Source organism: Halobacteriovoraceae bacterium (genome assembly GCA_020635115.1).
Classification (GTDB): Bacteria; Bdellovibrionota; Bacteriovoracia; order Bacteriovoracales; family Bacteriovoracaceae; genus JACKAK01.
Genome location: JACKAK010000012.1, coordinates 1 through 57,671 on the forward strand (window position 1 = coordinate 1; position 57,671 = coordinate 57,671).

A 57,671-nucleotide genomic window follows, 5' to 3' on the forward strand; every position below is an offset into this window, starting at 1 on the left:
ATTCAGGAATAATTGTACTGACAGAAAACTTTAAATACAATGTTTGTCTCAATGCTATTTTGAGGGCAAATGTTCCATAAAATGTTTCACTACTCTCACTATCAGTTGGTTCTTCATATTCAATTTCTGAGTAATCTGTTTGGTTAGTGAAGATAATTTTAGTTTTGCTTTTTGCTAGTTGTCGTCCATAACCAAGACTAATCGTTGGTATTAAAAACGATCCATTGCTGGCAAAAGCTTGTCTAAGTCCAACTGAGTAGTTTTGTTTTTGAACGTCTGAATGAATTCCAGTTAATTTGTAGTTAGAATCACTTGTTTCAATTGAATTTTTCTCCCTTCCAACTTCGTCATTCATCGAAAAATCTAGTTCAATTGCTGTTAATCCCCAAAAATACCATGCAATGGAAGAGTGATAAGTTTTTGTTGTGATGTATGATTGATCGCTACTACCATAGACAAAACGGTCATATCCATAATCAAAACTAATTTCAGTGACTGCAAAAAGTTTTGAAGTACATAACAATAAAAATATAAAGACTAAATTCTTCATAAGGCACCTAAAAACATTTTACATTGTTCAATATCGCAAAGCAGGATGGAAAATTTGAACCTAAATAACCGATGATTTCTCCCGGGCAAGTCTTGCAACTCTTCCTAAGCTCCTGAAATTTTAGTAGTATTCAGGTATGAGTGAACAAATACAGACAAATTTTAAAAGTATTAAAATTACCGTTCTTCAATCTTATGGTGAAGGAATAGAGATTGATCTTTATCTTCAAATGAAAAGTGGACGTGTTTTAAAAATAGGTCATAAGGGTGATGAGGCCCGTGACCTTTATGAGAAGTATACTCAAAAAGGTGTCGATGAACTTTTTTTAACAGAAGATGATTATAATTTCTTTGTAAAAACGGTTAGGGATAGGCTTTCCGCTCTTGTTGCTGACGAGCAAACTCCAGAGGAAAAAGAGGTAAAAGCACTGAGTTCGGGACATGATTTATTCAAATCCATTCTGGCACAAGGAGGACTTGATGAAGAGAGAGGACCAATTCTTAAGTCTTTAACGAATGGAACGATTAAGGCCATTTCAAGAACCAATATTTTTCAAAAATATAAGATTTTCAAACAAATGTGTTCTGAGCAATATTTGCATGCCATGATGACTGGTTATATCACGAGTATGATGATCGACCAGACGGATTGGACTAACGATGAAAATAAACATAAGGTTGTGATGGCCGCACTTTTATGTGATGTTCTTTTGGAACAGGAAGATTTTAAAATCATGAAACATTCTCTAACAAAAAAAGACCTTCCCGATCGTATTATTCAGCATCCACTAACCACCTCACAAATGCTGGCCAAAGATAGTAAATTTATTCCAAGTGAAACACTAACAGTTGTATTGCAGCATCATGAACGTCCAAATGGATCGGGATACCCAAAATCACTTCAGTATCAATATATTAAACCTCTGAGTGCGTTTTATATTGTTGCCAATTATTTTACTGAAAAAGTTTTTACTGAAGATTATACAGAGGAAAATAAAAATCAAAAAACGCTAGAAGTTCTAGGTCATGTAAAGGAAAAATTTTATAGTGGCCCCTTTAGAAAAGCACAGGAGGCCTTAGAAAAGGTCTTTTCTTCACTTGTTGTGTAAAATTTTAATTTTATCTAAAACGCTTATATCCTTGAGGCAGTCTACGTCCATGAATATTTAATATCTCACCTTGAGCAGAAAGGGCCGTTGAACTTGTGACTTTAAGATCTACCCAATTCCACAAGAGGTTATCGTCGGTATTATTTTCAAAATGTATGATACGGTTGCAATCTGTTCTTCCTTTCCATTTTTCTTGTCCTCTCATTTTACTTTTTCCATCAACAAGGACCGTATAAGTTTTGTCGAGCATTTGTGAGCGAATTTTTTCTTGGATTGATAATTGAAATTTTTGGAGATTTCTGAGTCTTTCACCTTTTATTTCTTTGCTTAAAAAATCTTCCATTCTAGCAGCTTTTGTTTTAGCTCGAGGAGAAAAAACATAAGAATAGATAAAATCAAATTGAGCTTTTTCAAGAAGATCTAGTGTTTCTTGATATTCTTGATCTGTTTCATTTGGGAAACCTACAATAATGTCTGATGATATCACTATATCACTCTTGGCCTTTCTTAGTTTGTCAAGTAATGTGAGGTAGTGTTCTTTTGTATATTCCCTAAGCATTCTTTGCAAAACAGTATTGGAGCCAGACTGGACAGGGAGATGGAGATGTTTAGAAAGTTTTTTTGAGCTTCCATGAGCATCAATTAATTCATCTGAAACGTCGTAGGGATGACTTGTTGTATATCTGAGGATTTCAAGTCCGTCTATCTTATCTAGTTCATAGATTAATTGAGCGAGGGACTCATTGTTTTCTTTTCCATATGAATTCACATTTTGCCCTAATAATGTTACTTCCTGTATGCCTTGATATTCTACAAGCTTTTTAATGTCAGTAACGACTTCATTTAGTTTTCGAGATTTTTCTCGGCCACGGGTGAACGGGACGATACAATAGGAACAAAATTTGTCACATCCTTTAATGATGTTTACAAATGCTTGAGGGGTTCCGTGAGCAACTTTAGTTTCTATGGAATAGTTTGAGCTTCTGTCCCATGAATTTACGTTAAACTTAGATTCTCCGCCCAATGTTCTGAAAACCATGTCATTTATCTGATCAATCACGTCGGTACCAAAGGCAAAATCTAGGTGTTCATATTTTTTTACTAACTCTTTTCCTTCAGTTTGAGCGACACATCCACCTACTCCAACAATGAGATCTCTTTTATTTTTTTTATTGTGTTTGATTTCGCCAAGATGAGAGTAAAATTTTGAGTTAGCAAGATCTCTAATTGCACAAGTGTTAAACAATATGAGGTCGGCCTGGTCTTTATCTTCAGTAGGAGAATAATTAAGTTCGGATAAATGAGAAATTATTCTTTCAGAATCGTGGTAATTCATTTGGCAGCCAAATGTTTTGAGAAAAACTTTTCTTGGGGGCAATTGCATTCCAGCGATTTCTTTGACATCGCCATTGTTTTGTAGATTTTCCATTACGGGCCTTTGTTTATAAGGATAACGGTTTAAAGTAGGCGGATTTAATATCAGTTTGCCTTGCTTTTGCAAAGAGTTATTAAGATCTCTTAAGGTTTACTTAATACTATTGACTAAACCCACAAAAAACACGAAATAGGAAAATAAATCCCCCTTATCTTTTTATTTTCAAATACTTTAGGGTGATTCCTTAATTCCGATAGGAATATTGAACAAATTTACAAAGGATTTCTCATGCAGATACTTGTTTTAGGGGCCAAAGAATATGCAGCTATTTACAAACTGAATTTAGAAACATTTTTAGGATTGAATGTCATACTTAAAAAAAATATTGATGAATCTCCTACGGATGTTCTTGCTTCTTCGCTTATTATTTCACCTTCACCAAAAGAAGATGAATTAGGAAGTACTTTAAATAAATTTATGTCCAGTCAGGATTTAGATACTCCCATAATCTATATAGGTGAGGGAAAATTTGAGCGAGATAAAAGTTACAATTTAAAGTCTTGGTCAAATGTAAAAGTATTGGTTCATACTGCTTCTAAAGCTCTTAACGTAAAAATTGTTGATCAGAAGGAGAAATATTCAAGTGGAATTAAAAATATTGATCTGGATATTCTTAAAGGACTTAAAAATTGTCCTATTTCATTATTTATGAGGGTTGAAGGAAGAGGATCACAGTTTGAATTTGTAAAATTATACGATAAAGAACAAATTTATAATCCAGACATCGTTTCTTCATTAGAAAAGAAGGGTGTCTCAGAGATTTATATTAAAGCACCAGATTATATCCCTTTGATTAACTTTATTACTGAGTCTTTTATAAAATCGTTAAATACTGACTCACTTACTCTAATTGAAAAGTTAGAATTATCTGACAATGCTAGTAATTTTATTAGGGATATTGTCCTTTCTTTTGGTGTAACGGAAGAAGTGTTAAAGTTGTCTGATGCGGTAGCAAAGAACTTTATAACTTTTTGTAGAAATACACCTAGCTTAAAAAAGATGTTTCAAATTTTATCTAATCCTTCAAATGTCACATTGTCTTCAAGAGCGCAGTTTATATCCACAATGGGTATTCAATATTTGATTAAAGAAAATAAGTGGAACAATGAAAACTTTTTTATAAAATTTGCCTATGCGGCCTATTTACATGATCTTTTGATACCCAATACTAAACATCATTTCATTGATAGCGATGAGAAGCTTGAAGCTAGTCATTTAAGTGGTAAAGAAGAAAAATTAATACTCCAACATGCAAATTTAATGTCTGACTATGTTAATACAAGTGGAATGTTTCCAAGTGAGGTTTCAACGATCATAAAGCAACATCATGGTTCAAAAAATGGAATTGGTTTTGACTATGCTAATCCAGAAGGTATTCATCCATTTTCTCAAATTTTTATAGTTATTGAATCACTCTGTAATCTGACCTTTTCTCAAAAGAATAACGCAGAGCTACTCCCTGAAAAACTATTTGAACAAATTAAAAAAGATCTTATTCATCAGAAGTATCAAGAAATCATCGATCGATTTCTTCAGATAATAAAAAGGGCCTGATTACTCAGGCCCCATAGATTAATTATTTAAAAAATAATTAATTACTTCTTCTTAGCTACTTTTTTAGTAACTTTCTTTGCCACTTTCTTAGCAGCTTTTTTAGTAGCTTTCTTAGCTACTTTTTTTGTAGCTTTTTTAGCTACTTTTTTTGTAGCTTTCTTTGCTACTTTTTTTGCAGCTTTCTTTGCTACTTTTTTTGTAGCTTTCTTTGCTACTTTTTTTGTAGCTTTCTTTGCTACTTTCTTAGTCGTTTTAGCCATTGACATCCTCCTAGTTTTTACAACTATATAGGTAAAGAATAATCACTTTTTTATTTTAACGCAAACAAAAATCAAAAAAATTTTAATTTTTTTTTTACTTCTGTTTTTTTTGTTCTTATTCATACATCGGTAGTTCTTTTTGAAACTTGAAAAAGAAAGTCCTAAAAAATTCTAAAACGATTGAAACATCGACTGGCAAAGGGTTTCAGAAATTCGACTTTTTAAAAATCTAAAATGGACCAACTTTAGACAGAAAAAAACTGTAGACAGAATCATCAAAGAGATCATCGAGTAATAGGTAAAAATTTCGATAAAAGATAAAAAAAGGATCCAAAGTTAAACAAATGACAATTTTTTATGGCAAATTTTCTCATTCATGCCAGCTGTATTTAAAAATGAGCTCTCCATTTTCTTCATCGATCTCAATTTTTCCTGGTTTCATATCATCTTTGATGATCATTTTTCGAGATATGACGAGATTAATTTCCTTTTCGACAACTCTTCTTAAGGGCCTAGCACCCATTTTGGGATCAAATCCTATTTTAGCTAGCCACTCAACGGCCTTATCAGTGATGAATAGTTCAACCTTTTTTTCCAATAAGGTGAGTTGAGTTTGATAGATAAATTTTTTAACAATATCAATCACTTGAGTATGGTTCAATTCATTAAATTCAATGATGGATGAGAGACGATTTCTAAATTCTGGAGAAAATGTTTCTTTTAAAGCTTTCTGTCCCTTAAATTTTATTGTTGAAGAAGAGCTACTCAGACCTATTTGTCCTCCTTCCATATCTCTTGCGCCAACATTTGATGTCATAATTATAATGGTATTTCTAAAATCTGTACTTCTACCTTGAGAGTCTGTTAATTTTCCATGATCAAATACCTGCAAAAGAATATTATAAATATCAGGATGGGCCTTTTCGATTTCATCTAAAAGAAGAACAGTATGAGGATTCTTTTTGATGACATCTGTTAACTTTCCCCCCTCCTCATGTCCAACATAACCTGGAGGAGCGCCAATTAATTTTGCAACAGAGTGCTTTTCCATGTATTCGGACATATCAAATCGTTCAAAGTTTATTCCTAATAGGAATGCCAGTTGTTTTGATAGTTCAGTCTTACCTACTCCAGTTGGCCCTACAAATAAAAATGTAGACATTGGACCATCACCTTGAGATAGACCAGAGCGTGATAATAAAACTCCATCTACAACTTTCTCGATGGCCTTATCCTGCCCAAAAATAAGTAATTTTAAATTCCTCTCCAAGTCTTGAAGTTTAGATTTCTCATCTTGAGAAAGATTTGCTTGAGGAATTTTGGCAATCAATGAAATCGTTTTTTCAATATCCTTTACAGTAATTTTGGTTTTTCTTTTACTTCTTGGTAATAGCATATTTGCTGCACCAGCTTCATCTATGACATCTATCGCTTTATCTGGAAGTTTTCTATCAGTGAGATATTTATAAGAAAGACTAACAGCACTTTTCAAAGTCGCAAGAGGAAAGCTAACTTGGTGATGATCTTCGAATCTTGATTTTAAACCCTTTAATATTTCAATGGCCTCATCAACTGTTGGCTCATCTATGTCAATCTTTTGAAACCTTCTGCCAAAAGCAGAATCCTTCTCAATGAATTTTCTGTATTCTTCATGCGTGGTTGAACCTATACATCTGAGTCTACCTGAACTTAAAGCAGGTTTTAGAAGATTGGACGCATCTAAAGAGCCACTTCCGGCCTGTCCTGCCCCCATTACGGTGTGCAATTCATCTATGAACAAAATACTTTTCTTCCCAATATCATTTAGTTTTTGAAGTTCATTTATAACGCCCTTTAATCTTTGTTCAAAGTCTCCCCGAAACTTTGCTCCAGCAATTAATAGGCCCATATCTAACGAAAATATTGTGGTGTCATTTAAAATTTCAGGGACTTTTCCAAATTCAATACAATAGGCAAGTCCTTCAGCAATGGCCGTCTTTCCTACTCCAGCGTCTCCCACAAGTAAAGGATTGTTTTTTCTTCTTCTACACAAAACTTGTACAATCCGATTGATTTCATCTTCCCTACCTATTAAAGGATCTATTTTTTGATCTTTAGCAAGCTTATTAAGATTTACTGCAAACTTATCCAAACTACTCTGATTATCATTATTTTCATGAGAAATTGATCTCACGACAGATGATTCCTCATCAGTAAGAGGTTTATCAATTCCGTGAGCTATTTGATTGATTATATCTAGTCTTTCTATCCCCTGTCGTTTAAGTATGTAAAGAGCATAGGAATCTTCCTCTCCAAACATTGCCACAAGGATATTTATCCCCATAATATGTTCTTTTCCAGCTGATTGAACATGAAGTGCCGCTCTTTGGATGACTCTCTGGAGAGACATGGAAATTTCAGGTTGATAAAAAACTCCGCTTTCATTTGCTAGTTGTCTTAATCTTTCATCCAAAAATTGGTTTTTTCCAAGTTCTTCAACTTCATGTGCACTTAGTATACTAAAATTACTTTCGTCGCGTAGAAACTTATCCAAATCATGAGAAATATCTTCTACACTTGCCCCCAGTTCTTCGAGAATTCCTGTGACCATCTCATCTTGCAGTAATGAATAAAGAATGGCCTCCAAGGAGAGAAATTCGTGTCGTAATTTATTGGCCTTTTTAATAGCTTGATTTATAATTATTTCGAACTTTAAACTTTTCATATGTCCTCTGGCTCGATGCTGCATTTTAATGGATGACCATTTGTTTTAGAATATTGATTTACTTTTATAGACTTACTTTCAGCTATCTCCCTCGTGTAAATTCCACAAGTAGCAACTCCTTCATTATGAACTTTAATCATAATTTCATTGGCCTGTTCAATGTTTTTCCCAAAAAATTTCTGCAAAATGTGAATAACAAAATCCATCGTAGTATAATCATCGTTATGAAGAAGTACTTTATATTTTCGAGGGGGAATGACTTTGACTTTATCTAAAACAGATACACTTCCTGATTCATCACTTTCGGTGTCGTTATTGAGAGATGGGTTTAAAATAGATTCGACTATGGCCATAACGGTCCTACCTTAGATAAAATGTCCCATGTATATTTTAACGGATTTTTAACCAAAAAAGTAATCGGATAAGCATCTATGAGCATACTTGATATATTTAGAATAAAAAATACTGAAGATCAACAGAAGTTGCACAGAATTTATCACAAAATCAACGAGTTATACCCAAATCACAGCGATGAAGAAAAGGCCCTTGTTTCCAGCCTGGCCGGACTTCTGGCCAGGGTGGCCTTTACAGATCTAAATATTGATGAGGAAGAAAAAGAAGTGATGGCCAAATCACTTTCTAAATGGACTAGTTTTAATTCACATGAAGTTACGGCCATCATTGAACTAGCTTCAAGCGAGATAAAGAATTTGGCCGGTTTAGAAAATCATATCTATTGCCAATATTTACGCGATAAACTCACTAATGAGCAAAAATATAATGTTTTGAAAGCGTTGTTTCAAGTTGCGGCAGCAGATGGAACCGCCGATAATTTAGAAAGTGAAGAAATCAGAAATATTTCTAAGGGATTATTGCTTGAGCACAAACATTTTATCAGTGCCAGGGCAACTGTTAAAGAATCTCTTGGAGTATTTAAATAGTTAGGCCACTAATTTTTCAAAAGTCTCTCGATGTTCAGGAAATTCTGTAATGGCCTCATTCAAATGAGTATTTATTAGTCTTTTAGAAAGATCTAATTCAATGGAGCGTTCTATAATAATTTTATAAAACTCTGGAGCTTTAAAACCTGAGCGAATAATTTCAATAGTTTTTTTAAGTGAGTCAGCTGGAGATAAACTGACATCGTTGGCCACAACTTCCATTATTCTAATTTCTAAGGAGTCAGGAAACTCCTCTTTGGCCTTTTCAATAACTTGATGAAGTCTTTCAACTTCTTTGGCCATTTTTAGGCCCTCCATTATGGAAGTATATATAAGTGGTTTTCCCTTACAGATTTCAGTGGCCATTTCCATTGTATTCATTGCTTTTTCAAATAATTCAGGGTCTACATTTTTATTAAGTTCATATTTATCTTTGATTATCCTCTTTCCATAAACTGTTAAAGAGGCAGCAATATGGTTTTTCATGATGGTATCTGGTCTTAGTACTTGTTTAAAGGCCTCATGGTAAATAAAAATATCTTCGTATTCAGCATTTGCAACTGACATCCTCGTAAATTCAGGAATAAGAGTTGGATCCACTGGATAATTTCTAAGCATGATATTTCCAATCTTATAGGCCTGTCTATTTTCTTTTTCTAGTGAAAGTATTTTAAAGAGCTCTGTTAAACATTGAAAACTTCCAGGATCGTATTCCAAACCTTTAAAAAAACACTCTTTTGCTCTGGCCAATTGTTTACTTCTGGCCCAAATTTTTCCCTCCAGCATCCAAGCATCAGCTGGTCGATCTGAAAATCGTTTTGCGGTTTCAATATGTTGAAGGGCCCTATCCGGATCGGTATCTATATTTTCTTTGGCCTGCTCAATTTCTTCTTTGTAGGGAGTTGGAGCAAGTTTGGGGGTAATTGATTTTAAAATAGTGGACTGCAGAGAATTAACAGTGAAAGGTTTTTGGATTAAGTCATCAATTTCACCTTTTTGGATTCTCATTGAAATATCCAAAGTTAGTTTTTCTCCTATGACAAAAAAGGATGACTTTAATCTATTGGGTAACATTTTTAAGTGTAAGTCTAAAAGTTTAGAATAGGTTTGATCTTCAATGAGTACAGTTGAAAATATCACTTCTGGTCTAACGCGTTTGAGAATATCTTCTGCTTCAGAGAAATTTCGAGCAAAAAACATATGAGCTTTAGGAGCTGCTGTCATTTTAAGAACAGAAGTGATTGAGCTTTTAGATACATTGCTTGGATCGACGATCATAAATCGCTTTTCACGCATATAGTTTATGATAGCTTTTTTTACTTTATCATCAATCATTTCATCTCAACTTTAGAATCTAAGCAACTTCATCAGGATTCTCAATATAATCAGACCAGGCCAATTCTGCGTCGAGAACGTATAATTCATTCTTCTTTCTATGCATTTTATTTTTCATTTTTTCTTTTTTGCGAATAATTTGTTTTTCAATTTTTGAAATGGCCATATCAAGAGTTTTATAGAGATTATCAGATTGGGCCTTCGCATGATATTCAATGTGTGGACCGGTAAGGTTTAGTTCTGAAATATGAACTCCTTCCTTAGCAGAGCATATCCACTTTACATTGGTGTTGCCCTCAAAATACTTTGTAAGTTTTTTAGATTTTTCTTTGATTCTGCTATCAAGAGAATCTGTGTGATCAATGTTCTTAAAAGAAATAGTTAGTTTCATAAATTTACCTCGTCATTATTTATCGACATGTGTGAATTCTTACTAAAACGTAATCGAATGGTTATTTTAACTTATTTTATTTTTCTTTTTGATGATGATTCAATTCCAAGTATTTCTCGGTACTTAGTCACAGTACGTCTGGCCACGATAATCTCTTCTTGCTTCAATAATTGCACTATTTTTTGGTCAGACAGTGGTTTTTTCGGATTTTCGTTATCAACAAGAGCTTTAAGTTTGATTTTGAGAACTTCTCCCGAGATATCAACTCCGCCATTTTTTCCACCGATACCTGAGTTAAAAAAGTATTTTAATTCAAAAAGCCCAATTGGCGTATGCATATATTTATTCGTTGTCACTCTTGAAACTGTAGATTCATGCATGCCTATTTCATTAGCAACATCTCTAAGAATCATGGGTTTGAGAAAGCTAGGGCCTTTCTTGAAAAATTCTTGTTGTTGAATCACAATAGATTTTGCGACTTTATATATAGTGTTTTGTCGATTTTGAATTGATTTGATAAGCCAAAGTGCTGAGCGAAGTTTATCTTGAACAAATTCTTTTGTCTTTTGGTCTCCATTTTCTTCTGATTTGAGGAGCATTTCTTGATATAACTTTGATACTTTTAAAGAAGGCACTCCTTCATCATTTATTTTGACAACAAATTCTCCACCGACTTGAACCACAAATATATCGGGAACTATATAGTGAGTTTCTTCACTGGCCACTAAACGGCCTGGTTTTGGAGTTAAAGATTGTAAAATAAAAAGAGCACTTTCAATGGCCTCTAGAGAAACCCCAAGTTTAGATGCAAGTGGTTTGTGATCCTTTGAACTAAGTTCATCTAAATGGAATTCTATAATTTTTTCTAGAAGTGGCGATCTTTGTTCTAAAAGCTTTGCTTGAACCAGTAAACATTCTTTTAGGTCTCTAGCTGCGCATCCAACAGGGTCTAAACACTGAATCATTTTCAATATTTCTAGAGCATCTTCCCTATCATGTCCTGTCTGTTGTAAAATTTCCTCGAAATCGATATCCAAATACCCGTCATCTCGGATATTGTTAATTATAAGTTCTGCAACCTCCCACTCACTTTCAGTGAGGTTTTCCATTCTAAGTTGCCACTCTAAATGATCTGCTAGAGACATCCCTTTCGAAATCATATTTTCATAATTTGGAGCTTCATCACCATTAGGAATAGAAAGATCTTTGGGAGCTGAGCTCGATGAACTATTATAAGTCTCTATGTAACTGGACCAATCAAAATCATCTTTTTCAACAACAGTACTTTCATTGAAATTTTCAGAAGTTGCCTCCTGATTTTGCATTTCTAATTTTTCGACTTTATAATCAACGTCTGTCTCACTCGAGTTTTCTTTTTCTTCAAGAAGAGGATTTTCCATCATCTCCTCTGCTATAACGTTAGTCATCTCTAAATGAGTAAGGGTCAGCAGCTTAATCGCTTGCTGCAACTGGGGAGTCATCATCAAGTTTTGCGTTTGCTTTAAACTCTGTGATAATTTAACCGCCATAATATACCTTCCATCTCATACGTAGTCATTAAACTACATTTTAAATTCTTCTCCGAGATAGAACTTCCTTGCTCTTTCATCATTTATTATTTCTTCAGATGTACCACTCACAAGCATTTCTCCATTATTCATTATATAGGCCCGATCAATAACGCCAAGAGTTTCTCTTACATTATGATCCGTGATTAGAACTCCAATGCTTCTTGATTTTAATGAAAATATTAAATTTTGAATATCACCTACAGCTAAAGGGTCAACACCTGCAAAAGGTTCATCTAATAAAATAAATTGTGGCTCCAATGCAAGAGTTCTTGCTATTTCAACCCTTCTTCTTTCTCCACCTGATAGTGCTGAACCAATTGATTTTCGAATTTTTTGCAATTTAAAATCTCCAATGAGTTCTTCAAGCAGAGCTTTCTTACGAGAATATGGAATTTTCCTATTTTCTAAAACACAAAATATATTTTCTTCAACAGTTAAATCTCTAAAGATTGAAGCTTCTTGAGGTAAATATCCAAGTCCCATGTGGGCCCTTTTATGAATAGGATAATTAGAAATTTCAGTTCCATTTAATTGAATCGATCCTGTATCTGACTTTATAAGACCAACAACCATATAAAATGAAGTTGTTTTTCCTGCACCATTTGGACCTAAAATTCCTACCACTTCATTTTGATTAAGCTCAAAACTCACTCCATTCACAACTGTTCTTCCATCATAAACTTTTTTAATATTTAACACTTCTAGGTACGATCTCATGACACCCTTTCATTTTATAGTTATATTAGTATTAACGTTCTCAACCTCTACGACTTCGATATCCTCACGTAGTATAATTCTATTTCCCTTTATTCTACTACTACCTTGCACTACTTTTGGATATCCAGTTAAAACTACTTTTTTCTCCTTTGCAAACATCTCTAATTTTTCAGCATAGGCCTCTCTGAGGATTTTTTCTCCACCGGAGTGTACATATTCACTAATTCTCACATCGTCAGTCATCGTTAAATACTTGAGCTTTTTATTAAAGTTTCCCATGATTATATTGCCATTTCGTGACGTTGCCTTAACCGGGCCGTATAAAACTTCAACACTATCAACCAGAGATATCAAGTTTTTAGACAGGTCTGCGCTCAAATGATTTGTTTTAAAATCTAGACCTCGATGATACACCCTGGACTTATGAATTTTACCATCAACATTTCCATCGGCCTTGGCCAACTGAGAAGGGATGTCAAAAAACATTTTATTTGAATTTAATAGCAACTCATCTCCATTGACCAAATTAGTAGCGATCATTTTTACATTCGTATTCATTCGCAAATTATTTTTCTTGCTATCATAAATGGCATGATCAGCTGTAAATTTTGAATTTGAAGATTCCAATTTTACTTCTTGTGTAAGCTCAAGAGTACCTTTTTTTCCCATATAGTGACCCCTGAAGGACTCAAAATGTAAAAAAGAATCTTTCTTCAAAAAATAAAATCCATTCGGGCCTGAAAATGCTAGATCATCAGTTCTCTCATCAAAAACAATTTCAAAAGCATCCAAAAATAACTTATTTTCATGATCTTCAACTAGATAATATTGGATTCCTTTAAAGTAGCTTAGATCTGGAGTATTTAATACTTCGGATGAAGACAAATTGATCTTATCTTTTTCAATATTGGCCTGAATCATCAGGGTATTTATAAATGCACCACCTAAAGATAGAACTACAAAAACATACAACACAATAGTTCTAATTCTCATTTTGAAATCCTCGTTTAATGAAATCTCCGAATAAAGATCCCATCAGCACATTATATCTAATCACAATCAAAGCCGAAAATAAAATATGCATTCTATTAACGTTTTGCAATAACGGCTTTCTAATAGACTCCTGACATTCAACATGATAATTTTGTAGGCCTTTCGTCAGTATTAAGGGTAGTTGTGTTGAAGGATCAAAAAGACCTGGGAATTGAAGATATTGTTGCACTAGGAGTTAAACTTACTCCAATGATGGAACAGTATTACCAGATCAAAAAAAATTACTCTGACACTCTCGTACTATTTCGGATGGGTGACTTCTATGAAGTCTTTTTTAATGATGCAAAAGAAACAGCTCGTAGACTCAATATCACATTAACTCATAGAGGGAAACTTGGGGAATACCCTATACCAATGGCCGGAATTCCTCATCATGCGGCCTCAACATATATCGATAGATTAACCGGACAAGGCCTGAAAGTGGCCATCTGTGAACAAGTAGAAGACCCTAAAGAAACAAAGGGTATTGTAAAACGGGCCGTCACTCAAATTGTAAGTCCTGGCCTCCCTTATGATTTAGAAAAGACATCGGCAAATGAAAATAGCTATATGCTCTGTGCATATCAAATCCAAAATGCTTTTTACCTTATTGCAATGGACTATACAACCGGTGCCTTTTACGGACATATTCTTCACAGTGAGTCAAAATTGATTGAAAAAATTCAATATTACTCTCCAAAAGAATTTATAACTTACTTGGGACAGTGGGATAATTTAGAGCTGGTAAATAATTTTCTATCCTTTGAAAAAACTTTGCATACTAATCTTAGTGAAGAGTACTTTGATCCAAATTTTACAAGCATATTTATTGAAAAGTTTATTCCCAGTTATAAACGAGATCAAATAATAAAGATGAATCGTCCTTTATTAAATGTAATCGGCGCATTAGCGTATTATGTTTGCTCTACTCAAGATTCAGAAATGATTTATCATATACGCCCTTTCAAATTAATAAACGATGAGGGTTTGCTTAAAGTATCTATCCCAACCTTAAAAGGTCTCGAAATTTTACCCCGCGACAAGGATAGATATAGAGATTCACTTCTTGGGCTTTTGGATAAAACCAAAACAGCACTTGGAGCAAGATATCTTAGAACTTTTATTCTTACTCCCAGCTTAGATATTAATGAAATTATCCAGAGACAAGAGATCATCAAATTTTTCATTGATAATCACGAAATTCTACAAAACGTCCGAGAGGATCTTTTTCATATTAGAGATATTGAGAGAATTCTTGCAAAAGTCTCCAATGGGAAGGCCACAAGTGATGATTTACATAATATTTCCAAAACAATTATGGCCTATCAGACGATTGTTCAAACACTTGGAAAATCTAGGCCAAATAATCTTGGAACACTTAGTGACGTTTTAAATGAATCTCTTACATTTATTTCAAAATCAGTAATCAGCATTTTAAATGATGAATTAGGGGCCTCTTTAGAGAAGGGAAATTTAATAAAGGATGGACATAGTAAAAAGCGAGACAAGTTAGCAAAACTTGCACTAAATGCTACAGATGAAATTCTTCAACTTGAGGAATTGTATAGAGAAAAAACTGGTATTCCTAAACTAAAAATAAAACACAATAATGTTGCAGGTTATTTTGTAGAAGTTTCAAAGTCATCAAGTGAAAAACTTCCAAAATCTTTTGAAAGAAGACAGACCCTTGTTAACACAGAAAGATTTTCAACAAAAGAGTTAATCGACTTCGAAAAAGAAGTGGTAAACGCAAAGGATAAGCTTGAAAAACTAGAACGTGAAATTTTCAAAGGACTTATCAATATTGTGAAAGATCATAGCAAGCAATTGCAAGAACTCGCTAGTGAAATCTCTAATGTAGATGTCTATCAGTCTCTGGCCTGGGTTGCTCATCAAGAAGATTTTGTATGTCCCCAAATAGACTCAAAAAAGAAAATTTTCAAATGCTCCGGGGCCTGGCATCCATTAATTAAGGCCAACATAAAAGATCAATTTGTTTCACATGATATCATACTTGATGACATAAACTATTTTGGTCTAATCACTGGGCCAAATATGGCCGGCAAAACTACTGTTATGAGAGAAGTGGCCATTATCCAGCTACTGGCGCAGATTGGAAGTTTCGTGCCTGCAGAAAGTGCTGTTTTGTCTCCTGCAGACTATATTTTCAGTCGACTTGGAGCAAGTGATGATATTCTAAGAGGTCAATCAACCTTTATGGTTGAGATGTCTGAGACCGCTGAAATCATTCGCCACGCCACTGAAAAATCTCTAGTTATTTTAGATGAAGTTGGTAGAGGAACTTCAACCTATGATGGGCTTTCGATCGCTTGGTCGTTGGTAGAATACTTTGTAAAAAATATCAAATCACGCACTCTTTTTGCGACTCACTACCATGAGCTTATTGAATTAGCAGAAGAACTCAATGGCGCAAAAAACTTAACAGTGGAAATCGTAAATAATAATGGACGGGTGGAATTTCTTTATAGGTTAATTGAAAAAGCTGCTGAACAGAGTTACGGAATTTATGTCGCAGAGTTGGCCGGACTTCCTCGTGAAATTATTAATCGCTCTCAATCACTGCTTAAAGACCTTGAGACACAACATCATCATGATCAAAATAAAGAAAGTAAAAGTTTGCCTGATTACCAAACAGGAACCCAATTGTGTTTTTTTCAAGAACCTGTTGAAGTTCAGATTCCAAAACATCTTGAAGTTTTAGAATCAGAGCTTGAAAAAATTGATGTTCTTAGAATCACTCCAATAGATGCATTAATTAAACTTCAAAAACTTAAAGAAAAAGTAAATCATCTCATATAGATTTTTTGTCTAGAACCAAGATTCAAATTGAATCCCATAGTTTGAATAATTTTCAGGAGCTCCAATTATACCAGCGTTACTCGCGACAGTCTCAGCAATTGCGCTATTTACAAAAGTTTGTGAAATATAAAAGCGAATTACCGGTCTTCCCCAAATACCTTTGTTTAGATGAATTTGCGGAGAGAGAGTAAAACGAGTGAGATTACTAATGGGAGCTTCTTCTCTGTCTAAACTTACCCACCCAACTTCACTGGCCAAAGAAAAATGGTCACTAAAAAAGTAAACCGGTCTGATAGCAGCTCCAAAGAATGACTCTTTGTCTACGACTGTTTTTGAACCACTTGTAATTTTAGCAGGTCCTAATTCACTCATATCCCAAGTTATTGCATGCAAAATTTCTAGATTTCCAAAAACAATTTTTCCTTGATTAAAAATTCTAAATCTTTTGGCCTCTTCATATTTGTTTTTCTTTGTATTACCTATATCTTTGAGTGCATATGTAAGATCAAATTTCATACTCATACTTTCCATATTCCCTGTCGCATAGGCAAGACCAAATTCATTATCGCTAAATTTAAATTTAAATCCTAGAATATATCCCGTATTTGAACTATAAATCACATCATTTCCTGTTGTTGTGTCAACTGTCTTACCTCCTTTATTGAACCCAACTGCTAACCATGTGTCCAAGGTGCCAATACCTAAATCCAAATCCATATAGCGCATATCAACTACTTTTTTGGAAACAGTTCCACCAGAACCTTTTGTGGACTTTCCTTCCGAGGTATCAGGATCTGTTGGTGCATTTAGAAATGCAACTTTTACAAGCCCTTCTCCTAGTTTAATTCCACTTATTCCTGCACCAATCCCACTCATATCGGCCCAATGAAACCAATCTAGTATATGAATATCAGTTTCTCTATACCATCTTTTTCCAACCCAAATCTTAGAATTTTCCATTTTAAATAAATTTCCTAAAGTAAGGTATGATTCAACCATGCTGATAGATAAATCCCCATTACCATCTGAAGTAGAACTCCCTTCGGAATTGGTATGGCCAGGTTCAGAAACTGCAAAATTAACATTCATCACTTGATAAGGTTTTTCAGCTTTTTCCCAAGCTTTCTGTGGAGAATAGCTAAAGTTCATTTCTCCATATGTTCCACATTCATTTCCCAGTCTCATGAAATTTCCGGGTACTCCAGAAATTTTAGGACAAACGTGATCTTCACCCCATCCATTTATTCCAGTGCCTGCGCGAAGATATCCGCCTAATTTCAAATAATCATCACCAATGACCTTATGAATTACAGAGAACAGGCCCAGAATTAATACTGCAAATTTAATGTTTTTCATATTTTCCTCAATAATTTAAACTCTAGTCATAAAACGATACCTATGAATTTCCATAGTGTAAAACACAAACTTTTTTGATAAAAAAACTTATGGATCAACTCACCTTCTTGCAAGAAAACGAAAACTCCTCCTATGCTGATGATGACGTCATTTTGTATAAGAGTTTTTTTTCAACCAAACATTTTGTATATTTCACTAAGTGCTTAGACGAACTCCCCTGGAAAAAAGGAAAGATTGAAGTTTGGGGTAAATTGCATACCACTCCTAGATATGAAGCTTGGATAGGAAATAAAACCTACACATATTCGAGACAAATTTTAACACCTACAAATTGGACTCCGTGCCTACTTGAAATGAAAAAATTTATTGAATTAAAAATTGGGAGTAAATTTAATTCTGTTTTAGCTAACCTTTATCAAGACGGTTCTCATTATGTTGGATATCATTCAGACGACGAAGAAGAATTGGGAAATAATCCAATTATTGCATCTGTAAGTTTAGGTGGAAGTAGACGGTTTTGTTTTCGCAAAAAAAATAATCACTCAGAGAAGGGAGAAATACTTTTAAATAGTGGGGATTTGATTATCATGAAAGGTAATTTTCAAAAAGATTGGCAGCATTGCGTTCCAAAAACGGCAAAGAAAGTTTCCCCAAGAATAAATCTAACCTTCAGACAAATCAATTAAGTCTATATATTCATATTTTCAATCTGTTGCAAGAAATGACTCGTTTAATAGGCAGTACAGATACACTAAAACAAAAATAAATAATTCAAAGAAGATTTTTTAATTTAAAAGGAAAAAAATACATCTTTATAACTATTGGTAAATACATTGAGGTTCAATGAGAATCTCGCTCAACTTTAAGTAAAATTAGGACGATCAGACATCTGTAATCAATACTTCACTAATTATTGGTTATTTGCAAGACAAAGAGTTTGATACAATATTGATTATGAAACATTTAATTTTGTTTTTAGCATTCATTCTAATTAGTTGTGGTAAGTCATCTATCAAAGTGAACCTATTTTCTGATTTTGACAATTTTATAAATGTTGGATCACTATCAAGTATTTCTGTAAGTGCACAAAGAAGCTGGAGTGCTGTTGGACAAGAAAATCAAATTACTATTTCTACCTTAGATCAATTTGGAAGGTTGTTTCATGACTCAGGTATAGCTTTTACGACCAACCTTACTGGCGGAACAAGTAAAGGTCATCTCAGTGTTATTACAGACGTTGGAGATGGGACTTATACAATGATTTACACGGGTGAAGTTATTGGAACTTCAGTTAATCTTGAAGTAAGTGTAAATGGTACAAGCATTTCAAATCATGATGTTAACTTAACTGTAAAAGAAGCTCGATTAGCTTTTACTGGAAAATCTTCGATGATTATTGCACCGAATTTTAGAGCGTTTAATGAAATAGATGGTGGATTTACACTTGAAGGTAATTGTGATGTCGAGGCAGGTGAAGTTAAAATTTCAGGATTCATAACAAATACAGGAGATCTACTCACTCCATGTAATTCGGCAGGTGGTGGTACTTTTTCTATATTTATAAACTATTCTACAACTGAACCTCATTTTGGAAATTCTGCTAATCAGGTAATAAGTATTGTGTATGCTACTCAGGATACCGCGATACAAACATATACAACTCTCTACAAATTTCAAAGCTCATCTCCACCACAATATTTAACAAATACAGCACAATTACAATCTATTACCTGTAATGATTCAAACGTATTTTATATACTGGCAAATGATGTTGATGTACAAAGTGATACTTCACTAAGTACAAATAACTGGACACCAATTTGTGCAACAGTAACAGATAGTTTCCAAGGTTTGTTTGACGGTGGAGGTCACACTATTTCAAATGTTCACAATCGAGTAGGTGGAGGTAATCGTGGTCTGTTTGCCTCTACATCATCAGCATTTATATCAAATTTAAATATAGAAAGTATAAATATCGATGGTGATCTAAACGTTGGTGGACTAATTGGTAATGCATCCAGTGATTGTAGTGTGTATTATGTCAAAATCACAAGTGGATATATTTCAAGTTCTAGTGGAAATCTAGGGGGGCTAGTTGGATACAGAACTGATATAATTTACGGTTCAAGTTTTGAAGGAACTGTTTACTCTAATTATAAAAACAAAGTCGGCGGAATTGTAGGATATGCCTGGGGTAGTAGAATTTACAAATCAAAATCAAGTGGATCTTTAGCTGGAGGTAATTGGGCCGGAGGAATTGTTGGTGATGATCCCAACTTTGTAATTGAGTGTTCAAGTAACATGGCCATAAATGGAACTGATTATTTGGGAGGACTTGTTGGTAGAGCACTAGGTGGAACAATACGAAACTCCTATTTTACAGGGGCCGTCATTGGGTTTAATTATATTGGAGGACTTGCAGGACAAATTTTAAGCACTCCAATAAATTCTTATTCATCTTCCTTTATTATTGTAAAAACCTCCAATGGAGGTCAATTGTGGGGAAGTATTATGATAGAACCTGATGGATCAGAATCAACCTACTATAATAATTCTATTAATTGTGATGGTTGCGACATTTTTTATCCTTCCATGGAAAAAACAGATACCGAGCTAAAATCTAGAGACACATTTGCAAACTGGAATTTCAATTCTATCTACAACATAGATGAAGGGGTATCATTTCCTTATCATCAATAATAATATTTCTCATTTTTCTCTTGCACTCAAAAATTTGACCGACATGGAGTCATTTGATAAATTTTAACAGTCATTCTAGAAAGGAGAATATTTTGAGCTATTGTTTTACTAAAGTATTAAATTGTAGTTTTGAAGAAGCACGAGAAAAAGTCACACAACAACTTAAAGAAGAAGGTTTTGGTATTTTAACAGAAATCAACGTTCAAGCGACTCTAAAAAAGAAGCTAGATGTTGATTTTTATCGATATGAGATTCTTGGAGCTTGTAATCCTCAGATGGCCTATCAGGCCTTACAAGCGGAGGATAAAATTGGAACAATGTTACCTTGCAATGTTATCCTCCAACAAAAACAAGAAAATGCTGGTATTGAAGTTTCTGCAGTAGATCCAATGGCATCTATGGCCGCAATTCAAAATCCTTCTTTAGGAGATATTGCTGGAGAAGTTCAAGCAAAACTTAAACGTGTAATAGATTTATTGTAATATGACTGATTTCAGATTTTTTTAGTATTTTACTTATAATATATTGGAATTACTATTTTTTTTATCCTTAGGCCCTAGCAAAATCTGTCCGAATAGGTACTAGTTGAGGGCCAGAATGGACAAATTAAAGAGAACTAAAAAACAAATAAAAAAAATATTAAGCAAAAGAATTTCTGCATTTATAATTGATTTATACGCCATCTCAATCATCTCAAAGTTACTTATTATTAACTACTTTGATTTTATGAATAACATTTTTTTTATTACTCCAAACTCACATCAAATTAAAGCGGCCTTATCTTTGAGCTCTTTAAATTTTACAATGATGTTAATCGTTGGGCTCTCTTATTTTACAGGTTTTTTGTATTTCAACCATGGTCAAACACCTGGAAAATTGATTTTTCAATTACGCACATTTAGAACTGATGGGCCAGAATTATCATTTTTTCAATGTCTTTTAAGAACTGTGAGTTACTTTTTTAGCTACATGTCCGCTTTTGCTTTTATTTTTGCGTGGCCTACTTTTTTATCTAAAAACAATAGAGGTATTCCATGTATGATTTCAAATACATTTACAGATATTGAAAATTATTTTGAAGAAGTTGAAAAGTTAACTCAGTCTAGTAAAGTCAATGTGATTGATTTTCCTGTAGCAAATTTTATTTCATATCAATCTGCAGAAGGTTTGATATTAAATTCAAAAACAACGACTACTGAGGTTAAGCAAGATAATGTAATTTACCTTCCATACGTACCTACTGAAGATGAGAAAGACAAAGCGGCCTAAATCTCAAGCAAAAATCTATTAATTAAATTCACGAATTCTTTTTGATTTTCAAAATGTGGGTAATGGGCCGATTTATCAACCAATAGTATATTTTCATTAACTTTACTTTCCATAATTTTATCATATTTCCCGTTAATCCATATTTTTGGTGATGGAATGTGTTCAAAATCGATAGTTAGATTTGAAAATCGACTATAAAGATCTTTTCGAACTGTTTTAAAGACGAAATCATTGATTGGTGAATTAATTTCAGTTTGCAACTTAAAAACTCGATCTCGCACAATTTGATTGTACCAATAAAAATCATTTCGTTTTGGATTTTGATTAAAGTATGGCACAAGTTTTTCTGTAAGATTCCAAATTTCAGAAAGTTCTAAAAATTGTAATTCCTCTATTTTGGGGGTTTCAATTTCCGGAAATTCTCTATTCAAATATTCAATGTCTAGTATTAAGTTATTTATTCTTGGAGTTAAAATTGACTGAGACGTTGATAAGAAAATTGAACCTAAATTCGTTTTGATTTTTTTTATAAAGTCGTTAAGAACTTTTGCACCATAACTATGTCCCAAAATGACATTAATAAATATATTTTGGTCTTTAAGAAATGATATCAAATTGTTTAAATCATCAATATTTTCATTATGTGTTACTGTGGATACACATTTTGATCTCCCACAACCTCTTTGATCATATAAAACTAAATTAGCATTCAGTTCTTGAAATAAACTATATTGTTCTATCATTTGTTCAAGTATAGCACAATTGAGTCCTGGCCCTCCATGTATCCAGAGAAGATTAGGATAAGATTTATTTTTAACAAAAGTGGATATATATAAACTTTGATGTTCTAATATAGATTTTTTCATGAGTATTACAAATTACACCTTTTTAACATTCAATTTCTCAAAGAAGAATTAACCACAAGTTAATATTAACAAAGTGGACAGAATATTCAAAGGCAGCTTTATTATCAGAAAATAAATCTTTACGAGTTAAGTAACGAAATTATTATTTCTTTCATTTTTGATTTATTTTTTAACTTCTCCATTTATCGTATTGAATTGTGATATTAAACGCAAATAGCAAGTTTAGTTTTATATCTGTTTGATCATCAGATTGCCCGAAGCACAATAATTTTTTGGAGCATATACACATTATTTTCAGAGTTTATTTTTTTAAAGTCCCCAATATTAAGATTGGAGAAAAAAATCTCATATATCTATCTAGATTTTTAAGAAAGTTCGAATTTTAATTAGAGAAAATCGCAAAATTCACCACTAAAATAATCTACTTAAAAAATGAGCACAGTGTCAACTTTCGACCTTTTTTCCTATGATGAAAACACAATTTTGAAAATAAATAATATTATGGAGACTAAAATAAATAAACTCCCCCCAACCATGCATGACCAGTCAAAATTAATCAAGTTCATCGAAATGAATAAAAATAAAATGAGATAATATTGAGAATTATCTCATTACTTAATCCACTTAAAATTAAGCTCCTTAATCTGTGGTTCAGATGGACGAGACGGTGCATCCGACATTAAATCTGTCGCAGAGGTTGTCTTTGGAAAAGCGATGACGTCTCTGATATTATTTGTTCCTACAAGTATCATCGTAACACGGTCGAGTCCAAGTGCAATTCCTCCATGAGGAGGTGTACCGTATCTTAGGGCCTCTATAAAAAAACCAAACTGATGTTGTACCTCTTCTTCGGTCATTCCAAGCAGCTCAAACATTCTTCTTTGTACACCTTGATCAAATATTCTTAAGGAGCCGCCACCAATTTCATGGCCATTACAAACAATATCATATGCCTCAGCATTGAGCTTTTTTATTTCTTCAGTACTACCATTTAAAAAGACATCCAGTTTATCTCTCTTTGGCATAGTGAAAGGATGATGTTTTGCAAAGAATCTTTTTTCTCCCTCATCCCACTCGAAAAGAGGAAAATCATTGACCCATAAAAATTTGTAACCTTCACAATGAAGTTTATATTTGTCACCAATATTTCGTCTTAAAGCATCTGCACAGTCATGTACGACTTGTTCATTTTTATCAGCAAAAAAGAGCCATGTTCCTTGATTATCTTTTCCTTCAATTCTTAGTGACTCAATTTTTTTATAGAGTTCATCGTCAATAAATTTTGAAATCCCACCACTTCTTTGTCCATTTTCTACTTTAAAAAAAGCAACTCCTTTGCCTCCAAATGGTGTCACAATATCCTTAAATGAATCAGTATCTTTTCTTGAAAAGTTAGCAATTTCAGCAGGAACAAAAAATGTTTTAATCAGACCACCTTGCTTGGCAACCTCATTAAATGTTGAAAAGCTAGATTCTTCAAAAAAAGCAGTCACATTGCGATGCTCTAGTCCAAATCTGATATCTGGCTTATCTGAACCATATCTATCCATTGCTTCAGCATAACTCATGACCGGAACTTCAAAATTCTCATCAAGACTATATACTTTCTTTACGATTGCAGTGGTTATATTTTTAATATATTCCTGAGTACAAAATGATACTTCAATATCGACTTGAGTAAACTCTGGCTGTCTATCGGCCCTTAAATCTTCATCTCTAAAACACTTAGTGATTTGAAAATATTTATCTGTTCCACCAATCATTAAGAGTTGTTTTAATGTTTGTGGAGATTGTGGAAGTGCATAGACGTGTCCCGGATGGACACGACTAGGAACAAGGTAATCTCTTGCACCTTCAGGAGTTGATTTATAAAGAATTGGTGTTTCTACTTCAATAAAATCTTGTGCTCTAAGAGTTTGTCTAATTGCAAATGTTGCATCAGCTCTTTTTCTGAGAATATCTTGTAACTTTTGTGCTCTAAGATTTAAATATCTATATTTTAGCTTTAAATCTTCAGTGGCCTCTATTTTACCTGTAGGTAAAAATGGCAAATTGTCTTTATCCGACAAGGATAAGATATTTAACTCGTTCACTTCAATTTCAATTTCACCTGTGGCCATTTGTTTATTCAGTGCACTTTCAGGTCTTTTTCTGACTTTACCCTTGGCCTGTAATACTGACTCAAGTCCTATCTGTCTTCTCTTATCATCAAGATCATTGTGAGAGTATTTGTCAAAACTTAACTGAATAAGTCCATATTTATCCCTTAGATCGATAAAATAGAGGCCACCAAGATTTCTCTCTTTGTTTACCCAACCGGTTAACTCCACAACTTGACCAACATTTTCCGCATTTAATTCCCCACAAGTATGGGTCCTCATTAAACCTTTCATTTCAAAAAACTCCCGTTGTCAAAGATGACCACTTTAGACTATTTTAGTCCTATGCGCAATTTACAAGTTTTTAGCATATTCGTCTTAAAAGGTCTTTTGATAAGTATGCTTTTTTCATCTAAGTTCTTTGCAAATACACTTGAAGGTTACTCAAAGCTAAGACTCAAAATTCAAAATACGACTCTCAACATTTATTTAGCAAAAACGCCACTTCAACATAAAAATGGTCTATCAAATGTAAAAAGGGATGAGCTTGAAAGAAATTCAGGGATGCTTTTTCAAGGCCAAGAAGATAGAGTGCGTCAATTTTGGATGTACCATACATTTTTCCCACTCGATATTATTTTTTTAGATGAAAAATTCAAGATTGTTTATATAGAAAAGAAAATCCCAAATTCTCCCCCAAACAGTAATCAAAAGGTTCCTGAGGCCAGGCCGACGTATTGTAGACATGTACTAGAGATTCCAAGCGACTTGGACCTTGCAAAATTTTTAACTATAGGGATGGAACTTAAATTTTATTAATGCTCACCTGCAAACATAATAAGGTACTCATTTTGTGCAATAAATCCTAAATGATCACGAACAATTTTTTTCTGGTAGGTCTCATCGGTTGTGATTTTTTCAATTTCAGTAGTTATGATTAAATTGTCATCTTCAATACTTTTATAGACATTATCCCTTTGTAAAATAACACCTTTCTTTTTGTAGTAGTCTATTACTCCTCGGTCAGCAAACACTAGCCTAAAAAAAACAAAGGTACAGAAAAGCCAACCTGCTATAACCAGTTTTTCTATCCACTTTTCAGGTATTACATTTTTTGAATTTTTTTTAGTTATATAAACAGGACTCGCTGGCGCCTTTTTGCCTTTGCGAATTTCTCCAGCAAATTCAATTTCTCCTACTCTACCTACAGTTTTTCTAATATTATCAGCGACTTTGGAGAATCGATCAAAAAAACTTTTTTTGGGAATAGTTTTTTCAAGCATTGGCCTTTGAAAATTACTTTTAAATTGCGATCGTGTTCCTGGAAAAGAAGTTCTATGCGGCCTTATGGAATCATTTACTTTTGGAGGTAGTTTTGATTGATGAAGTTGACGAGTAGAAGTTCTATGTGAATTAAATCTCATCGTTTTTTCAGTCAAATCTTGTGGCAATGGAGGAGGGGCAACTGGTGGCCTAGAGGGAGGAATGTTTTCCGTCCTACTGCGTTTAAGTTGTTTAGCTCTATTTCTTTCTATGGCCTTTCTCAATCTCTCACTGGAAATGGATTGGCCCACTTGTTGTTCTGTAGAATAGTTTTGCAAAATTTACTTCCTGTAAAAGAAAAACATCCTGTTATTCTCATTGTAAATGCTTTCTAAATTTTTTTCAAATAGATATAGAAACTACTGAACGCATTGCGCAATTCATAATTAATCATTTTTACTATTTAGTCTTAAATCTGTGTATAGAATCACTTACTAGTTCTTGGATATCAATCCAAAAAGTTCTTGAAAAAGAAAGGGATCTTAGATAGTCGAAAAACTGCATATAGTCTTTCCCATACTGACTTTCAATTCCTTCGAGATTGTATTCACCTGCAATAAATACATTTCTAATTCCTTCAATGAGATTGTCTTGTGTATTTGATTCTAAAAGCAGGGTTTTTTCATCACAACTAAAACGAGCTAAAGTTGAAACATGATTAAGAAAGTCATAAAATTTTTTAAATATTTCAATGGCCTTTTGTGGGCCACCAAGAGGACCTAGTTTTAAAAACTGGTCTTCACGTTGAACACCATGTGAAGTAAAAAAAATATGGACTCCACTTTTTTTGGCATTCATCCACCAACTAAAACCAGGGTCACTGATATTGCAAACCATATCTTCCATGTAGGGAAAACGTTTATTAAGCATATTTTGTTCGATGGCCCTGGCCTGTCTGACAGTTTCTGTTTCAAAATATGAAATACTTTCAAAGTCATTATCAGTTTCAATTCTTAGTTTTTTAATAACTTTTTTATCTTCAAAGCTAAGTTTAAGATAGGTTTGATAAATACTGTTTGTGGGTAGACCTCTGACACAAAAAGTTCCGATTCTTTTATCCAATCGATAGACCAGACCTGGCCCATTTGGTATTTGATTTCGATCGTCAACAATTTCGTTATTTTCTAGTTGCAAAAAATTTTGTTCAATTCTGGCCATTGTATTATTGTAATTTTCCGCACTATCAAAAGGATTATGTGAGGGCAGTTCATCGCTTAAGTCAATTGTAGTTTGAGCGAGTTTTGCCAAATCAAAAGAATCCATTCTTTATCCTTCTCAAGATGCTTTTTCCGTAAAGCATTGATTTGGTTTTAAATTATTTGTTGCACTTTATTAAGCTAAAGTACATCTATTATTCTATAAACTTGTTATAAATTTGGCAATGACTTCTTGGAACCAATATTGTTGATATCACCTTTTAGTTTTACTCCTAAAACTTGGCAAATAGTTGCACCAAAAAAGAAAAGTGCCATAGAAACAAATATCCACATCAAACCGACTATAAATGTATAGTAATCCCCATAATTTTCGATTAATCCATTCCGTACATATTTAAAATAAATCCAAAAAAGGTTTTTTGATAAGAAGATGCTGACAATAAAAAAAAAGGCTCCAAAAAAAGCTGATTTTGTAGATATATTCCAACTAAAAAACCACTTATAGAGATAGGTAAAATAAGTACTAAAAATGATAAACTTCACAATGGGCGAATACATAAGTGAATCAAAATTAAATTCAAAGATGTATACCATGGGGTCGTGGAGAGATGGAAGATAATCTAGTATAAAATTTACAATTCTTACGTCTTGGAAAAGATTAAAAACGAAATTTAATATTACAGGAATAATATACATGACGACTAGCAAAAGGATAGTACCTAAGAGTATCACAATGCCTTTCAGATGTTTAAAAAAACTTGTATGTGATTTATCATTTGTCATTAAATAAAGACCATTCCAAACAGAGTTAAAAAATGAAACGGCCGTTATCGAAAGTAAAAAAAGATTTATAATCGTATTATTGCCTGTTGATAGTGGAGCAGTAATAATAGTTTTAACTTTTTCAAGAAGATCAGTTGTGGCCATTGGAAAAAAATCTGAAAGGATTTCAAAAAGCTTTATTTGTATAAAGTCTGTTTTACCAACCAATATACCAACTCCACGAATTGTCACAAGAATTAAGGGGACGATTGTCAGAATGAAATAAAATGTTGAGGAAGCTGCTAATGTGCCACCCTTTTTACGTCCAAAAAGCCGAATTGACATCCATATTAGTTGAACATATTTATTTTGAAGTATATTTTTTATCACTTTAATATTTTAAGTGACATTTTATAATTAGCAACAAGGAATTCAATATGTCTCTGTATCCAGCAATAGAACCTTACAATTGTGAATTTTTAAAAGTAAGTGATATTCACACTGTCTATTTTGAAGAGTGCGGAAATCCGCTTGGAGTTCCAGTGGTATTTTTGCATGGTGGCCCCGGTGGAGGTATACAAGTTGATTATAGACAGTACTTTAATCCAAATAAGTATCGCGTCATACTTTTTGACCAAAGAGGATGTGGAAAAAGCACTCCTTTTGCTGAGTTAAGAGAAAATACCACTTGGGATTTAGTAGAGGATATTGAAAAAATTCGAAAATATCTGAAAATTGATAAATGGGCCGTCTTTGGTGGTAGTTGGGGTTCTACCCTTTCTTTAACTTATGCCATAACTTATCCAGATAAGTGTTTGGCCCTTTTCCTAAGGGGTATTTTTCTTTTGAGAAAAAAAGAGATTGATTGGTTTTATCAAGAGGGAGCTTCTCGTATATTTCCAGATGCTTGGGAAAAATATCTAGGGCCAATTCCAATTGATAAAAGAAATCAATTACTAGAAGCTTATCATGAAATTCTAACTGGCAATGATGAGGATCTCAAGCTCACAGCAGCTAAAGCGTGGTCAGTTTGGGAAGGAAGTACGAGTAAGTTAATACCATCTTCGAAGTTAATAGAACAAAATGGGGCCGATGATTTTGCAATCGCATTTGCGAGAATTGAATGTCATTATTTTAAAAACAAGGGTTTTTTTGAAGATGAGAATTTTATTTTTCAAAATTTGGATAAAATTCGTCATATTCCAGCAGTCATTGTTCAAGGAAGATATGATGTGGTTTGTCCGGCAGAAACTGCCTGGGAGCTTCACAGGCAATGGCCAGAAGCACAATTTGTCATGATAGACGACGCTGGGCATTCACTATCAGAAAAAGGTATTCAGGTTGCTATGGTTAAGGCCACAGATGAATTTTTCTAGAAATCAATCTTTTGGTATACTGTCGCTATAATTTTTATGAGGAGTTCATTTTGAAATTAAGTATTAAATTATTCACCCTTCTCCTTTTCATGTTTCCCTTTTTGATTAGTTGTCAAAAAGTCAATTCTCACAAAATGGAACAAAGTAAAGACTTTCCAGATATGTACACAATGACTTTGAGAAATGGATTGAAAGTTGTTTTTTATAAAAACACGATGAAGCCCGAGTTTTATGCTGAAATTCTAGTTAATTCAGGTTCGAAGGAAGATCCATTGGATGCGACTGGTTTGGCCCACTATTTAGAGCATTTGTTGTTTAAAGGGAACAGGTTTATTGGAACTACAAATTGGACAGAGGAATCTAAACACTACAATAAGGTAGTTGAATTGTATGATCAGAGACAAAAAGAAAAAGATGAACAAAAAAGAATGGAAATTGACAAGGAGATTGATAAACATTCAGTGGCCGCGGCCAAGTATGCAATTCTCAATGAAATATCTGAAGTATACAAAAAAATGGGTGGACATGGTTTAAACGCAAGTACTTCAAAAGATAGAACAAATTATTTTCTCACATTACCTAAAAACAAATTAGAGCAATGGGCCTATATTGAATCAGAGAGGTTGAAAAATCCAGTTTTCCGACTTTTTCAATGGGAGCTTGAAATTGTTTTTGAAGAAAAGAATCGTGCTTTAGACAATGCATTTAGACAAATGTTAAAAGCATCAATGGATGAAATTTTCCAAGATCATCCATATTCTAACACTACACTTGGAACTTCTGAGCATTTAAAAAACCCGAGAATATCTAAGGTTCAAGAATATTTTGATAAGTATTATGTCCCCAATAACACCTCAATTATTATTACGGGAGATTTGAACCCTTCTGAAGTAGAAAATGTAGTAAATAAGTATTTTACTAATTGGAAGTATAAAAAGATCCCTTTCAAACAGTATCCAAAAGTAAGACCTCCAAAATCTCGAATTTATAAGGAAATTTTTCACCAATCAGAACCTACGGTGTTTATGTCTTATCTCATTCCAGGGGCAACGGACGACGATGCTGAGGCCCTTACAGTTTTAGATATGATTTTAGACAATGCTCAGGCAGGGTTATTGAATTTAAATTTGAATTTAAATCAGAAATTGAAGTCAGCAAGTTCTTTTCCTTTTGTCTTTAAGGATTATGGTATCCAATTTTTATATGGAACACCTAAACAGGGTCAAAGTTTAGAAGAAGTAGAGCAATTATTGCGTGATCAAATTGCCAAGGTCGTAACAGGTGATTTTGATGAATCTTTAATCTCAGCGATTATAAATGACTTCAAAAAGAAAGAGGCACAAAAGTTAGAAGACAATGAAACGCTAGCAACTCCTATTAGAAATGCTTTGATGTATGAGAAGGATCCAGAATATGGTTTGAAGTTTCTCGACAGGATTTCAAAAGTGACTAAAAAAGATGTCATTCGAGTAGCAAAAAAGTATTTTCTTGGGGGTTATGTCAGTGTGTTTAAGAAAACGGGACAACCCAATATAGCAAAATTTTCAAAACCTGAAATTACTCCTTTGAATTTTCTTGAAACTCAGCCTTCAGAATTTAAGAAAGCAGTTGATAAGCTCCCAACGATTGAAGTGGGCCCTACATTTATTTCTTATGATAAAGACATAACCATTAAAGATCTCAATGCGAAAACAAAAATATATCAAGTTAAAAATCCTCTAAATAATGTCGCTGATATTCAATTTATTTATCATTATGGTTCTCACCTTGATCGTAAAATTTGCACATATATTAATGCACTTGAATATGCAAATGCAGGGACGATTGAACCAACTGACTTTAACAAAAGACTATATTCACTAGGGCTAAATCATTCAATAACCTGTGATAAAAAATATATTATAGTTTCACTTTCGGGATTAGAAGAAAATCTGGGAATAGGACTTTCTCTATTAAAGGACCTTATTCTCAGACCATCAATAGATGATAAAAAATTTCTTTTTCATATCGAGAAAATTATCAAAGATCGAATTGAAATGCTTAAAGAGCCGAAATTTCTTTTCTCTGGTTTAGAAGAAAAAATATTAAATGGTGAAAAATCTGATTTTTTAAGAGAGCTTAGTAATGCAGAGTTGAAGACTCTCACTTCTAAAGATCTACCTGCGATGATTGCAAAAATTAAAGATGCTAAATCAGAAATTCTTTTTACAGGAAAACAAAGTTTGGAAGAAGTAAAAAAACTCTTAATTGCTCAATATTTCGAACAAGACCTGACGACTCCAACCTATCCAGAGTATTTGCCCCAAAAGTATATCAATCCTAAAAAACCCATTATCTACGCTCTAGATAAAAAAGATATGAAACAATCTCATGTCGGAATACTTTTTGGAAGTGACATTGTAAGTCCAGATGATTTTGTTCGCAAAAGAGACGATCAAATTTTTACCCTTTATTTTGGTTCAGGAATGTCCTCGATCGTCTTTCAAGAAATAAGAGAAAAAAGATCTTTAGGATATGTAGCTATGACTTATGTTGAAGAAGGACAGAATAAAGGCGAACAGAATCTTCTGACTGGTTTTATAGGTACTCAATCTGATAAAACAAATGATGCAGTTAGAGCTTTTCAAGAGCTAATTCAAAATATTCCATGGGAAAAAGATCGTTTTGATTCGTCTTTGCACGGGATGAGCAATCAAATTAAAACGAAAACAATTAGTTTTCGTGAATTAGCTTTTAATGTGAGAAACTGGTCACAGCTTGACTATGTTTTTGATCCGAGACAAAAAGTTTATGAGATCATTAATAAATTAAGTTTTGAAAATTTCACTGATTTTGCTAAAAAGAATTACCAGGTTAACAATATCACTTATTATATTGTGGGAGATTTACAAAAATCAAATATAGAGGAACTTTCAAAAAACTATGAAGTAAAAAAATTAAGTATCAAGGATCTCTTTCATTTTTAGTTTCACGAGAGTAGCCTAATTCTTTGGCCCGTTTGAAATAATGACGGGCCTTCTGTGTTTGCCCATTTTCTTCATAAATGAGACCAGTCACATAACATCCAGGAGCATTTTGCTCATTTATACAGGTCCATTCATGAATTTCAAGTTTATATATAAAATAAAGTGCAGTAAGCACGCTGAGGGATGATAGAAATATCAATAAGTTATTTCGTATTTTTTTTCTGTTAACTTTACTTTCCATACCTGCCTGGCCTTATATTTGTGAAATACTTATGTTAAAATACTTCCAATATATATTATAACAATGAAAGAAAAGAAACTTCATAAAAAAGGACTTTTATGATCAGAATGAGAACAGGATTGTTACTTTTATTAGTCTCTTATTCAAAAATTATTTATTCAGCAAATTATGGATTACCGCTTGGACCTGGGCCTGAGGAGATAGCTCAAAGAATTGAGCTTTTGAAATTAGCACCAAATCCGGTCATTAACGAATATTATGTTGAAGATGAGGAAGATGAATACTTTGAAATTTCAGGAAACTATACAAGCATTGATCCTACAACTTTTCAAGAATTTGTTACAAATTTCTATTTTTATAAAACAAAGATACCTGGTATTAGACCAGCTGTTATTATGGCCCCGACGATTCACGGGATAACGTTATATGAAAAATCTTTTGCTCGTTTTTTAGCTAAAAATGGTTTGCATGTTATTATTTCAGATGTGCCGGATAGAATTTCAGATGTAGACAGACATACTGACGATATAGATAATTTTTTAATCCGTTCTACTTTATCCCTAATGCATTCGTTTGAACTGCTTCAAAACTTCGGAAATGTTGATAAGTCTAAAATAAATGCTTTTGGATCCAGTTTAGGTGGTATTAGGGTTTCATTATTTGCAGGAATTGAGCAAAGGTTAAATGGTATTATTACGGTCGTGGCCGGTGGCCATATCGCAGAAATATTGGCATCAAGTCAACAAAAGATAATAAATAGATATAGAGACTTTCGTATGGAGGCCGAAGAGTTTGAATCAGATTTAGACTTTTTTAAAAAATTACAAAAATCTATTAAATATGATCCTCTATACTTTGCCGATAGAGTTCCAAAAAATAAGTTAGTAATGTTTATGTCTAGAGAAGATCAGGATGTTCCTTCTCCCACACAATTTAAGCTCTGGAAATATTTTCATGGCCCAAAATCCTATATCTTTTCAGGAGGACATAAGACGGCGATTTTAAGATCTTATTTTTACAAATCCAAGATACTTGACTTATTATATCGCTTTTAAGCAAGAGATTCTTTCCCTGGCGATTTTGGCCTAATCCAATAGTATCATTAAAGGGCCAACTTATTTATCCAAGGATGGAATGTGGACATTAAAGATTACAACTATTCACTGGCCCAAAATAGATCTCGTTACAATGACAGTTTACAGTCGATTTCAGAAGACTATGAAGAAAAATTAGCAGAAAAAGACAGAATAAACGAAATTAAAACAGAAAAAAGAAAGCAATATCTTAATGATGAAATAGATGACATTGAAAAGGATTACGAAGTTAAGATCAGTGATCTTAATAGAAGAACAAAAGAGACAATAGACAAAACGAATATGGATAGGGCCGAGGAAGTTGAAGAACTCGAGAAGAAGAATAAAGTAAATCTGGAAGAAACAAAAAGAAAAAATGAAAAAAATATAGATGAATTAAGTAAAAACTACAATAAAGAAATTGAAGATTATAAAAATACGGCGAAGGCAAAAAATGAACATATGGCCAAGAGTTATGATATGGCCATAGATAAGAATGAAAGAGATGCTAGAGAGAGCTATGGAATTTTGAAAGATAATATCGAGCAAAGATGGTCAGGAGAAAAAGAGAAAAATATTTCACCATTACAAAGAAAAATAAGAGAAAAAAATATTGATTTAACAGACAACATAGCTAAAAACAATCGAGAGAAGGCAGAATTAAAAGACGAGTTTAAAAGTAACTTGAAAGATTTAGATAGAACAATTAGTGAGAAAAACAATCTCTTGAAAGCAAAAAGTGAGGCCTTTAGTCACAAGCTTGACGAACAGGCGATTGAGTATGCAAACGATAGAGAAAAACTTGATAAAAAGTATACGACAGTTATAGAAGATAGTTCAAAATCATCAAATAAGGGCCCAGGAAAGATTAGAGCAGAACTGACCAAAAAGCTTAAAGATCAAAATGATATGCATGGTCTTGAAAAACAAGAAATGATTGATGTGAGGCAAAGGCAGTTGAATGAAGTGAATAGAAGTACTAAGGAACAATTATCAACATTAAAGAATTCGAATGAACATAAGATAGAAAACCAAAACAAATATTACAATGAGCTTTTAGATAAACAAGATTCAATAAATACGCAGGCCGTTGCAAACATGCAAAAGCGTTTTTCAGTTGAGCGAGTAGATTTAATTAAGGATTCTAAAGATCAATTGGATTTTGTATCTAATCGAATTTTAGATGAATATGCTAATAAATTTGACAAGCTTTCGTTGGATTATCAAAGAAGTTTAACTCAAATTAATGATGCTCATCAGGAAGAGAGAGAGAAGTTAAATGATAAAATGGAAGTCATTAGAAATCGTTTTGACCAGCAAATTGTAGCAGAAAAAGAAAACAACGAGAGGAAACTAAATGTTGAACGCAAGGGCATGAAGGATCATATAGAAAAACAAGCTAGAGAACATGAAAAACAGCTTCATAAACTGGAATCTGATTATGAGCAGAAAATGACTAAAATAAGAAAAGATAATATTGATAAGCTCAATAATTTGAGACAACGCTATGATGAAGAAATAATGAGAGAAAAGGATGATCATAGGACGGTTTTATCTGAGTTAAAAATGGACTCAGATGAGCGATATAATCGACTTGAAGAGCATAGGAAAAACGAAGTAGAAAGTCTGATTAGTTTTTATGAATCAAAGCTCGATGAAGTTAGAAGTTCAAAAAGCTAGAGGCCTGACAAAATCAGAGATGTCAGGCCAAATTATCTTAAAATCTTATTGTAAATAAGCGTTTAAAGTTGTAGCAAGAAAGTCTTGAGTAGAAAGGTCTGCTTTATTTTCTTTATTATATTTTTTTCTGGCCTCTTCAACTTTTCTATCAAATGCTAAGGAGCGAATTTCAGGGTAATCAGATTCTTCTAATTTGTTTTCAAATAAATAGACGACAACATCTTCAAAAGGGATTTCACCAATTGCTGAGTTATTGAGTTCATCCATCATATGACTGACGATAAGAGCATCTTCTTCTCTGTCTTTTTTAAAATGTGCTACAAATTTTTTTTGAATTGATCTGGTAGAAACTTCAAAATTTTCTTCTTCAGTTAATATTTCATCATCATTCATATCTTCTAAATTAAGATTTGATTCATCGCTCAGATCTTCTGACAAGTGATTATTCATTTTTTATCCTTTTAAAAGTTGATACGTCTAACTTACGCCCGTAAAAATAAAGAGTCAATTTATCTTTTATTAGATCACCATTTTTTTATTCAATGTCGAGAAATAAAAACTTTGAAATTTTTCTCACCCTCTTCAAGTTGAAAGAGAATTTTTTCTTGAGGTTCTTCATTTAAGATTTCTTTTTTTATTTTAGAAATGTCAATATTTCTAGCAATCAATTTTTCATTTAGTTCAAAATCTATAAAATCTTCTAGGTTTGAAACCGCTCTATATGGAAATGTTAGGTCAACTATTTTTTTGTTATTTTTAGATATTTGAATTTTTAAATTAAATTCTTCAGGAAGAGTATTAATTTGATACAAGCTACTTTCAATCAATGATTTTTTTTCTAATGACAGTGCTTTAATTAAAACTTTTCTATAGTTTAATGGGGCACCATAATCCTTTAAGATGGTGAATAGCCCCATAAGAGAACGGATAAGTTGAAATACAAATGCATTTCCACTTGAACGGAACCACCATTTTTTGTTATCTAGATTTTTGTTAATCTCTTTTGAAATTTCCCAATTGTGAAGGTCAAAAACTTCATCTAGTAAAAATGGCATAAAGATTGAACTTATTATGACTGGTAAATACTCTTGAATATAACTCAATTTTACAGGGTCAAATCCTATTTTTGAATATTCATTTAAGTCTAGATTTAAATTCCCCTTAAGAATTTCTACAATCATTTTATTAAATGAATTTTTTCTTTCTTTATTTAAAGTTAAAAAATGTCCGAAATCAAAAAATATTGGAGTAGAATCTTTGACATAAAAATTCCCTTTATGAGTATCTCCTTGAAAAAAACCATCTAAGAAAAATTGTTGTAAATATGCGGTCAATAATTTACGAGAAAATTCTTCTTTTTGTTTATGAGTTGCTTTTACTTGAAAAATATCTAATGAAATCCCTTCACAGTATGTTGTAATGAGAACCTTATCTGTTGAAAACTCATGAACATTTGGAAAAATAATATCTCGATGTGAATTCAGTTCATTAAATTTTTTAATATTATTTTTTTCAATTGTGTAGTTAGTTTCAATGTCCAAACTATTTGTCATTTCAGCAATATACTCATGAACATCAAATCCCCATTTCTTTAATTTTGTATTGGCACCAATATGACCGATAAATCCGAGTAGTCGAATCTGTTCATTTATCTTTTCATTAATTTTAGGATAGAGAACTTTAGCGGCATAAATCCCAGTATCATTTTTGAATTTACACAGATGAACTTGCCCTAAAGATGCTACCCATTTTGCTTCATCAAAACTCAAAAAGAGATCATCAATACAATGTTTTAAAGATTGTTCAATATAATTTTTTATTTCGCTAAGAGGAATCGCTTTTAACTCAGTTCCCAACGACAAATTCTTATATTCCTCCATGGATTCACTAGAAGTTCCTGCCATTTGTGCAATTTTTAGAAAAATCCCTTTTTCTTGACCAAAATAATTTGAAATAATATTTAATGCTTTTTCTTTTAAAAAGTTCATGTCAGTTATTATAGATTGATAGATCATTTCTGAACAGAGATTATAAACTCTTCCTCTGGGTTTGACCAATTAGACTCTTCTTTATCTGAGATAGTTTTTACTCGCCAGAAAAATGTCTTCCCCACTAACTTAGGATCCGTGATATAGGCCTCTTCTTTCTGGGTTGTTATTTCTTTCACAATTTTTTTAAATCGTTTATCTGAGGCGGCCTGTAGTTTATAACTTGTTGCATAAGGAACTTTTTGCCACTCAAAATGGACTGGAGAGAAGCTTTTCTTGTCCTGATAAACAAAGTCAACAATTTCAAGACCACTGGGAACTCCAAGTGTGAAAACAATTTCACGAGTATTAGATGGAGTTCCAACTTGATCACCTTCAAAGACTGAAGTCACTCTCCAATATAATTTGGGGTATTTATCAGCAGGGAGATCAAATCTAGAATTGGAATCTTCTACTTCAGATTTTTCAATGATGCTTGAAAAATCATTATCTTTAGCAATTTCAATTCTATATTTTTTTGCAACATTGATTTTATTCCATTCAAAAGCAATATTTAATTTCTCTTGTTTTCCAAATTCTTTTTTATGTTGAGGATTTGATAATTTTACCTTTGGAACATCTACAACATTGAAAGGTTCTACTGAATATGTTTCACTGTATTCAGTCATTGGGAGTTGATCTTTATCGAGGGCCTGAACCCTCCAAAACATTGGCCCATTGAGGAAAACAGGAGCTAATACATTTGCATTTTTTGATACAAGAAATTTTGAATCTGTAAAATCTGATTCTTTTGCATACTCAACTCTATAGCTATCGACATATGAACGTTTGCTCCATTTAAGAGGAAGTTTAAATTCACCTTCTTTAGCAACGTAGTCTAAAATATCTTTTTTATAATCTTGATCGAGTTTTATTATTGGTGAGATTTTTATATTAAACCTAAATACCTCTCCCTCTCCTCCTTTACGACCTTTGGAATCAAGACCAGTAACTCTCCAAAAATAAGTTCCAACTTTTAAATTTTGAAGAGGCAAATTGTCTAATTTTGTTTTAATGCTGGTTTTGTCTTTCATCGTATTATCTAGTGAATACTCTATGAGATATTCACTTGATTTGTTTTGTTTTTGCCATTTCAGTGAAATATCTGGGAAAGTTTCACCTATCGTAAAATCAAATTGATCTTGAGGATATAATAATGTAATCGGATCGACAAAATTCGCATATATGCTAAATGAACTGGCCTCAGTCCACTTTGTTTCAACATTATTTGGATAAAAGCTCTTTACTCGCCAAAAATAATCTCCATAGGCAAGTTTAGAATTGAACGATGGTAAAAACACATCTTGCTCAACGAGGATATTTGAAAAATCTTCTTTCTCACTAATTTGTACGAGGTACTTTTCCGCCTTGGTTATCGAAGACCATCTGAATTTTGTGAGAATTTTTTCATCCTTTTTACCAGGAATAGTATATATTTTATCCTTTTCAGGGAAAATGGTTTTTGGGATATCTATGGATTTTGCATTAAAACGCCTTGGAATACTTTCCCCGACAACTCCCTCATCGACAATAATTTGTACTCTCCAAAAATAACTTATACCAGATGGTATACTTAAAGATACTTCTCTAATATTTGATTTTTGTTCTTTGACTAATCTCCTAAATGACCTGTCCTTAGAAATTTGTACATTAAATTCCATTCCTTCAATAATTTTTTCAACATTCCATTTGAATAGGATTTGTGCAGAGCTCGCGCTCCATATATCTTGATTTTCAAGTGGAGATATTAGATCAATCCCAATATTTTTGACTTCTTCAATTTGATTTTTTACAACTTTCAAACTCTGATTTTTCTCAACATTTTTTGTCACACCTTGCGACTCAACTTCTGCACTCCCTGATATAACATCGATTTTTGAAGACTTTTCGTTTATAAGATTTAAATTCAATTTTGTTTTTTTACCCGAGACCTTTACCTTTTTCCCTTTTTGAGTGAACTCTAAATTAATCCTTGTGCCAAGTATCCCGCTTAAGGAACCTTTTTTAACATCTACAGATTTGGAAGTTATAATAACAAGACTGTTAGGTTCTAAGACAAATTCTGATCCATCATCAAAATGAATTTGTGCAACTGAATCATCTCCTGTGAATACATATTCGTTTTCAACAAGGTTATCTTTGTTCTGTGCTTGGTACCAACTAATATCGTAATCAAGTTTCACACGAACATCCTTATACACAGTTGATAGTGCCGCAATTTTTTCAAGATCACCTTTTCTAGAAATTGAATTATTATCGAACAATATTCTATCGTCTATGATGAGGTAAGTAGAAGTTATAAAAACAAGAATTGCTACAATCGCAATAACTTTATCTATTGAGTCGGACTTTTTGAGTTGGATGGCAATTTCACTGTCAGACATGGGTTAAATATTCCCTTTCATTTTTTTTTGTTGCATATGGTAAAATAGTACTATATTTGGAAACAAAAAGTAGGAAGAACATTTTTCTCTTTATATAGATAAAAGGTAAGGAATGCCTAAGATTCTAAAAAGCATATCATTGAAGTATAAGCTCCTAGTACTTCTCATCTTAATGCCAATTACAGCACTTGGACTTTATCTCTATATGGCAAAAAATCTTTTTGAAAATGATAAGATTGCCTATATTTTCGGAACATCTCTTTCTTCTTCCAAAATGCAAGCTCATACAGTTGAGAATGAATTTAAAATTATAGGACAGATAAATCGTCCAATACTTGTAGGTTATTCAAGAGAAACAAAAAAGTTTGATAAGATTTCAATGACAATATTTAATGAGACAAAATCTTTAAATATTCTAAGGTTATATGAAGAAAATATCGATGGTGACTATAAAAAAGTTGGAGAGCTCAAGAAAGAAGACTTTTTTATGGATGACCATATTGATGAAGTTGGAAATATCGAGTTAGAGTTTGCGAAAATTGAAGTTGGTGAGCTGAGCGTCAAAATTCTCTCATTAGAAAAAGGTCTGTTTGCTGTTTTCACCAAATTTGAACGCCAAAATTCTACTCCGATCGGTGTATTTAATGTTCAAACTTCTCAGGAATTAGTTAACCCTTTTATAACTCGCTCGTTTTTCTCTACTTATTTGATAAATAAACATGGAAAAGTTCTTCTTGGCCCTAAGGATCAAAAACTTCTAGAGAAGGATTTAGCTAATACAGATATTTATAAGCGACTTAAAGGTATCAAAACAAGAGAAGGAACTTTTGAAGAAAAGATCAAAACAGATAATTACTTAGTCTCTTTCACTCAAGTTAATACAGGTAATCTCACAGTTTTAACCTTAATGAGTAAATCCATTGCTCTGAGTGCTGTTGGAACTCTTATTATGAAATCTCTCCTTTTTCTGATTGCGATTGTTGCATTTTCAATTGTCATAGCTTTGATTGCTTCTAAGAAATTAACGAGTACACTAAGAGAACTCTTTTTTGCAACCAAAGAAATAGGAAAAGGTAACTTTGATATTGAAGTAAAAGAAAAATCACATGATGAAGTTGGTGAGCTTGCAAAATCTTTTAATTTCATGGGTAAAGAAATATCAAGGTTATTAAAAGAACTCAAAAAATACTCTGAGCACTTGGAAGAGTTGGTTGAAGAAAGGACGAGAGAATTAAATGAGGCCTTAAGTTTACAAAAAGGAATGATGGACTCTTTGGGCCAGGGATTTATGATGTTTGATGAAGCAGGAACAGTATTGCCAGTTTTTTCAAAGGCATCTGAAAAAATGTTTGAACGTTCCCCTGCTGGAGAATTTGTTGGGGATTTGCTTCAGATTCCAGAAAACGAAAAAGAAACATTTAAAAACTTCTGTCAATTTATCTATGCTGAAACGATTCCGTTCGAAGATATTGCCAATTTGGCACCTAAAAAAATTGAAAACTCAAGTCATCGTAAAATTTTTCTCGACTATCATGAAATGAGAAATCAAGATCAAAAAATTTCAAATGTAGTTATCGTCGCTACTGATAAAACTGATGAGGTTGCGGCACAAGAAGAAGCCAAAAAAGAGAAAGCTTACGTTGAGATGATTGTTAAAATATTGAGCAATAAGGGCCAATTTAGTAATTTTTTATTAGACACGAGAAAAACTTTGCAAGAGATGAATAATTGCTGTCTATCAACTAAAATGACTAACACAGAAAAAATTGACGCTCTTTTCAGAGGAATGCACACAATCAAAGGAAATTCTGGTTTGTTCTCACTTTACGATATTAAAAATACAACTCATGAATATGAAAATGAGCTTGATAAGTTAAAAGCAAAAGATGATAAAGAACAGACAGGCTTCATAGTAAATCTTCCTGAAAAATTAAAAGTAGTAGAAGATCTTTTTGATAAGTTTATTTCAGATCACGGACGTGTGCTTGGATTGCAATCTTGGAAAGAGTTCACTCCAACACAAGAAATCCAAATTGAGAAGTTAAAAATATTCTTAGATTTGCTCAATAAAGTAAAAGCACCTAAAGGAGTGATACAGAGGTTTGTCGACAATATTTATGCCAGACCTTGTACTTCCTTATTGTCACACTATAACGATCTTATACAGAATTTAGCACAACAATTAGGAAAAAAGGTTAAACCTCTCATTATAAATGGAGGAGAGACACGTGTTATTCCTGAGCTCTACAATGATCTTTTTTCTTCTCTTGTACATGCTTTTAGGAATTCAATTGATCATGGAATTGAGCTCCCTGAGATAAGAGAGTCAAATGGAAAACTAGAAGAGGGCCAATTGTCTTTAACTATTTCAAAAATTCCTGATCTCAATGGAAATGAAGAACTGCTCATTTTACTAGAGGATGATGGAAAAGGAATTGATCCAGATGTTATCCGAAGCCTAGTTAAAAATAAAAATCCAGAGTTGGCACAGAAAGAAAGTGATGAGGAAATTATACAGCATGTCTTCGATGCTTCCCTATCAACAAATGAAGAGGTAACCGATCTTTCAGGACGTGGAGTTGGAATGGATGCTATTAAAAATATTACAGTAAAAATGGGTGGAACAGTAGAAGTCAGGTCGAAAGTAGGTAAAGGAACTATCAATATTATTCGAGTGCCATTGCAAGAAAAAATAAATTAGAAAGATAAATATTAGTAAAAAAGCAATGACATTTATTTCTTTTCACCATGATGTTTTTTCCAACATAGCGCAATTTTATTTTTGAGATCTTCTAAAGACCAAGGTTTAACAAGATAATTAGAAGCGCCTGCAACTATGGCATCCATTACGATTTTAATCTCGCTTTCAGCAGTTAACATCAAAAAAGGAGTATCCTTATATTCTTGGATTTGTCTCACCTCTTTAAGTAATTCAAGGCCGGACATATTTGGCATAACAATATCACAAATTATAAAGTCAATTTTTTTATTGGATTGCAAGTACTCAAGTCCTAGCTTTCCATCCTCGGCGGTATGAAACTCACCAGTAAAACCTATTTCCTTCAATTGAGATTTAACTGCATTTCTTACAACATGTTGATCATCGATAATTAAAAAAGTGGCCTGCTTTGACATCATATCAATCTTCTCCTGATTTCTTACTTCCATTCTATTTTAAAAAAAAGCTTGCGCAAAGGTCTCAGCGTTATTTTTCCTAGTTTTTATTAATATCATTTCGTGTAGCTTCTAGATATTTTTCTTTTTCAAGGTCAGGGTCAAGTTCAGCATCAGGATTGCTTGTAGGAATATTGGGGTTTCTATTGACGAAAAAGTCAAACCTTGAAAGAATATATGAAGTTACTAAGAGAGGTAATAATTGTGTAAATACTATTAAAGGCCATTCTAGAGCGAATCCATGGCCGTAGACTTCAGTAAATAAACCTGGCCTATAATATGTGTAAGGCACAACTAAAAACGCCATAAACCATAGCCCACCTATTCCACCAAATATTGCGCCAATTATTCCAAATGATACAACTCCAGCAAATCCAAGAGCAACCTTATTAAAACTCTTCTTTTCCTCTATTATCCTTGATCTGTAATCGATGAGGGCATTTTCTATCTCTTCAGGTGTAGCACCAGATTTAATAACATCTACACGGTAGTCTTCAATACCTTTAGTATTCATTAAAAATGTAGTAACGAGGATGTTGGAAAGTTGATAGGACCAACTCATTATAGGATGTAAAAGAAAAGCAGTTAAAATAATTGCAAAAACATTCCTAATGATCATCTTCTTCATGATGAGTTCCCTCAGATGTAGACACTAAATACAGTATATCTTTACTTATAATTCTAATCAAGTTCTCCTGATTGATTTTCAAGATCATTCAAATCGACTACGTTATTAATTTCATCATCTGTATATGTGGGGTAATCATCACTTGGCTCATATTCTTGTAAATTTGTTGGTGTTTCATCAGTAGGAATAGTTGAATAATCATTTTCTTGAGCAAAACAAAATGTACAATTGATAAAAATCAAAATAGCAAGTAGTTTCATTAAGCGGCCTTTTTCTTGTTAATTTTTTTCCGATGCCTTAAAAGTTCTTCTTCAACAGAGTAAGGCTCGACAATTTCTACTCTATCAATAATTGTATCCAACCAGTCAAGCATAGATTTAGAATTATCTAGTGTTGCCGCCCAAATTCTTTCCCCTCTTATATTTTCTATAATGCATGGATCTTTCATATATATATATTTTGGATTGAGAAAATCTAGAGATAAATCATAAATTTTCAAAACGAGCCGAATTTCTGAATCATCAACCCCCCTTATTGCAGATATAAAATCTTCAATTTGTGCATCTGCAAAATTCTGTGAATAATTAAGTTCAAGTGAAAATGTTATTCCATAAATTTTGTCTATTTTTAAGGCCATTAAAGTTCTTTCCTTAACATTTTCACAGATTAGATTGAGATCATCCTGGAGAAAAACTAATTTATGAGGGAATACTTCAACTGTAATGGCATCATTTTTTTTAATACTAAGGGCAATTTTATTTTCAATCCCCTCTTCAATTTTGTCCAAAAGATACTTATTAATGTTTTGGCCATTTAATTCCTGAAATATTTTCTCATTGCGTTGGTAAATTTTTTCAAGATCATAATCCTCCAACCGCACAATTTCAGTTTTTAGCTGCTGATTTATTCCTTCAATTGCTACTTGGGGTAATTCAATCTCCCGATCATTAAGGGAAGTCTGTAGTGCGATCCAATTGACCAGTGGAATATTTACTTCAACGATAGGTGCCTGTACGAGCTCGATTGTTTTATCTGAGTTTGTATTTGTTACTTCAATATGCATATGATGTAATGATAACAATTGAACAATGTCATCGATAAGGCCTTCATTAACTCTAAACTCATCGCAAATAGATTTGTACGTAGAGATTTTATTTTTATGAATGTAGAATATGATCTCCCAAAATTCGTTTCTTTTCATCATCGCTTGAACTTCAAAAGGAATTTTGCGCAACTTTTTGTTCATAATTCTCCTTAATGGTAAAACTCTTCTCGGATACCCGAGCAATTAACTTTAGTATAAGTAAATTCAATTACTTGTAACTAGTTGTTTATATTAAGAAATTTATGGCATAATGGGGTATGATCGCAAAAAATCTATTGAAAAACCCCATTCTTGTCATAGGTGTTCTTTTTATGGCCATATTCTTGTTTGATTTGCGTGATCGCAAAGTTTTCTTCCATAGAGACAAACTAGAGGCCACATCTTGTAAAGCCGCGATAGTTCCACTTACCAAGAGGGTTGCTGAAGATCAATGGACAATCAAATGTAAAGAAAACAATCTCGATATTGATATTATTTCAGAATACAGCGCAAACACTAATGTCACTAAAAAAATTCTCTACACCGAATTGGCAAATCAACTCATGTTTATTTCTCAAAATACCCATCCTGAAGCGATGGAGAGGACTTTTATGGTCGTCATAAAGCTTAAAAGTAACATGATGAATATCTCTGCCATGACAGAAGGTAAGTATCTAGCAAAAATGAGAAACTTACAGGATGAAAATCAATTACTCAAACATATCCAAGCAACGGTTAAGACTAAAGAATTTTCTAAATGACTCTGATATTTCAGTTTCAAATTGATAATTTTTATCATCAACATTAAAAGAATATCTAAGTGAATGTAAAAATAACCGACTTGCCTTTGGGCCACTATAGAGTTCATCTCCTAATAAAGGGTGTCCACGATGTGAGAATTGAACACGAATCTGATGTCGACGGCCATGTTTTAACTTTATATGAACAAGGCTTAAATTTTCTTTCTCATTAAACTTGAGAAGTTTATATTCGAGCCTAGAATATAAACCTTCCTGTGACACTTTTACTTTTTTGCCTTTAATATCACTACTTGAGAGATTATCTTCAAATACTCCCTTATCGCTGATTTTCCCACTGACAATCGCAATATATTCTTTGAGCAAGTTGTGGGCATTTTCTCGTAAAATATTCCAGATTTTAAATTTTTTACAGTAAACTAAAACTCCCGAAGTCTCAAAATCTATACGATGGATTAATCCTTTTTCATATGAATTTTCAAATATGAAATCCCCTAGCTTTTGTTCTTTTCTTAAAAAGCAAATTACCGAAGACTTTTCAGAGTAAAGATGGGAATGGCAATTTATTTTAGAAGGTTTATCTAATACAATAAATAGATCGTCTTCAAATAATATATTGATTCTGGGCCCAATATAGTTTGGATTCTCTATATAGTGATTAACAAGGTCGATAGGTAGTGAAATTTCTTGTTTATCAACTAATCTTCGTTTAAGTTCTTTTTTTTCAATAAATTTTTTTAATCTCTGTTTTGAAATACCTAGATCATTACAAAAATCACTCAGTGTTGAATATTTTTCTATCGGTGAAACTTTTATATTCATTATCGAACGTCAGTTTTTTTACCATTATCTCTCAGGTCAGTTTTTCTGAGAATAAACTCCACTCTTCTATTTAAGTGTTCTGGAACATCTTGTCCATTATCATATCCAGAATTTGGGCGAGTATCACCATAAAAAACTGTTGTAATTCTATCAGCAGCGATACCACCATTAATTAAGAGTTTCGTTACTCTTAGGGCCCTTTGCGATGATAGTGTAAAAGCATCACCATGTTGTGAAGGATCTGTTTCATCTTTTGAAGCATGTCCTTCTACAAACACTTTCCATTTTGTTCCATTTAATAGTTTAATCACTTTTGTTAGTGTTCGAGTGTTAATTTCAACTACTTCAAGTGAACTAGGTTTAAAAAATATTTTTTCTTTAAGCCTAACCATTATGCCTTCAGGTTGCTCATAGACATCAACATCTTCAACCAGTTCAAAATCTTTCAAATCTGATCGCATAATTTTTAAAATCTCAGTAGACTCTCTATTTACTTCATGTTTATCTAGAAATCCTTCTGTTGTTAAAAATTCAATGGGAAAAGAGCGAATTGGCTCTTGTGATTCTAACATTGTAGGAGAATCGTCTGGAGACTTTCCACTTTGGATGACTTCTCCTTGCTTTAATACGTTTCCTCCAAATGCATCTCTCACAGAACCTAGAGCTGCTTCATATTTTGCAGTTTCTGTTTTTGCAAAAGAAAGTAAGAGAACGAAAAATGTAAGTAGTAAGGTTACAAGATCTGAAAACGTGGCCATCCAACCCGGTAGTCCTGGAGGACAATCTGGACATTTTGCAGGGGCATCCCCTGCAGGGGCACCACCGCCGCCTCCACCACCAGAGTCATTATTGTCAGCTTCATCTGCCATGGTTTAATCCTTATTCATCCCCTCCGCTATCGGCCGATTCTCTTTGGGCGGGAGGTAAGAATGCGCTTAATTTTTCTTTAATTAGCCTAGGATTCTCTCCTGCTACAATTCCCAGAGTTCCAGCAATAACGATATTCATCTTTGTAATTTCTAATTGAGATCTATATACAAGCTTTTTCCCAAGAGGGATTGCAAAAGCGTTTGCTAAAATCGCTCCATAAAATGTCGTCAAAAGAGCAACGGCCATCGCCGGCCCAATCGCCGAAGGATCAGATAGGTTTTGAAGCATTTGAACAAGTCCAATCAGTGTTCCAATCATACCAAATGCTGGGCCATCGGCACCAATCCCATCTAGTACGTCAGCTCCAGTTTTATGTCTTTGTTCCATTGCATCTATTTCAAGTTGTAAAATGGCCTGGATAACTTCTGGTGGCCTATTATCAGCGGCCAAAGTCATTGCTTTTTTCATAAATGGATCTTCAACTGGAACTTTTTCAAGTGCAAATACCGATTCTCTTCTAGCAGTTTCTGCAAGACTTCCTATTTCTTCGATTGTTTCTTTAGGATCTGCAGGGGTGAAAAATATTGATTTCATTGTGAAGGCCATAAGCTTAACAACCACTTCCATGGGCCATTTAATAAATGTTGCAGAAATAACCCCTAGCCCAACAACAATAATTGAAGGGACATCAATAAATATGACAATACTTCCACCAGCTAAGATTGCACCCATAACGGCAACAGTTGCTAGTGCTAGACCAATGACGGTTGCGATGTCCATAATTCCTTCCTCTAGAAACGTATATATCAACTCCTCGGTGTCACCCGGGGCTTTTTGAGAAAAAAAATGGCCAGGGAAATTTTTTCCTGTATTTATGAACTAAAAAGTTTTTAGGTTTTAAGGTAAAAAGCTTACATTTCAATAGCTAAGAAGTAAGTGTATTTTTCTTATGAGAATAGGATTAACCAATGAAAGATGAAATTTGCGTATAGAAGTTGGCAAATTTACAATTACTCTGTAACTACCTGAGAAAAATGTCCTATTTGATGTTAAGCGATTTTGACCAACACCTGCTTAATGTAATTAGTTTTACGGACAGATTTCCATAAATTGTAACCTTTTTAAATCTTTTTTTAGTTTCCTCATATTTACTTCCCCTTACAAACTACTTTTTAAGGTAATTTGACCCTATTATTTTTTCATCATGCGACCCTTTTTAAATCCTCAAAACATTCATAGGCCAGTTTCACTCCATTTAATAAAAACATTTCCAACTTTCCATCTCTGTATCGCCTAATCTCCACTGTTTTTCCAATAAGTGAATGGCCATTTTCCCTTGAGACAAGGTATTTATGGCCTTCAAAACTTAATATTTCCCCTTCACCTATTTTTCTATGATCTCTAATCGTCAAAACTTCATTGAGATCTATTAGTTCTTCAAGTTTTCTATAAGCTGGTCTTTGATCTTTTGCAGATACTGAGAACTTCAGGTTGTAGGCAGTGATAAACTCTTCTAAGTACCTATTTGCAGCTTCAATATTCTTTATCCCTCTAAGCCTAATTTCTGAACAAAGCCTGTCCTGAAGGGTTTTAAATAGCCTCTCAATCCGTCCTTTCGCTTGAGGACTGTTGGCCTGAATAGAGATAATTCCAAGCTCGTTCATGGCCCTATTCATATTTGTAAAACCCTGTCTTTTCCCGCCACCATAAATTCCGGCCTTATCAGAATAAAGCATTTGGAAGACACCATATTTATTAATTATTTGTTCCACCACATCCATCGCTGCAAAAGTTGTCTCTGTAGGAGTAAATTTCGCAGCTAAAATCTTTCCAGTGGCATCATCAATGGCAGCAGTCAGACAAAAAGGTGAACAGTCATGAATCCAGCGATGAGGGCTTCCATCAATTTGAACCATTAACCCTTCTTTCTCATAACGCTTTCTTCTAGGGTGAGATTTTCTTTTTGCTTTTTTCTGGTAGGGAATAATCAGGCCCTCTTGTAGTAAAAGGTTTCTAATAGTGGTGTAAGTAGGGATGCTGTCAAATTCATGAGAATTATTTTCGCGTAGTTTTTCAATAAAGTGAACGAGATTAAGGCCGTTATATCTTCCAAGATAAAGTTGAATAATTTTATTGGATACTTTCATTGATGTTTTATTGTGAGGTATTCGACCTTTATTACCATGTATTAGAGAAGCAACACCTTGTTCTCTAAACCCTTTCACAAGCCTCCTAAACTGTCTTTCACCAATTTCTAAAGCACAGCAAGCATCTTCAGATCGAAGTTCACCGTTAAGATACTGAGAGATAATATCTATCCTAATCTGTTGTTTTGTTTTAAAATTCATAAGACCGACCTCCTTGTTGGTATTTGATTGTTTTTTTGTTTAATCAAATAATACCAACATTGCAGGTGGTCGGTCTTTTTCGCTTACTAAATAATGCGTGACATCTTTGAGTAGTATCTACACAAATTTACAATTACTCGATATCTCTAGATCAAAAAAGCTATAAAATTACAGATCAAGAGTCTCAAGATAAACGGCCATACGTTGCCTTAATTCGTCTAAGGTTAGAACTTCTTCTTCCATGAGAAGCTCTTCTTTAATAAATTCACTAGGAAAACCTGTAAGATTGGCCAAGGATCTTAAAGAAACGAAATCATTCTCCCTGGAACTGTTAAACTGAGCAAAATCCTCACCTACTTTAGCAAAGCTTAGAGCAGTCATCTACACTCCTTTGTATTTCCCCTCAAACACTCCTATTCGAGGTTTATGCGTGCTGTCTACGATAATTCTATCCGGCCAAGATTTATGATGTCAATTCACAGAAGCAATTGTAAGTTTTTTTTAGTTTACTCTCAACTCTCTTTGCGAGAATCTGTCAGGTCGAAAAAACAATCTAAAAAGCTTGAGATCTTTAAATTCATTTCTTCGTACTCATTTTTACATTCACTCAACAGAGTTATTCCTCCTCCAGCATGTAATTCTATTTCTGAATTTGATAGATTAATTTCAGCTGTACGAATATTTATACTTGAAGCAAAGTGAGTATTAGTTCTTAAAAATGTGCTCCCACAATAAAACTTTCTCGGAATATTTTCTATTTCAAACAATAATTTCATGACTCTTTTTTTAGGTGCACCAGTTATACTTCCACCTGGGAAAAGAGAATTTAAAACAGATCCTAGATTCATTTCTTTAAGCAATTTTGTACTCACCAGTGAGTATTGGTGCAAAATTTGAGGTACTATTAAGGGCGATTTTCTTTTTCTCACAATTGAAGGTCTGTTGGCGATTTTACTAAGGTCATTTCGAATCATATCCGTAATCATATCTAATTCTGCACCATTTTTTTTGTCTTTTATCAGTTTTATCCAAAGAATTTTCCAGTCCTCATTTTCTTTCAATCTATATGTTCCTTTAATGGGCATGGAATAGATACTTTCTTCTCCTTTAAAACTTCCTTTTTGAAATAGTCCTTCAGGAGAGTTTGAAAATAGAATGAGTTCAATATTTGGAATATATGAAAAATGAGAATAAGCTGATAAATGGTCAGATTTTGAAACAAAAAGATCAAAAAGTTTTTTTTCATCTGGCCTTTCTAATATTCTAAGTTTAAATCGATTTGTTAAATTGAGTTGATAACATTCACCAAGTAATAGACATTGCCTAGCTTTATTGAAGGCATACTCATATGATTTAAGAACTGGAAACTCAATGAATTTGACATTGTAATTCTGGGCACTCACCTTTTTGAAATCTATGACTTGTGACTTATTATACTGAATTTTTATAGCTAATAATTCATCTTGCCCTAGAAGCTCTTGATTGTTATAAAAATGACCCCACTCGTAAGTAAAGTGGTACACTGTATTAGTTTTAGAACTATCTTCAAAAATTTTTTCATTTTCTAATTGATCGGCAAACATTTGGGGAGTGAAGGGTTGTTCATTTTGTAAGAGAGGATTTACAACTCTATTAGAATAATAAAGTTCACAAACAATAGGTTTTTCTAATAGAAGAAACTTTTTATTACCAAGGTAAAAACAACTAAAGGGGGCCTTAAGGGCCATGGTATTTTACTCCTGTGCAGGTGCAAAACTTAAATTTTCAAACGATGTGTATGAGCCAACCCAGGCGAGTTTGGCCGTACCTGTTTCACCGGCCCTATTTTTTCCAACAATTATTTCAGCGATACCTTTTTCATTGGTATTTGGATTGTAGACTTCATCGCGATAAACCATCATAACAATATCTGCATCTTGTTCTATCGAGCCAGATTCTCTGAGATCAGAGACAATTGGTCTTTTATTAGGCCTAGCTTCTACAGCACGGTTGAGCTGAGAAAGAGCGATAATGGGACATTCGAGTTCTTTGGCGAGATTTTTTAGTCCCCTTGAGATTTCAGAAATTTGTTGTTCCCTAGAAGGATTATTTGAGGCCGATTTCATAAGCTGGAGGTAATCAATAACGATCATTCCGAGACCAGAATCTGCTTTAATTTTTCGACACTGTGATTGAATGTCGAAAAGAGTGATATTTGCAGAGTCATTTATGAAAACAGGAAAAGTAGAAATTTCTTTAACGGCCTCTCCGATACTTCTTAAATCTGTGTCTAAGAAGTTTTTGGTTCTCATTCTTTTTGAATCAACTTTGGCCCTAGATGAGAGAACTCTTGAGCTGAGTTCGTTTGCTAACATTTCCAGAGAAAAAATGGCGACAGGAAGTCCGGTTCTTTCACAGGCATTTATGGCCAGATTAAGTGCCAAGGAAGTTTTTCCCATTGCGGGTCTTGCCGCTAAGATAATCAGTTGTCCTGCTTGCAATCCAAGGAGGAGTTGATCAAGTTTAGGGTATCCAGTTGATATCCCCTGTATTTCACCAGTCTGTCTTGAAGTGTCTTCTAAATCTTTAAGATTTGATTTTAGACATTCGTTAATTCTAACCATCCCTCCAGATTTAGCGTCGTTTGTGAGTTTAAAAAAGCTACTTTCAACATCCTGAATAAAGTCTTCTACTTTTCCAGAAAAGCTCATTCCATGCTCTGCAACTCTCATCGCAGTTTGGACAATTTTTCTAAGGGATGATTTGTCTCTTACAATTTTGGCGTAGTGATAAATATTGGCAGAGCTGGCCTGATCCTCAACAATATTTAAAATAGCGCTTTGTCCTCCGACTTGATCTAATTTACCTAGATCAGTGAGTTTTGAGCATACTGTTACGTAGTCAATTGGTTGATTATTAATAACCAGGTCTTTAATAACTTCAAATACAGTTCCATATTGTGGGTGATAGAAATCATCTTTAGAAAGTTCTAAATCAAAGATTTCATCAAAGACTGAGCCATCAATAATCAAACAACCAAGTAGAGATTTTTCAGCAAGAAGGTCATGTGGAGCTTCTTTAATTTGAGACATGAGTAGATTCCTTCTTCAGAAAAATTGAACCCCAGGTGAGAGATCACCTGGGGTAAAAATTAAGCTTGAACTTCTTCTTGTACTTCTTCAGCAGTTGCTTCATCCGTAGCTTGTGCTTCAGCATCGGCCTTAGCTTTCGCTTTTTTAGCAATGGCCGCTTCTTGCTTTTTCTTCATTTCTTCAGCTTGAACTGGATCCATAGTCACTTTAACTGTAAAATTCGCTTCAACTTCTGGGAAGAGTTTAGCTTTAACATTGAAAGTCCCTGTAGATTTAATAGGAGTTTCAATAATTAACAATCTTCTTTCAATTTCTATTGTTCTTTCAGACAATATTTTTGACAATTCAGAGTTTGTAACACTTCCAAAGAGTTTTCCATTGTTACCAACTTTTTTTACAAGTTCGATGTTTAGTCCATCGATTTTTTTCTTTAAATCAAGCGCATACTTGTATTCTTCTGCGACTTTTTTTGCGAGGGCCTTTTTTTGATTTTCAAATGCTTTTTTGTTTTTATCATCGGCAATAACTGCAAGATTTTTTGGAACAAGATAATTTCTCCCATAACCAGCAGAAACATTTACTATTTCTCCGACGTTTCCTAGTGCAGGAACTTTTTCTGTTAATATAACTTTCATTTTAATTCTCCTTATTTCGATTTATCATCTTTCTAAAATCAAACCATTGGTCAAAAACTCCAACAATTACAACAACATGCCATAAAGACCAAATGGTAAATACAACAAATAGAGAGCGAATAAATCCCTTAATCTGTAATTTATTGAGTAGTGAAATATAAATTCCGAAGCCTTGAAAAAAGTAAAAAACTCCAACACAAGCAAGAATGTTTCCTCCAACGTAATCAAGTTTTAGATGAGGACTAAAATCTGAAAACAAAACGCAGGATAGTCCTACGATTAGGAAATAAACGAGATAATTTGGAGACTTAAAATTGACAAGGTCATTTGAAGTATAAGGGTATGTACTCTTTTGTATCCATATGTGGGATGCTCTTAGGACAGAAAACAAACTCGCCCAAAGACTAAGAAAAATTCCAACAAAGAACACTGATGGTAAAATGCTGACAATTGTGGTTGCCATTTCTTTGGGGTTTTTTAGAACGTCTTCAAGATATCTGGCCCTTTCTCCACCTTTTGCAAAAAGATCAGGATCTAGCTGCTTATAGTGTTCAAGTTCTGAAACAAGAATCTTTTCAAATTGTTCAACAACAGAAATTTCAAGACCTAAGATACTCAGGCCAAGAATGAGAAAAGATAGGCCAGCAATAATTGCACCTATTTTAACGATTCCTTCAACAGGGTCCATCTCTTTAACAAAAATTTGGTATAGCATCACTCCATAAAAAAATGAAAGTGAAACAACTCCAAAAAAAAGAGGATTCACATTATTGAAAATAATTGAAAAAAGATAGATAACAAGTATGCTAAAGGCGCCCATGAGCATGGTCTTGTTTTTCCCATACATAATAAGTGAAAAGAGTATTGGTGCAGGAGCAAAGAGGGACAAAAGGCCGGTTGTAGATAAAACTATAAATACAACTGATAAAAAGAACCAACGAGACCAGTTAAGGTCGGACACTGTTGGATTTTGAATTTCTGGCCCAGTATTGCTCATGCTCAATTTTTACATTCCTTATATTCTTTCAGCAATTCTATTATTCATATAGCTTGCTACACCAATTTGTCTTGCACGCTTAATTGCAGTGTTAACAAACCTTTGATGTTTTCTACTCACACCTGAAACTCTTGCTGGCCCAATTTTTCCAAATTCATTTACTAGCCATGCATATGTATTGGGATCTTTCCAATCTGCAATAAGTTTATTTGAAGTAAACCAACAATTTTTTCTTTTAGCGAATTTTTTACGCCCTTTTTCAGATTCTTCTCCCTCAGTATCCTCGACCTCAGTTCCCTTTTTGGCCTTAGAAAAAGGAGTTTTGTAATTTTTGAGAATTTGTTGCTCTTGAGAAGCTTCTCCAAGTTTAACAAACATGTACTTTATAACAGATTCATTAATGCCCAAACGTCTTTGAATTTCTTTGTTTGCAGCACTATCTGACTTATAAATAAAGTAGAGATAGTTACCTGATTGAAGTCCTGATGAAGTTGGTTGTGGAAATCTCATTGTTCCCCAATCATCACTCAACAATACTGAACCAAGATTTGCTTCAGTTACTTCTGAAACAATTTTTTTTAGTGACGCTACTTGGTCTTCTGTTGCGTCAGGTCTTGCGACTACTGCCAATTCATAAATCATCTTTACCTCCTGGACTAACGGCCTGACACCCCAATGACATCAAGCGAAAAGTAGATTTACAATGAGGCCAGAAACTAACATTTTTTAGTTAATGTGAAAAGAAATTTGGCAATTGGTAAATTCATAAATAAATATAATGAGCAAAATTATCTTCCTTTTTATAAGTTCAATAATTTAAACAATTTATAATAGATTGAGCTTTGTCTTTTTTCCAGCACTTAGACTCATTCGGCCATGTATTCTTTTTGACGTCCTCCTCTCAGTAAACCAAGAGGATTCCTAGTGTGCTTGTACACAGCTAGAGGTTACCGCTTCAAAGACCTGTACATCTGCCACGTCTCCACGGTCACTTTGGGTGCGCCACTGAATGAAACCTACCCAAAACTACTCACGTAATTCTGGTGTTCATTTCCTAGTTCATCTATGCTGGTTTTATCTTTAGATAGTTTCCAAAGATTAATTGCTAAAGATTTCATTCTCAATAGTTTGCAATAGAGGTATGTAAATATTGGAAATAATCAATATTTTGAATAAAACCATGATATACGACCGCAAATGTAGTTTTTTGAGTATTTTATGATTGGTAGGGCCTATTATTTTGTATTGTTTTTTTGCATACTTGGACGTTGTCAATGCGAGGAAATGGAAAAATTCAATACAGTGGCAAGGGGTATCCTTTACGATCAGCTTATAAATAGAATTAGATTAAAAAAAGAGATTGAAGATAAATATTTTGAAATTCTAAAAGATGAAACAGTTCAAGAACTGGCCCATCAAACCATCCCGATTATTGAATCTCTTTTAAATAGAACTTTCAAACGATTACCAATTATCAAAGTCATGGAATCCAGAGACATCTTTGAATTCCTTTACAAAAATTCTCAAAGAGACACGCTAAATAAAATTCAACATGAATCTACATTGAGTTTCAAACAAAAAAAGAAACTCTTAAATGACTATCATTATTTAGATATTTCAAATATGAAGACCGCCAAATCTAGCTTAAATTTGCCTTTTTTCTTTTTTGAATCTCTCAATACTATTGTAGTAAATCGACAACTGGCCATTCAAAGTATTTTTGAACGGTCTTCTCCTTTGGGTTCAAACAAGTTAAGTACAAATGATTTTTTAAATTATCTCATTATTTCTCTAGGTCATGAACTCGTCCATGTACTTCAATCACAATATTCTTCAGTAATAAGTTCACTCGGTATTTATCAAAATGATTTTACTATTTCTCAGTTATCTCTTCTTGAGGGACATGCTACTTTTTTTGAAGAAAAGCTTGGAGAAGCACTTGGGATATCTCCAATTCATTTCAATTTTATAAAAGATGGTTGTCTCATTGAAAATCAAATGACTTCAACTAGAAACAATTTTCTTGTTAAAAGTATATATCTGGCCGGGAAAGACTTTGTAGAATATTTTTATAATCTTGGTGGTGTTGAACGGGTTTGGAAGCTTTTCGACTCTCCCCCACAAACATATTCTGAAATTTTGGATCCTCAAAATTACACACGTTTTAGACTTCCACACAAATCGGATTTTAATTCTCTCCATTTGTCTGAATTTCTTTATTCTAGGTTTCATATGATTCCTAAAATGAGACATATATCTGTCAATCAAGTATGGGAAAAGTTTCATTTATATGACCAAAACTTCAATAAAGAGGTACTCAAACATATTAAATCTGCTCAAACAATAAACATACAATCAGAAAAGGGTCTTTTTGTAATTACAATCTATATCCCTAAAGGCCCAAATGATCTCACTGAGTTTTCAAAAAAAATAGATGCTACAAAAACAAATTTTTCCCTTTCAAATAAAGTAGATCTCTATGTAAAGGAAAAATATAATATTGAAGGTCAAGATTTAGAAATAAAATACGTCATTTTTTCAGATGGGCAGCAATATTCAAATACTCAATTTAAATTGAAAAACGCTCTTATTGAAGTTGAAATGAAGGATGGAAATCCAAGTCAATTGCGAACTTTTTTAGAAAGTTCACATTTATTTTCAAAAGAATACGATATATTTAAAATCAGTGCTTTTCATTCATTAAATTTTAAAGAATTAAATGTTAAACTGAAAAAAATGATACTTTCTCTAAAACTTTGGACTGAATTGTTTTTTGTGAATCTAAAATTCGACATAGAAAATTTAAATCGGAAATGCTCATCTTTGTTTAAGAAAAAAACTAATTTCAGGTGAAATTGTTAAATACACTTTCCCTTATAAATTAAAAAAAATAATCAGAAAATCTAGATTTTAGAACGACGAAAAGACTTAGTATTTTCCTTAGCTCTTCTTTTTTCTGAGGCCTGCAGTTTTTCTTTTTTTCGCATCGAAGGCTTTTTGTACTCTTTTCTTTTACGGTATTCTTTTAAAATACCAGCTGATTCGCACATCCTCTTAAATTTTCTGAGGGCCTTATCTGCTGTAAAGCTTCCACTGACTACCACTTTGACAGAGTCGTTGGACATTCATTTTCTCCCTGACTTAATGCAGTATTAATTATGAGATTTCTATTGTAGCAAAAGTCCCAAATTAATCAAGTTTACTTTTTCATATTCTTAACAATTTATTCACTTTCTAGTACTCCTGCGGGAAAATCTCATACTGCTCAATATGGTAATTATTTTCGGATCTTATAACCAAGGTTTTTGAAAACTTTTCTTCTAAGTTTTCAATAACATCAAAGTCGTCATCACACAATCTAGCAGTCACCTCTGGGTGTGCGTAAATAAAAACTTTATTACCCGTACTTTTCCCTATGACTTTTTGAAGTTCTCTAATGAGTTCGAAACAAACAGTCGTCGTAGATTTAACTCTCCCTGTCCCTTCACAGTAGGGGCATTGAGTGCACAGAATTCTAGTTAAGGTATCTCTCGTTCTTTTTCTAGTCATCTCAACTAGACCTAATCCTGAGATCGGCAAGACATTTG

General features: G+C 33.3%; 52 protein-coding genes (1 of these 52 running past the window's edge). 16 read left to right on the forward strand and 36 right to left on the reverse strand.

The window, feature by feature from the left end:
• Positions 1-550: hypothetical protein (locus H6622_16635; protein MCB9063153.1), on the reverse strand; the 550-nt coding region annotated here is incomplete at its 3' end.
• Positions 551-686: 136 nt separating this feature from the next.
• On the opposite strand from H6622_16635, the gene H6622_16640 reads away from it, so the two are divergent.
• A complete protein-coding gene (locus H6622_16640; protein MCB9063154.1) occupies positions 687-1,658 on the forward strand; it encodes a hypothetical protein in 972 nt (323 codons plus the stop codon).
• Positions 1,659-1,668: 10 nt separating this feature from the next.
• Here H6622_16640 and miaB read toward each other — a convergent pair whose 3' ends face one another.
• Entirely contained in the window at positions 1,669-3,087 is a 1,419-nt protein-coding gene (gene miaB / locus H6622_16645; GenBank protein MCB9063155.1) for a tRNA (N6-isopentenyl adenosine(37)-C2)-methylthiotransferase MiaB, read from the reverse strand.
• 234 nt (positions 3,088-3,321) lie between these two features.
• Between miaB and H6622_16650 the strand changes: the two genes are divergently transcribed.
• Positions 3,322-4,647: a hypothetical protein gene (locus H6622_16650; protein ID MCB9063156.1), complete on the forward strand. Its 1,326-nt coding sequence runs from the start codon at positions 3,322-3,324 to the stop codon at positions 4,645-4,647.
• A gap of 41 nt (positions 4,648-4,688) precedes the next feature.
• On the opposite strand, the gene H6622_16655 is transcribed toward H6622_16650, so the two are convergent.
• The 3 genes from H6622_16655 to clpS form a co-directional block, all read right to left on the reverse strand.
• Positions 4,689-4,907 carry a hypothetical protein gene (locus H6622_16655; GenBank protein MCB9063157.1) on the reverse strand — a complete coding sequence of 73 codons (219 nt, stop codon included), beginning with the start codon at positions 4,905-4,907 and terminating at the stop codon, positions 4,689-4,691.
• A gap of 370 nt (positions 4,908-5,277) precedes the next feature.
• The gene (locus H6622_16660; GenBank protein ID MCB9063158.1) at positions 5,278-7,611 is read right to left on the reverse strand and encodes an AAA family ATPase; all 2,334 of its coding nucleotides are present in this window, start codon (positions 7,609-7,611) and stop codon (positions 5,278-5,280) included.
• A complete protein-coding gene (gene clpS, locus H6622_16665; protein MCB9063159.1) occupies positions 7,608-7,964 on the reverse strand; it encodes an ATP-dependent Clp protease adapter ClpS in 357 nt (118 codons plus the stop codon). The genes H6622_16660 and clpS overlap by 4 nt, the downstream gene beginning before the upstream one ends.
• Positions 7,965-8,042: 78 nt before the next feature.
• On the opposite strand from clpS, the gene H6622_16670 reads away from it, so the two are divergent.
• Positions 8,043-8,552, forward strand: coding sequence for a TerB family tellurite resistance protein (locus H6622_16670; protein ID MCB9063160.1), 510 nt, complete (start codon positions 8,043-8,045; stop codon positions 8,550-8,552).
• Here the strand turns inward: H6622_16670 and H6622_16675 are convergent, their stop codons facing one another.
• From H6622_16675 to H6622_16695, 5 genes are all read right to left on the reverse strand, one after another.
• Positions 8,553-9,887 carry a hypothetical protein gene (locus H6622_16675; protein ID MCB9063161.1) on the reverse strand — a complete coding sequence of 445 codons (1,335 nt, stop codon included), beginning with the start codon at positions 9,885-9,887 and terminating at the stop codon, positions 8,553-8,555. It lies immediately after the preceding gene.
• Between the two features lie 19 nt (positions 9,888-9,906).
• Positions 9,907-10,278, reverse strand: a complete 372-nt coding sequence (gene raiA, locus H6622_16680) for a ribosome-associated translation inhibitor RaiA (protein MCB9063162.1) — start codon at positions 10,276-10,278, stop codon at positions 9,907-9,909.
• A 71-nt stretch (positions 10,279-10,349) separates the two neighbouring features.
• Positions 10,350-11,807: an RNA polymerase factor sigma-54 gene (rpoN, locus tag H6622_16685; GenBank protein ID MCB9063163.1), complete on the reverse strand. Its 1,458-nt coding sequence runs from the start codon at positions 11,805-11,807 to the stop codon at positions 10,350-10,352.
• A 33-nt stretch (positions 11,808-11,840) separates the two neighbouring features.
• Positions 11,841-12,566 (reverse strand): LPS export ABC transporter ATP-binding protein, encoded by a 726-nt coding sequence (gene lptB / locus H6622_16690; protein MCB9063164.1) that lies wholly within the window; start codon positions 12,564-12,566, stop codon positions 11,841-11,843.
• Positions 12,567-12,575: 9 nt separating this feature from the next.
• The gene (locus H6622_16695; protein ID MCB9063165.1) at positions 12,576-13,559 is read right to left on the reverse strand and encodes a hypothetical protein; all 984 of its coding nucleotides are present in this window, start codon (positions 13,557-13,559) and stop codon (positions 12,576-12,578) included.
• Positions 13,560-13,742: 183 nt separating this feature from the next.
• On the opposite strand from H6622_16695, the gene mutS reads away from it, so the two are divergent.
• Positions 13,743-16,418, forward strand: a complete 2,676-nt coding sequence (gene mutS, locus H6622_16700; GenBank protein MCB9063166.1) for a DNA mismatch repair protein MutS — start codon at positions 13,743-13,745, stop codon at positions 16,416-16,418.
• A 9-nt stretch (positions 16,419-16,427) separates the two neighbouring features.
• On the opposite strand, the gene H6622_16705 is transcribed toward mutS, so the two are convergent.
• Complete coding sequence (locus tag H6622_16705; protein ID MCB9063167.1) at positions 16,428-17,774, reverse strand: carbohydrate porin; 1,347 nt, start codon at positions 17,772-17,774, stop codon at positions 16,428-16,430.
• An 89-nt stretch (positions 17,775-17,863) separates the two neighbouring features.
• On the opposite strand from H6622_16705, the gene H6622_16710 reads away from it, so the two are divergent.
• From H6622_16710 to H6622_16725, 4 genes are all read left to right on the forward strand, one after another.
• Entirely contained in the window at positions 17,864-18,460 is a 597-nt protein-coding gene (locus tag H6622_16710; GenBank protein ID MCB9063168.1) for an alpha-ketoglutarate-dependent dioxygenase AlkB, read from the forward strand.
• A gap of 268 nt (positions 18,461-18,728) precedes the next feature.
• Positions 18,729-20,474 carry a hypothetical protein gene (locus H6622_16715; GenBank protein ID MCB9063169.1) on the forward strand — a complete coding sequence of 582 codons (1,746 nt, stop codon included), beginning with the start codon at positions 18,729-18,731 and terminating at the stop codon, positions 20,472-20,474.
• A gap of 92 nt (positions 20,475-20,566) precedes the next feature.
• Positions 20,567-20,956, forward strand: coding sequence for a DUF302 domain-containing protein (locus H6622_16720; protein MCB9063170.1), 390 nt, complete (start codon positions 20,567-20,569; stop codon positions 20,954-20,956).
• Positions 20,957-21,071: 115 nt separating this feature from the next.
• A complete protein-coding gene (locus tag H6622_16725; GenBank protein ID MCB9063171.1) occupies positions 21,072-21,743 on the forward strand; it encodes an RDD family protein in 672 nt (223 codons plus the stop codon).
• Here H6622_16725 and H6622_16730 read toward each other — a convergent pair.
• Together H6622_16730 and aspS are read right to left on the reverse strand one after the other, a co-directional pair.
• A complete protein-coding gene (locus H6622_16730) occupies positions 21,740-22,609 on the reverse strand; it encodes an alpha/beta fold hydrolase (GenBank protein ID MCB9063172.1) in 870 nt (289 codons plus the stop codon). The two genes, H6622_16725 and H6622_16730, sit on opposite strands and share 4 nt — an antisense overlap.
• A gap of 611 nt (positions 22,610-23,220) precedes the next feature.
• A complete protein-coding gene (aspS, locus tag H6622_16735; protein ID MCB9063173.1) occupies positions 23,221-24,990 on the reverse strand; it encodes an aspartate--tRNA ligase in 1,770 nt (589 codons plus the stop codon).
• A gap of 63 nt (positions 24,991-25,053) precedes the next feature.
• Here aspS and H6622_16740 point away from each other — a divergent pair, with 63 nt between their 5' ends.
• Entirely contained in the window at positions 25,054-25,527 is a 474-nt protein-coding gene (locus H6622_16740) for a DUF192 domain-containing protein (GenBank protein MCB9063174.1), read from the forward strand.
• Here H6622_16740 and H6622_16745 read toward each other — a convergent pair.
• The 3 genes from H6622_16745 to H6622_16755 all read right to left on the reverse strand — a co-directional run bounded on the left by H6622_16745 (position 25,524) and on the right by H6622_16755 (position 28,340).
• Positions 25,524-26,309: a hypothetical protein gene (locus H6622_16745; protein ID MCB9063175.1), complete on the reverse strand. Its 786-nt coding sequence runs from the start codon at positions 26,307-26,309 to the stop codon at positions 25,524-25,526. The genes H6622_16740 and H6622_16745 overlap by 4 nt on opposite strands.
• 121 nt (positions 26,310-26,430) lie before the next feature.
• Entirely contained in the window at positions 26,431-27,294 is an 864-nt protein-coding gene (locus tag H6622_16750) for a hypothetical protein (protein MCB9063176.1), read from the reverse strand.
• Between the two features lie 104 nt (positions 27,295-27,398).
• Entirely contained in the window at positions 27,399-28,340 is a 942-nt protein-coding gene (locus H6622_16755; GenBank protein MCB9063177.1) for a YihY/virulence factor BrkB family protein, read from the reverse strand.
• Between the two features lie 47 nt (positions 28,341-28,387).
• Between H6622_16755 and pip the strand changes: the two genes are divergently transcribed.
• Both pip and H6622_16765 read left to right on the forward strand, forming a co-directional pair.
• Complete coding sequence (gene pip / locus H6622_16760; GenBank protein ID MCB9063178.1) at positions 28,388-29,326, forward strand: prolyl aminopeptidase; 939 nt, start codon at positions 28,388-28,390, stop codon at positions 29,324-29,326.
• Between the two features lie 134 nt (positions 29,327-29,460).
• Positions 29,461-32,292: an insulinase family protein gene (locus H6622_16765; GenBank protein ID MCB9063179.1), complete on the forward strand. Its 2,832-nt coding sequence runs from the start codon at positions 29,461-29,463 to the stop codon at positions 32,290-32,292.
• Here the strand turns inward: H6622_16765 and H6622_16770 are convergent.
• On the reverse strand, positions 32,270-32,533 hold the full coding sequence (locus H6622_16770) for a hypothetical protein (protein MCB9063180.1): 264 nt from the start codon (positions 32,531-32,533) through the stop codon (positions 32,270-32,272). The two genes, H6622_16765 and H6622_16770, sit on opposite strands and share 23 nt — an antisense overlap.
• Before the next feature lie 98 nt (positions 32,534-32,631).
• Between H6622_16770 and H6622_16775 the strand changes: the two genes are divergently transcribed.
• Positions 32,632-33,588 carry a hypothetical protein gene (locus tag H6622_16775; GenBank protein MCB9063181.1) on the forward strand — a complete coding sequence of 319 codons (957 nt, stop codon included), beginning with the start codon at positions 32,632-32,634 and terminating at the stop codon, positions 33,586-33,588.
• 81 nt (positions 33,589-33,669) lie between these two features.
• Positions 33,670-35,286 carry a hypothetical protein gene (locus H6622_16780; GenBank protein ID MCB9063182.1) on the forward strand — a complete coding sequence of 539 codons (1,617 nt, stop codon included), beginning with the start codon at positions 33,670-33,672 and terminating at the stop codon, positions 35,284-35,286.
• Positions 35,287-35,331: 45 nt separating this feature from the next.
• Here the strand turns inward: H6622_16780 and H6622_16785 are convergent, their stop codons facing one another.
• From H6622_16785 to H6622_16795, 3 genes are all read right to left on the reverse strand, one after another.
• Positions 35,332-35,736: a hypothetical protein gene (locus H6622_16785; GenBank protein MCB9063183.1), complete on the reverse strand. Its 405-nt coding sequence runs from the start codon at positions 35,734-35,736 to the stop codon at positions 35,332-35,334.
• Positions 35,737-35,825: 89 nt separating this feature from the next.
• Positions 35,826-37,274 carry an AarF/ABC1/UbiB kinase family protein gene (locus H6622_16790; GenBank protein ID MCB9063184.1) on the reverse strand — a complete coding sequence of 483 codons (1,449 nt, stop codon included), beginning with the start codon at positions 37,272-37,274 and terminating at the stop codon, positions 35,826-35,828.
• A 23-nt stretch (positions 37,275-37,297) separates the two neighbouring features.
• Positions 37,298-39,697, reverse strand: coding sequence for a hypothetical protein (locus H6622_16795; protein MCB9063185.1), 2,400 nt, complete (start codon positions 39,695-39,697; stop codon positions 37,298-37,300).
• Between the two features lie 139 nt (positions 39,698-39,836).
• Between H6622_16795 and H6622_16800 the strand changes: the two genes are divergently transcribed.
• Positions 39,837-42,398 (forward strand): Hpt domain-containing protein, encoded by a 2,562-nt coding sequence (locus tag H6622_16800; GenBank protein ID MCB9063186.1) that lies wholly within the window; start codon positions 39,837-39,839, stop codon positions 42,396-42,398.
• Between the two features lie 32 nt (positions 42,399-42,430).
• On the opposite strand, the gene H6622_16805 is transcribed toward H6622_16800, so the two are convergent.
• The 4 genes from H6622_16805 to H6622_16820 form a co-directional block, all read right to left on the reverse strand.
• Positions 42,431-42,835 (reverse strand): response regulator, encoded by a 405-nt coding sequence (locus H6622_16805; GenBank protein ID MCB9063187.1) that lies wholly within the window; start codon positions 42,833-42,835, stop codon positions 42,431-42,433.
• 76 nt (positions 42,836-42,911) lie between these two features.
• Complete coding sequence (locus H6622_16810) at positions 42,912-43,499, reverse strand: hypothetical protein (protein ID MCB9063188.1); 588 nt, start codon at positions 43,497-43,499, stop codon at positions 42,912-42,914.
• A gap of 53 nt (positions 43,500-43,552) precedes the next feature.
• Positions 43,553-43,759, reverse strand: coding sequence for a hypothetical protein (locus H6622_16815; GenBank protein MCB9063189.1), 207 nt, complete (start codon positions 43,757-43,759; stop codon positions 43,553-43,555).
• Positions 43,759-44,745 (reverse strand): WYL domain-containing protein, encoded by a 987-nt coding sequence (locus tag H6622_16820; protein ID MCB9063190.1) that lies wholly within the window; start codon positions 44,743-44,745, stop codon positions 43,759-43,761. Before H6622_16820 ends, H6622_16815 begins: the two co-directional genes overlap by 1 nt.
• A 116-nt stretch (positions 44,746-44,861) precedes the next feature.
• Between H6622_16820 and H6622_16825 the strand changes: the two genes are divergently transcribed.
• Entirely contained in the window at positions 44,862-45,344 is a 483-nt protein-coding gene (locus H6622_16825; protein MCB9063191.1) for a hypothetical protein, read from the forward strand.
• On the opposite strand, the gene H6622_16830 is transcribed toward H6622_16825, so the two are convergent.
• The 10 genes from H6622_16830 to rpsR all read right to left on the reverse strand — a co-directional run bounded on the left by H6622_16830 (position 45,294) and on the right by rpsR (position 54,726).
• Complete coding sequence (locus H6622_16830) at positions 45,294-46,163, reverse strand: RNA pseudouridine synthase (protein ID MCB9063192.1); 870 nt, start codon at positions 46,161-46,163, stop codon at positions 45,294-45,296. The two genes, H6622_16825 and H6622_16830, sit on opposite strands and share 51 nt — an antisense overlap.
• Positions 46,163-47,032: an OmpA family protein gene (locus H6622_16835; protein MCB9063193.1), complete on the reverse strand. Its 870-nt coding sequence runs from the start codon at positions 47,030-47,032 to the stop codon at positions 46,163-46,165. Before H6622_16835 ends, H6622_16830 begins: the two co-directional genes overlap by 1 nt.
• A gap of 10 nt (positions 47,033-47,042) precedes the next feature.
• Positions 47,043-47,813, reverse strand: a complete 771-nt coding sequence (locus H6622_16840; GenBank protein ID MCB9063194.1) for a motility protein A — start codon at positions 47,811-47,813, stop codon at positions 47,043-47,045.
• 422 nt (positions 47,814-48,235) lie between these two features.
• Positions 48,236-49,381: an ISNCY family transposase gene (locus tag H6622_16845; GenBank protein ID MCB9063195.1), complete on the reverse strand. Its 1,146-nt coding sequence runs from the start codon at positions 49,379-49,381 to the stop codon at positions 48,236-48,238.
• Between the two features lie 168 nt (positions 49,382-49,549).
• Entirely contained in the window at positions 49,550-49,762 is a 213-nt protein-coding gene (locus tag H6622_16850; GenBank protein MCB9063196.1) for a hypothetical protein, read from the reverse strand.
• Positions 49,763-49,893: 131 nt separating this feature from the next.
• Positions 49,894-51,108, reverse strand: coding sequence for a chorismate-binding protein (locus tag H6622_16855; protein MCB9063197.1), 1,215 nt, complete (start codon positions 51,106-51,108; stop codon positions 49,894-49,896).
• A 6-nt stretch (positions 51,109-51,114) separates the two neighbouring features.
• The gene (gene dnaB, locus H6622_16860; GenBank protein ID MCB9063198.1) at positions 51,115-52,452 is read right to left on the reverse strand and encodes a replicative DNA helicase; all 1,338 of its coding nucleotides are present in this window, start codon (positions 52,450-52,452) and stop codon (positions 51,115-51,117) included.
• 59 nt (positions 52,453-52,511) lie between these two features.
• On the reverse strand, positions 52,512-53,087 hold the full coding sequence (locus tag H6622_16865; GenBank protein MCB9063199.1) for a 50S ribosomal protein L9: 576 nt from the start codon (positions 53,085-53,087) through the stop codon (positions 52,512-52,514).
• 1 nt (position 53,088) lies between these two features.
• A complete protein-coding gene (locus H6622_16870) occupies positions 53,089-54,084 on the reverse strand; it encodes a DUF2232 domain-containing protein (protein ID MCB9063200.1) in 996 nt (331 codons plus the stop codon).
• A gap of 18 nt (positions 54,085-54,102) precedes the next feature.
• Complete coding sequence (gene rpsR / locus H6622_16875; GenBank protein ID MCB9063201.1) at positions 54,103-54,726, reverse strand: 30S ribosomal protein S18; 624 nt, start codon at positions 54,724-54,726, stop codon at positions 54,103-54,105.
• 642 nt (positions 54,727-55,368) lie between these two features.
• On the opposite strand from rpsR, the gene H6622_16880 reads away from it, so the two are divergent.
• Positions 55,369-56,937 carry a hypothetical protein gene (locus H6622_16880; GenBank protein MCB9063202.1) on the forward strand — a complete coding sequence of 523 codons (1,569 nt, stop codon included), beginning with the start codon at positions 55,369-55,371 and terminating at the stop codon, positions 56,935-56,937.
• Between the two features lie 50 nt (positions 56,938-56,987).
• Here H6622_16880 and rpsU read toward each other — a convergent pair whose 3' ends face one another.
• Together rpsU and H6622_16890 are read right to left on the reverse strand one after the other, a co-directional pair.
• Positions 56,988-57,209 (reverse strand): 30S ribosomal protein S21, encoded by a 222-nt coding sequence (rpsU, locus tag H6622_16885; GenBank protein MCB9063203.1) that lies wholly within the window; start codon positions 57,207-57,209, stop codon positions 56,988-56,990.
• Positions 57,210-57,318: 109 nt separating this feature from the next.
• Positions 57,319-57,671, reverse strand: the 3' end of a protein-coding gene (locus tag H6622_16890; protein ID MCB9063204.1) for an Rne/Rng family ribonuclease. The gene runs 1,243 nt beyond the window's last position; the window shows 353 of its 1,596 coding nt (coding positions 1,244-1,596); its start codon lies off the right edge, out of view; its stop codon occupies positions 57,319-57,321.

Excerpts from the sequence above, each read along its gene's own strand:
- H6622_16640 (MCB9063154.1), top strand. The coding sequence starts at position 687 with ATGAGTGAACAAATACAGACAAATTTTAAAAGTATTAAAATTACCGTT.
- miaB (MCB9063155.1), bottom strand. The coding sequence starts at position 3,087 with ATGGAAAATCTACAAAACAATGGCGATGTCAAAGAAATCGCTGGAATG.
- H6622_16650 (MCB9063156.1), top strand. The coding sequence starts at position 3,322 with ATGCAGATACTTGTTTTAGGGGCCAAAGAATATGCAGCTATTTACAAA.
- H6622_16655 (MCB9063157.1), bottom strand. The coding sequence starts at position 4,907 with ATGGCTAAAACGACTAAGAAAGTAGCAAAGAAAGCTACAAAAAAAGTA.
- H6622_16660 (MCB9063158.1), bottom strand. The coding sequence starts at position 7,611 with ATGAAAAGTTTAAAGTTCGAAATAATTATAAATCAAGCTATTAAAAAG.
- clpS (MCB9063159.1), bottom strand. The coding sequence starts at position 7,964 with ATGGCCATAGTCGAATCTATTTTAAACCCATCTCTCAATAACGACACC.
- H6622_16670 (MCB9063160.1), top strand. The coding sequence starts at position 8,043 with ATGAGCATACTTGATATATTTAGAATAAAAAATACTGAAGATCAACAG.
- H6622_16675 (MCB9063161.1), bottom strand. The coding sequence starts at position 9,887 with ATGATTGATGATAAAGTAAAAAAAGCTATCATAAACTATATGCGTGAA.
- raiA (MCB9063162.1), bottom strand. The coding sequence starts at position 10,278 with ATGAAACTAACTATTTCTTTTAAGAACATTGATCACACAGATTCTCTT.
- rpoN (MCB9063163.1), bottom strand. The coding sequence starts at position 11,807 with ATGGCGGTTAAATTATCACAGAGTTTAAAGCAAACGCAAAACTTGATG.
- lptB (MCB9063164.1), bottom strand. The coding sequence starts at position 12,566 with ATGAGATCGTACCTAGAAGTGTTAAATATTAAAAAAGTTTATGATGGA.
- H6622_16695 (MCB9063165.1), bottom strand. The coding sequence starts at position 13,559 with ATGAGAATTAGAACTATTGTGTTGTATGTTTTTGTAGTTCTATCTTTA.
- H6622_16705 (MCB9063167.1), bottom strand. The coding sequence starts at position 17,774 with ATGAAAAACATTAAATTTGCAGTATTAATTCTGGGCCTGTTCTCTGTA.
- H6622_16710 (MCB9063168.1), top strand. The coding sequence starts at position 17,864 with ATGGATCAACTCACCTTCTTGCAAGAAAACGAAAACTCCTCCTATGCT.
- H6622_16715 (MCB9063169.1), top strand. The coding sequence starts at position 18,729 with ATGAAACATTTAATTTTGTTTTTAGCATTCATTCTAATTAGTTGTGGT.
- H6622_16725 (MCB9063171.1), top strand. The coding sequence starts at position 21,072 with ATGGACAAATTAAAGAGAACTAAAAAACAAATAAAAAAAATATTAAGC.
- H6622_16730 (MCB9063172.1), bottom strand. The coding sequence starts at position 22,609 with ATGAAAAAATCTATATTAGAACATCAAAGTTTATATATATCCACTTTT.
- aspS (MCB9063173.1), bottom strand. The coding sequence starts at position 24,990 with ATGAGGACCCATACTTGTGGGGAATTAAATGCGGAAAATGTTGGTCAA.
- H6622_16740 (MCB9063174.1), top strand. The coding sequence starts at position 25,054 with ATGCGCAATTTACAAGTTTTTAGCATATTCGTCTTAAAAGGTCTTTTG.
- H6622_16750 (MCB9063176.1), bottom strand. The coding sequence starts at position 27,294 with ATGGATTCTTTTGATTTGGCAAAACTCGCTCAAACTACAATTGACTTA.
- pip (MCB9063178.1), top strand. The coding sequence starts at position 28,388 with ATGTCTCTGTATCCAGCAATAGAACCTTACAATTGTGAATTTTTAAAA.
- H6622_16765 (MCB9063179.1), top strand. The coding sequence starts at position 29,461 with ATGGAACAAAGTAAAGACTTTCCAGATATGTACACAATGACTTTGAGA.
- H6622_16770 (MCB9063180.1), bottom strand. The coding sequence starts at position 32,533 with ATGGAAAGTAAAGTTAACAGAAAAAAAATACGAAATAACTTATTGATA.
- H6622_16775 (MCB9063181.1), top strand. The coding sequence starts at position 32,632 with ATGATCAGAATGAGAACAGGATTGTTACTTTTATTAGTCTCTTATTCA.
- H6622_16785 (MCB9063183.1), bottom strand. The coding sequence starts at position 35,736 with ATGAATAATCACTTGTCAGAAGATCTGAGCGATGAATCAAATCTTAAT.
- H6622_16790 (MCB9063184.1), bottom strand. The coding sequence starts at position 37,274 with ATGAACTTTTTAAAAGAAAAAGCATTAAATATTATTTCAAATTATTTT.
- H6622_16795 (MCB9063185.1), bottom strand. The coding sequence starts at position 39,697 with ATGTCTGACAGTGAAATTGCCATCCAACTCAAAAAGTCCGACTCAATA.
- H6622_16805 (MCB9063187.1), bottom strand. The coding sequence starts at position 42,835 with ATGATGTCAAAGCAGGCCACTTTTTTAATTATCGATGATCAACATGTT.
- H6622_16810 (MCB9063188.1), bottom strand. The coding sequence starts at position 43,499 with ATGAAGAAGATGATCATTAGGAATGTTTTTGCAATTATTTTAACTGCT.
- H6622_16815 (MCB9063189.1), bottom strand. The coding sequence starts at position 43,759 with ATGAAACTACTTGCTATTTTGATTTTTATCAATTGTACATTTTGTTTT.
- H6622_16820 (MCB9063190.1), bottom strand. The coding sequence starts at position 44,745 with ATGAACAAAAAGTTGCGCAAAATTCCTTTTGAAGTTCAAGCGATGATG.
- H6622_16825 (MCB9063191.1), top strand. The coding sequence starts at position 44,862 with ATGATCGCAAAAAATCTATTGAAAAACCCCATTCTTGTCATAGGTGTT.
- H6622_16830 (MCB9063192.1), bottom strand. The coding sequence starts at position 46,163 with ATGAATATAAAAGTTTCACCGATAGAAAAATATTCAACACTGAGTGAT.
- H6622_16835 (MCB9063193.1), bottom strand. The coding sequence starts at position 47,032 with ATGGCAGATGAAGCTGACAATAATGACTCTGGTGGTGGAGGCGGCGGT.
- H6622_16840 (MCB9063194.1), bottom strand. The coding sequence starts at position 47,813 with ATGGACATCGCAACCGTCATTGGTCTAGCACTAGCAACTGTTGCCGTT.
- H6622_16845 (MCB9063195.1), bottom strand. The coding sequence starts at position 49,381 with ATGAATTTTAAAACAAAACAACAGATTAGGATAGATATTATCTCTCAG.
- H6622_16850 (MCB9063196.1), bottom strand. The coding sequence starts at position 49,762 with ATGACTGCTCTAAGCTTTGCTAAAGTAGGTGAGGATTTTGCTCAGTTT.
- H6622_16855 (MCB9063197.1), bottom strand. The coding sequence starts at position 51,108 with ATGGCCCTTAAGGCCCCCTTTAGTTGTTTTTACCTTGGTAATAAAAAG.
- dnaB (MCB9063198.1), bottom strand. The coding sequence starts at position 52,452 with ATGTCTCAAATTAAAGAAGCTCCACATGACCTTCTTGCTGAAAAATCT.
- H6622_16865 (MCB9063199.1), bottom strand. The coding sequence starts at position 53,087 with ATGAAAGTTATATTAACAGAAAAAGTTCCTGCACTAGGAAACGTCGGA.
- H6622_16870 (MCB9063200.1), bottom strand. The coding sequence starts at position 54,084 with ATGAGCAATACTGGGCCAGAAATTCAAAATCCAACAGTGTCCGACCTT.
- rpsR (MCB9063201.1), bottom strand. The coding sequence starts at position 54,726 with ATGATTTATGAATTGGCAGTAGTCGCAAGACCTGACGCAACAGAAGAC.
- H6622_16880 (MCB9063202.1), top strand. The coding sequence starts at position 55,369 with ATGGAAAAATTCAATACAGTGGCAAGGGGTATCCTTTACGATCAGCTT.
- rpsU (MCB9063203.1), bottom strand. The coding sequence starts at position 57,209 with ATGTCCAACGACTCTGTCAAAGTGGTAGTCAGTGGAAGCTTTACAGCA.